Source organism: Candidatus Caldatribacterium saccharofermentans, assembly GCF_050267035.1.
Taxonomy (GTDB): domain Bacteria; phylum Atribacterota; class Atribacteria; order Atribacterales; family Caldatribacteriaceae; genus Caldatribacterium; species Caldatribacterium saccharofermentans.
The window spans coordinates 899,635-957,305 of record NZ_CP187957.1 but is presented as its reverse complement, the minus strand read 5'-3'; the positions used below and the strand labels follow the sequence as shown (position 1 = coordinate 957,305).

The following is a 57,671-nucleotide window of genomic DNA, read 5'->3' as shown; positions in this document are numbered from 1 at the left end:
AAGAGAAACCTTTCCGATTCGCCTCGAGTACCCAAAAAGCCCGATGTGGAGCTTTCTCATGCGCCGTCTGGGGACGTATCTTGCGAGGAGATTGATAATTTCCGCTAACCCTTCGACGGTCCTCTGGTATTCAGAGGAGGTTTTCCTGATGACCTCGAGGGCAAAGTCCTCCTCAAAGTCTTCGAAAGGACGACGAACAAAGGCTTTGATTTTCTTTATGGCCGCAATGACTTCGTCGGTGGGGTTATCGTATTTGAAAGCTGACTGCACCGTAAAAGTCTCTACTGAGGGGTACTCGGAGAGGACATGGTCGACGGTTGCAGGAGAGAGGTTCCCCCGAAAGGGAGGAGAACCGGCGCCAAGGATGGGGTGGATGTCTCTTTCTATACGGTATGAAAGCCTCTCAAGCCTTTTCAGGGCTATTTTGTTGGCTAAGACCGCGGCCACCATGCCGTAGTTCAGCGCAGGGTCAGACCGGGCCAGAAAGACCCGCAGGTGACCTTCATCCTTGTCTTTCAGGTACTCCTTCACGATTTCGTCGGCCCGTAGCATAGTGGGGATGTCTTCAAAAAGGGGAATGACGTGGATTTTTTCAGGCAGAAACTCCCCCACCCATTCCGCCACGGTGATGGATCCGGGGTAAATCTGCTGGTGCTGTTTCCCCTGGATGAAATTTCGGTAGAAGTAGTAGACCCGGTTGAGCTCTTCGGCCGAGGTGGTCATGGGGAGAATCACCTCGAAGATGGGGGCTGGGGCATCGCTTCCTTCAAAAAGCCGTGCGGCGTCCATGGAGCGGGGAATGCTCTCCAGCGCCTCGACGAGGATTTTGGCTTCTTCCTTCTCCACGGATGGATTGGGGAGACGAAGGGTCAGGAAGACATCCTCACCCAGGCGCTTTTTCCGGAAAAAGTGGGGGTATTTGGTGAGGAGTTTCTTCACCACGAAGTCATCCACTTCTTTTCCTTCGCTATCCCACATCTGCTCATCGCACCCAAGATGAGAGAAGGCGTAGTACGCCTCGAGAATTTCGTCCTCCCCGGACATGTCGGGGGTTTCAGCGAAAAAGGGAAGCGAGGCGTTGTCCGGGTGCTGGGTGGACATGACCTTGGGGATTTTCATCGCTTTTGCACTCCCGGCTTTCCCAGTTTGGGCTTAACCATAGCAGCAGGGAGGTGTTTCTGTCAAGGGTCACGGTAGGGCAAAAACCGCGGGGAAGAAAGAGGATCCTCCCTGGCGGAGAGGGTGGGATTCGAACCCACGAGGCAAGCTCTCACTTGCCTACTCGATTTCGAGTCGAGCGCCTTCGTCCAGCTCGGCCACCTCTCCACCTATATTGTACTGAAAAATGCACCCGATGGCTACAGGGGATGTAGGTTCCTCTCGTGGAAACGCCCAAAAGGTCCGGAGTCTCTCGGTCCTTGTCGGGCTGTGGTGTGACTTCTCCCTCGCCCTGGTTCTGTCATTTCTTTGCCGGGAGCCTCGAAAAACCAAAGGAGAAAGGAATGCCCTGAAGAACTAAGGACGGTGATTTCCCCTATAGGCTTCAGGAAGAGGTGAACGCCTCAGGAGCGACAGAACCCGTTGGGATGTTGAATTAAAGACTTATACTGGCGATTATCTCACCGACCAAAGCTTAGGGTGACTGCCGGCCAATGCTCAGGTCACCCACGAGGGATTTTCCAGCAGAGTGTGAAATACGTTCCGGTCGCGTCATTCCAGTCAGGAATGCTGTACACTGTTTCCCTTCTACCACTTTGGCGTACTGATGATGGTATTCTTAAGCCAATTCCCGGTGAGGAGTTAACGAACTTTTACACTTTCTTCGTATTCCCTTTACTTTCACGTAGTATCCTGAGGGCAAACTTAAAGAAAGGAGCTGGTAGGGTGTTCCGAAAACTGTGGGTTTCTCTGTTAGCGGTGGCGCTTCTTTCGTTTGTGGCAGCGTCCTTCGCCTGGGGTTTCGGAATGGTGAAGTTTGCGGTGATTTCCGATCCCCATCTAAGTTATCCTGCCGCCAACACCAAGGACTACGTGAAAATGGAGGATTCTTCGATAGTGCTTTTTAAAGAAGCCATCGACAGTGTGAACGCTATTCCGGATCTCGATTTTGTGATTTTAGCCGGGGATCTCACCAAGGATGCGGAGCCCTGGAACGTGGATTTACTGCGGGAAATGCTTGAAGAAATCCGGGTACCTGTCTATGCAGTTTTAGGGAACCACGAAGTCAGTCCCATTCCCCCCAAGGATAAGGAAGCACCTTTGGCTACGCTTATCGGTGATTCCAAGTACACCGTAGTCTTCGCCCTGCAGGGATTTGGGTTCAACGGTCCACAGAGTTACTGGACTGCCGAACCGGTGCCGGGGCTTTTGCTTGTGGGGCTTGATACCACCAAGGTGGGAAGCTGGGGCGGTAAGGTCTCTCCGGCGCAACTGCAGTGGCTGGAAAACGTCCTTGCCACCAATCGGGATAAGCTCACCATCGTGGTGGGGCATCACCTGCTTGTGCCTTTCCGGGAAGAAGAAAAGAAGCCCGAGTGGAAGAACTTCTACCTCGATAACGCTGAGGAAGTGATCGCCCTTTTCGAGAAGTATCCCCAGGTCTCCTTCTACCTCTGTGGCCACCGGCACGTGAGCACCATTCCAGTGGAGAAAAACGGTATCTGGTACATCGAGAACGCTTCCACAGTTACCTACCCCATGTCCTACACCGTGTACACCCTGACGCCGCAAAAGCTCGAATATGAAGTGGTGCGCCTCAAGGCTACCCCAAAGATCTGGGAAGTGGCCAAAAAGACCATGGCCGAAGATGCCTTCTGGAAACCCACCGAGAGCGCCAGCGCCGAAGAAACCCTGGCGTACGTGGAAGCGGCCGATTTTGTGAAGTTCAGTATGCCGGTTCGGTTTCAGAAATAGGAAAGGGGGTTTGCAGGAATGATCTCTCGGTTTCGGTATCTGGTTCTTCTGGTTGTGTTCATGACCATGTTTTTGGGAAGCGTGGCCTTTGCGGCTGGAGCGAAGTACGTGTTCCTCTTCATCGGTGATGGGATGAGTATGAACAGCGTCACCGCCACCGAGCTCTACCTCTACGATGTGAAACGGGGCGAAAAGGATGCTCCCGGCATCGAGCGGATTTCCTTCACCAGATTCCCGGTGGTGGGTCTTATGAACACCTTCGATGCCGGGCGTTACATCACCGACTCGGCTTCGGCGATCACCGCCATGATGAGCGGCCGGAAAACCCTGGATGGTGTCCTCAACATGGATGTGACGAAAACCGAAAAGTTCACCACTTTAGCCGAAGAAGCGCAGAGAGCGGGGATGAAGATCGGAGACTTAAGCACCGTGTCGCTCGATCATGCTACCCCCGCGGGTCTCTACGCCCACAACCCCTCCCGGAATAACTACTATGACATCGCCCTGGAATTGGCAAAAAGCGGTTTCAATTACTTCGCCGGCGGTGGTTTCCGTCAGCCCACCGGAAAAGAGAAAGATAAAGAGAGCATCTTCGATATCCTCAAAAAAGAGGGGTACACCGTGATTCAGAGCCGCAGCGACTTCGAAAAGCTCACTCCTCCCGCCGACAAAGTGGTGGTGATCAACCCGGTTCTCGATGCTGAAGCCGCCATGCCCTACGCCATCGATCGTGGTGCCGAAGAATTTTCGCTGGCCGAGCTCACCCGTAAAGGGATCGAGCTTCTTGCCGATAACCCCAACGGGTTCTTCATGATGGTGGAAGGTGGAAAGATCGACTGGGCCTGCCACGCCAACGACCTCAGAGCAGCCATCGGGGATATCCTCGATTTCGAGCAGGCAGTGGCCGAAGCGGTGAAGTTCTATGAGAAGCACCCCGAAGAAACCCTGATTGTGGTTACTGCTGACCACGGAAACGGTGGCTTGAGCCTGGGCTATGCGCTCACCGGGTATAACCTCTATCCCCGCAGACTCGACCACCAGAAGGTTTCCTACGAGGTTTTCGAGAAGAAGGTGAAAGAGTACTTCGAGAAAACTCCCGCGGAGAAGCGGAGCCTTGAGGACTTCTGGCCGGTGATTCAGGAACACTTCGGACTCCTGTGGCTCTCGGCTGAAGAAAAAGCGAAACTGGAAGAAGCTGCCAAGGAGCATGCGGAAGCCCGGGAAAAACTGGCCATGGCTATTTCCGATTACGAGCGTGAGAGACTCGAGGAGGCTTTCCAGGCCAGTATGACTGTTTTGCAGGGCGAGAAGTTAGAAGGTGACGAAGCCAAAGTGCTCTACGGCGGCTACGATCCTCTCACTGTGACGCTCACTAAAATCATTGCCGAGAAAGCCGGTTTCTCCTGGACCACTTACTCTCACACCGGTGAACCCGTTCCGGTCTTTGCTCTGGGTGTTAAGGCGGAGCTCTTTGACGGTTACTACGACAATACCGAGTTCTATGTGAAACTCAAAGAAGCCCTGGGGCTTTCGGTGGAAGCCACGAAGACCTATTAGTGGGAGCGAATCCCTCCCCACCTCCCGGACCCCCTTTCTCGAGGGGGTCCGGTACCCTTTTAGAGAAAAAGCATCCTCCTCCGTTCCTGCCCTCTCTTCTGCGCGTATCCTATAGGCGCCGAGCACCTCTTTCTGAGCTTGGTTCGGCTCGATTTCGGCTACTCAGCGCCGGTCTCTGCTCCCCCACCCATTTCCCAGAAAGACAGAGGACAACGGAGCTTTTCCTGGGGATGTCTGAGCAGGAAGCTGGTATCCTCGGGATTTCCCGCCAAGCGGCGCGGAGCTACCAGAGGGAAGCCCTGCGGGAGTTCAGGGAGAAGATGAAGTATCCGGGGTGAACCTGCGTTCCTGGGAGAGAGGCTTTCTCACCCCGCTGTGGCGTGATTGCGTTGTGGTTTGGCGGGGGCGGAAAGCTCGCCCCCGGTTTCCATCCCACTATGGTTCGACTGCAACCGCATCGTTGTTTACAAAGCTTGCAGACCTCTCCCCTTGTCTCCATCCCACTATGGTTCGACTGCAACGGGAGCGTCAGGCGGAAGCCTGACGCTCCCGGGACCCGTCTCCATCCCACTATGGTTCGACTGCAACTCATCGCTGTTTGTAAAAATGACGGAAATATCACCAAAGTCTCCATCCCACTATGGTTCGACTGCAACGGCTTTCATGATTCGACTTACAGACCTTTCCCCAAAAGGGTCTCCATCCCACTATGGTTCGACTGCAACCTTTCCCCGAAAGGGGGAAAGGTCTGGATTGAGGACGTCTCCATCCCACTATGGTTCGACTGCAACCGGCACTCCACTCCCAGAACGGCTCGCGGCTCTATTCGTCGTCTCCATCCCACTATGGTTCGACTGCAACCCGTTTAAAACTCAATGAACTCGATATTGTAAGGCTTGGTCTCCATCCCACTATGGTTCGACTGCAACAAAGGAGGCGTGCAGAGACCGAAGGAGGTGAGAGAAGTCTCCATCCCACTATGGTTCGACTGCAACCAGAATCGCGATAGACCTTACCAGAAGCGAACACGAAGTCTCCATCCCACTATGGTTCGACTGCAACATGGAAGAACTTGAGATTGCCGAAGTAGAAGGCTTGTCTCCATCCCACTATGGTTCGACTGCAACCGTATCCTCGACCTTTCCCCCAAGGGGGGAAAGGTTGTCTCCATCCCACTATGGTTCGACTGCAACGGGAAGGGGTGGACTACAGCCCGCCCAGGTTCGCACTTTCCATCCCACTATGGTTCGACTGCAACACGGCTATCGGACATTTCGCCGCAAGGAAGAGCGAAAGTCTCCATCCCACTATGGTTCGACTGCAACCCTGAAGCGCCTGGGTCAAGCAGAAGGCTTGACACCATCTCCATCCCACTATGGTTCGACTGCAACGGGAGATGTACTTGTCTTCCCCTGCAAGGAGGAGGAGTTATCTCCATCCCACTATGGTTCGACTGCAACCTTCTCCAGAAGCACCTGGCACGTACCCGAAAGTCCCTATCTCCATCCCACTATGGTTCGACTGCAACAAGATTTTTTGCATCTGTCAATCCTCAGATTCTTCTAATCTCCATCCCACTATGGTTCGACTGCAACTTGAGGCCTTGAGGGCAGCCGACCTCGAGGAACTCGGTCTCCATCCCACTATGGTTCGACTGCAACACGGCTATCGGACATTTCGCCGCAAGGAAGAGCGAAAGTCTCCATCCCACTATGGTTCGACTGCAACCCTGAAGCGCCTGGGTCAAGCAGAAGGCTTGACACCATCTCCATCCCACTATGGTTCGACTGCAACGGGAGATGTACTTGTCTTCCCCTGCAAGGAGGAGGAGTTATCTCCATCCCACTATGGTTCGACTGCAACCTTCTCCAGAAGCACCTGGCACGTACCCGAAAGTCCCTATCTCCATCCCACTATGGTTCGACTGCAACAAGATTTTTTGCATCTGTCAATCCTCAGATTCTTCTAATCTCCATCCCACTATGGTTCGACTGCAACTTGAGGCCTTGAGGGCAGCCGACCTCGAGGAACTCGGTCTCCATCCCACTATGGTTCGACTGCAACTCGTTCTGGAGCCTCCCAGGTATGAGGGAGGCTCGTGTCTCCATCCCACTATGGTTCGACTGCAACAAGGCAGTATGGTAAAGATTGAAGCGATGGAAGCAGCGTCTCCATCCCACTATGGTTCGACTGCAACCTCCAGGCAGCCTTTGTAGCCCCTGCCCGGGGTACCGTCTCCATCCCACTATGGTTCGACTGCAACCGGCCGGTCTCGCAGTACTGGTTGGAGAGCGGGTGTTAGGTCTCCATCCCACTATGGTTCGACTGCAACACTCGAAGACATAGCTCTGGTGTTAAGGAAGCATCAAGTCTCCATCCCACTATGGTTCGACTGCAACTAACGCCGGGGGATGTACAGACCATCGCCCAGGACCGTCTCCATCCCACTATGGTTCGACTGCAACGCGGAAAGGAGGTGAGAAAAAATGACTGAGATTAGGAGTCTCCATCCCACTATGGTTCGACTGCAACTACGTTAGGCGACTTGAAAGCAGTTCTTGATGACGTCTCCATCCCACTATGGTTCGACTGCAACCTGATCCATCTCTCTTTCCTTTCTCTGGGGCATAGTCTCCATCCCACTATGGTTCGACTGCAACGCGTTGTTCGCTCGCCTCGCGGACCTCTCCCCAAAGTCTCCATCCCACTATGGTTCGACTGCAACAGTATTCCGGACGTATTGTCCGGAATGTAGAAAAGTTGTCTCCATCCCACTATGGTTCGACTGCAACGGATTCTATCCGAGAGAATCCGTCAAACGAAGTCAAGTCTCCATCCCACTATGGTTCGACTGCAACCATTAGAGTACTGGTTCAGGGGCTCGTTCAGCTCCGTCTCCATCCCACTATGGTTCGACTGCAACCCAGGATAAAATACAGCATTTATGCGGGTTTGTCAATCTGAATCTGCAGCGGACCCCCAGTTCCCCCCAAAACCCCCGGGGGTCCGCTGCAACCCCACCCCTTGGAAACCCCCATCGTTGAGCCATTATGTCAGAGCTGTCATTACAATTCCAGAAGTCATAGCAAAACCCCGGGGGGTTCGCTGCAAAATTGGCAAGCACTGGCATAGGTAATTGCCATGTGGAATGAAAAGTGCCTCTAAGTCATCATGAGGGGGTTCCGGGTAAACCTTCCTGGGTTTCTGCTTTCCAGGGAAGCCTCACTCATCCTGAGGTGGTGTCACGACCCTGAACATCCCAAACCCCTGGGCGTTTCTCTCCCCAAGTCCGGCGTCATAAGCCAGCGCAAGGAGGGTGGCATCCCCCTGGGCGAAGAACCTCCCCTCATACCCCCGGATGTTCGTCCCCTGGACGCTCACGAGCTTGGACCGCCAGGTCCCCACGGGTTCAAAGAAGACCTGGGCATCTGGTGCGAGGGAAAGGCCGAGCGCCCGAGCCTTGCGGTAGAGGTTTTCCTGGACCACAGCGAAGAAGCGAGGATCCTCAGGAGCGAGGAAGACTTTGTGGAGCTTCTCCCCCCGCCTCACCCCCGTTGAGGCCACAAGGGGTGAGAGCGTCTCGCAGAGGACCTTACCGGAGAAATCCGGAGGTGGTTCGATCTCAATGCTTTTCACGAAAAGGACGGTGTTCCCCAGGGAAATCCGGCGGCTTCTGAGGAGTGCTGAAGCCAGTGCTTCAAGGAAAAAAGCAAGGGGTGAGGCCACCCAGAAGACAAGTGGTGGAGTGCACCAGAGTCCCTTCTCGCATCTCCTGGCCTTCTTTGGGAAGATCCTGGAGAAGACAAAAAGCCTGTACCGGTGGTGGTCTTCCCCAAACCCCCTCTCGTGGAGGAATACCCCGAATTCAGGGTTCTCCCCAATGACTGCCCTGTAGAGGAGGCCATGGAGGAGATGAGGATATTCCCAGGGGAGGAAGATCTCTCCCGTTCCTCCGAGGACAATCCGGAGCCGCATGCTCACCCTCCTTTCCCCGAAAGCCAAGACCTGGTGTGGCTGCCCGGGAGCAGAACCACAGACCTGTGTGCTCGTAAAGGACTTCCGTGTCTCCGGTTTTCCCGATTGCAGCTGCAGGGCAGAGTGGAAACGTTCGATGACAGCCAAAGACTCCCATTCCTCATGAGCAGGCTGCAAACCCGTCCTGTGGGCTTCAATGTGCTTTTCGGTAATGGAAACACAGTTTTTCCCCTCTGTCAAGCGGCTGGGGTTCTTTAGGGTGGCCCTGAACTCCTGGAGCGTGAGGAGATTACTCTTCCAGAGCCCCTTCCCCTTTCCCCTCCGTTTCTGCTATGATAGGAAAAAACGCCAGGGAGGGGTATGTGCCTTCGTGGATGCGGAGCCCCGTGAGGCACTTGTGGCAACGCTTGGGATCGAGCCCCAGGTCGTGACGCTTACCCTTGATGCCCTGCAGGCAAAGGGATTCCACATTCGCGAGGTTTTCGTCGTCCATCCAAACCCCGCTTCGGCTTCCCTTGCTGAGTCCCTGAGGAAACTCCGGGATGAGGTTGACTTTTACCGCCGTGAAGGTTCGGCGGTTGTCTTTTCCTTTGTGCCCATCAGGGAGGGAGATCTGTTCCCTGCGGACTTCGTCACCGAGCAGGATGTGGGCGTGCTCCTCCGGGTGCTGTACCGGACCGTTGCGAACCTCAAGCGGAAGAACTTTCGGGTTCACCTTTCTGTGGCCGGCGGCCGGAAGGTCATGGCCGCCATGGGCATGGTTGTGGCGCAGCTTGTGCTTGATGAGCGGGATTACGTGTGGCACCTCCTCTCTGAAGGGACTCTGCTTGCCGAACGGTCCATGCACCCCAGGGACCCCTCCCAGGTCGTTCTTGTCCCTATCCCCGTCCTGCACTGGAGCCTTTTTCCTTCCACGGCCCGGGAAATCCTCCTGTGGGATGACCCCTACCGGGCAATCGAGCGGCAGAAAGAGCTGCGGGATAGAGAACGCCTGCGGTTTGTCGAAGCTTTCTGGTGCAAGCTGACTCCAGCAGAACAGGAGGTGATGCGGGCCCTCGTACGCTATGGAGGAACCCAGAAGGATCTGGCGAAGCGTCTCCGCCGCAGCGAGAAGACAATCAACAACCAGCTCCTCAGTATTTACGCCAAGTACCGTGACCATTTTGGCATTGACGAAGGAGCAAAGGTGCGGGATCTCCTGATACGCGATCTGGGGACGCTCTTCGCCCACATAGGGTCTTTACCCTAAGAATTTCCGAGCTTTTACTCGATGACCTCAGTTCTGGACGACGGTATCCTTTCGCAGGTGAGGTGAAGGGGATGGGTGGTCTTCTATGAACGACCTGGGGAGGCTGGCCGAGAGGTTCGATCAGGAAGTCGTTCCCTCCCTGAAAAGGGCATGGGATGTCCAGGCCGATACCCGAATTCCCGGCGTTTCCCTCTATGACCACCTGGTCCTGACGGCAGGATTTGCCGTGGCCATGGTGGAGGAACTATGCCTTCGGGGAAAGACACCAGAGGAAATCTGCGGCTTACCCCTTTCCCGGGAAGAACTGCGCGTTCTGGCCCGTCTTGGAGGACTTTTCCACGACCTGGGGAAGGCAAGGGTGGGGAAAACGGAGTACCGCTTCCACGTGGAGCGAGGGATGGAATACGCCGAAAGTCTCCTCGCTTCGTGGCGTGTGGTGGAGGAAATTCGGAATGCGCTCCTTGGCATCATCGGGCGGCATCACCTCAGTGATGGACCGGTGTCTGCCCTGGAGAAAGTGGTGTGTCTTGCGGACAGCATGGCGTCCGCCGGGGACCGGCCTGAACTTGCTCGGGCAGAAACCCGGGAGGAATTTGAGCGAGTGACGGAGCGCACCTTGCAACTTGAAAAAGAGCTCTTCGGTGAAGAATCTCCGCTCGTCTTCCTTATGGCCGATGTGGACGCCGTTAAATCGTACGTCTACGAGACGAGCAATCTCTCGGAGATCAGGGGTGGTAGCGAAATCCTGGTGGAGGTGGAGCAGGAGATAGCGGAGGAATTCCGGCGGGAGCTCGCCAGGGAGTGTCTCATCTACTGCGGGGGAGGGAATCTCCTTGCGGTGCTCCCGGTGCGGCAAGCAAAGAACTGGGCGCGGAAAATTGAGCGCCTGTACCTCGAGAGAACTCGGCTGGCCACAGCCACCGTGGTCATCTCACCCCCGGTGGGGTATCGGGAAGTCGCTCGTGGTCTTTTCCCCCACGACGATGCCAGCGTGCGGAAGCTCTCGGGGAAGGGTATAGCGCAGGATCTCCTTTTCAGTCACTTCGAGGCCCTGGTGGAGGACCGGGGGAAGCGGAAGAACTTTGGCGAGCTCGTGGCCTGGCTTTCCAGCGACCTCCAGCGGAAAAAGCAAAAAAAGCTCCATGCGCCTTTCTTTGAAACCCTTCCGGTGCATGTCCGCTGTGCATCCTGTGGCAGGCGGGCTGCGGAAAGGGAGGAGTTTGACGAGCTCATCTGTGGAGTGTGTGGTGCCAAAAGGGATTGGGGGCGGAAGGAAAAGCGGGGTTTTGTGGAGAGGTTTGCCGAGTTCCTCGAAGAGCAAGGGGGTGTAAAGAGCCGCCTCGAACCCCCGAAGGACCTTGAGGAGCTCGTGGGCGGGGAAGAGGGACGGATTGCCCTGCTTTATGCCGACGGCAACAATATGGGCGATATCCTCCAGCAAGCCACCTCTCCTGCCTTTTACCGGAATTTCTCCGAAGCCCTCCGGATGGCTACGGAGGAAGCGCTCTTTGCGGCTTTCGTGCAGACCTTTGGTCGTGAGGCTTTCGAGAAGGAAAAGCGGATCCTTCCCTTTGAGATTGTAGCCCTGGGAGGAGACGACGTTGTGGTCCTTGTCCCGGCGCGAGCTTCGTGGAAACTGGCCCTGAATTTCCTGCGGAATTTCGAGGGTCACGAGGGAATCCGGAGGATTCAGGAGACTGCGGGGGAGCGTCTGGGGAAAGCGCTGCGGCTGAGCATGTCCCTGGGGCTGGCCATTGCAGATGCGAAGTACCCCGTGAGCTTCCTCCTTAATCTTGCTGAGAGCCTCCTCAAAAGGGCCAAAGCCCTGGCCCGGAGAACCCAGAAGAGTACCATCTGTCACCTCTGGCTTCGGGCTCCGGTGCTCATCGAGGACGGAGGTCGGCTCCTTGAGGCGCTCTACAGGAGAGCAGACCGGGGGTGCACCCTCACCCTCCGCCCTTACACCCTGGATCAGGCTGTGCGCCTTACAGAAGTCGCCGCAGAACTGGCTACCCTTCCCTCCTCGCAACTTCGGGATTTTGCCGAAGTCCTTGAACAGGGAGTGCGAGTCTCTCTGAACTTCGCCCTCTACCAGGCGGCCCGAATGGGCGAGGGGAGAAGGGAGACGGTAATCAGGCTCTTCCGGGATTTGGGGAGGCTTCCGGAGGAGGGAGAGTCCTGCTTTTTCTGGGTAAAGAGAAACGGAAGCTGGTTCACGGGGCTTCTTGATGCGGTGGAGCTCGTCGAGCTTGGAGCTTCTGGAATGCCCCTTTAGGAGGAAGAAAGCCGTGTTTCTGCTTCGCGTTGACCTCAGGTTCCGGTGGCATTCGGGATTCCATATAAGCGGTGAACGGGTGGAACTGTGGACAGATAAGGCCCTGGCCCTTGACTGGAAGGATGAGGCTTTTCCGACCATTCCGGCCACAACCCTCAAGGGATGGTTGCGGGAGGGGGCAGAGCGGGCGCTGCGAGGCCTTGGGGTGGAGGTCTGCGACGCCTCTCAGGCAGGAACTACCTGCGGTATCTGCCCGGTGTGCGAGGTGTTCGGTCATCCCCGGGGGAAGTCGCCTCTTTTCTTCGAGGACATCGTCCTGTGCGACACCCTTCGGAGTACCCGTATGGGGGTTTCCCTGAGCCGTTTCAGGAGGACGGCTTATGAGGAGCGGCTTTTCTCCCTCGAGACCGGGTTCTGTCCGGGGTTTCAGGCGTCCGTGCGGGGCATTTTTGCGACGGAAGAGAAAGCTAAAAAAGCAGCCTCTCTGCTTTTTGCCGGTGTCCGGGTGCCTTTTGCCCTTGGGGCGGGGAGATCCCGGGGGCTTGGGTGGTTCAGCCTTGAGGAGAGAGGCTTTGTGGCTTCGGTGAACGGCACGTCTCTAAAGGAAGAAGACCTGATTTCGGAACTTCTGGCGCTGCGAGCAGGGTGACGACCATGGGGAAAGTGGTCCTGGAACTTATTCCGGAATCCCCCCTTCGTGTGGGCGGGGTCAGGCCGAAGGAGAATTTCCTCAGCACGGTGGGGTACATCCCCGGAAGTGTTCTGCGGGGGACGCTGGCGGAGTGGTTCAGGGTTCAGGACCGGGAGGGCGACATCGTTCCCGTGGTTTCGGAGATGCGCTTCGGGAACCTCTTCCCTGCACCTCGGGAGGCGCACTACGCTCTCCCTCTTCCCCTGACGGCTCTGGAGTGCAAACTCCACGGAGGATTCAGGACAGAGGGAGGACACGGTATCCGGGATAGCCTCCTTGTGGCCTGCGTGTACGAAGAGCTGGAGCGGCTGGGAGCGAGATTCCCCGTTCCCCTGCTTTTCCGCTGCAGAGAGTGTGGGGGGCGGATGGAGAGGGTTCGGGGATTCTGTGCACACACACCCTCGGGATGGAGAAAGGCGGAGGTTTCCCTGGGCCTTAAGACCGGCGTTGCTCTGAGCCGGTTCCGCCGAGTGGCGCAGGAAAAGGCGCTGTACCGGGTCATGGGTATTCGCCCAAAAGACGGGCTTGTGTTCCTCGGCCGCCTTTCCTTTCAAAGGGAAGAGCAGCTCAGGGAACTTGAGGTGGCGGTGGAACACCTTGGCGTGGGAGCTCTCACCACCCGGGGATTCGGGAAGGCCAGGCTTTCCGCGCGAAGTGATGCCCTTCCTTCGCTTTCTGAAAGGCTCCGCAACTTTAACGAAAGACTCAGGACAGTGTGGCGGGACCTTCTGCACCTCTGCCGGCAGGCTGGGGGGGCAGAGGCAATCCCGGAAAGTCCCCACCACACCTACTTCAGCCTTGACCTCCTCTCTCCGGGTATCTTCACAGATGCTTCTGGCCTTCCTTCTCTGGTTCCCGTTCTGGAACTTGCTGGGGAGTCCCTTTCGCCAGTGTTCTGGGCAACGCACCAGGTTCATGCTGGAGGATGGTCCACCGCCTGGGGACTGCCCAAGCCCACGGCTTTAGCGGCAGCCCAGGGAAGCGCTTATGTGTTCAAAAGTTCTCTCGGTGAAAAGGAACTCCTTCCTCTCCTTGAAGCCCTGGAGTCCGGGGGAATCGGTGAGCGAACGGATGAGGGCTTCGGAGAGGTGGTTGTTTGCCATCCTTTGCATCAGGAGGTCATGCCGGTATGAAGTTGAGCGCCAAGCTGCAACGCCTGGTGGAAAGAGAACTGGATTCCCTCGTGAAGCGGGCGGAGCAGTGCGTGGAGGTCGCCGTTCGGGATGACTCGAAAAAGAAAAAGGATACGCAGGATACGCAGTTCCGTAACCTCCAGAATATCGCTGCTGCCACCACCTCGGTTTTCGTCCTCGAGAATTTCCTCAGGTACCAGATGGGAAGAGGATACGTCGACGAAAAGGTGGGAGAGCGCATCCTGCAGGATATCGAGGATTTGAAGAAAAGGGCCGAGGACGTCGCCCGGAAAGAGGGTTTTGCCGAAAGCGAGGAGTTCCCGACATTCCGCATGGAGCTCATTCGACTGTACCTTGGGTTTCTCGTGCGGGCCATCAAGGCAGAGGCAAAGCAGGGCGAATCTACTCGGGGAGGGAGAGGCGGTGACTGATTTCTTCCGCTTTGAGAACCGGACATGCATTCAGGCTCGTCTTGTGGCGCAGACCGCTGTTTCGGTGGGGAGCAGGGTTTCCCTTCTCCCTTCAGGGTCCGACCTTCCGGTCATCAAAACCCCCGACGGTCTCCCCTTCATTCCCGGATCTTCCCTCAAGGGCGTAGTCCGATCGTACCTTGAGCGAATCCTTCGTACCCTGGGGGACGCGAAAAAGGCCGTCCAGGGGGAGAGGCTCTGGGCCTGTGACCCGCTGGATAAGGAATGCTGCTGCGTGCCCCCCGGAAGGAAGAAAGAACTCGTCGAAGAGTTCTTCCTGAGAGCACGGCAAACTGGAGAGAACTTTGACGAGCTTCTTGCCCGGGCAATCTGGAAAGAGTCCTGTACAGCCTGCCGTCTCTTCGGCCACCAGTGGATGGCAGGGCGCATTGCCTTCCGGGATGCTCTGCTTGTGAACGCGGAGGAGCTCCCGCAGCTCGTTGAGGTTCGGGACGGCGTGGGGATTGACCGGGATCTGGGCTCGGCAAAGGCGAGCATCAAGTACGACTTTGAGACCGTTCCCCGGGGAGCAGTTTTTGGTTTTCAGGTTGTTGTGGAGAACGCCCAGGACTGGGAAGTTGGGCTTCTCTTCCTGGGTCTTGAGGCCCTGCGGGAAGGAATGCTTCCCGTGGGAGGAAAGACAACCCGGGGTCTTGGCTTTGTGACCCTTGAGGACGTCACGGTGCGGAGCTTCACCGTTGAGGACCTCCTGCTCCGTCCGGAAGAGGGAAAGGTCCGGACCCCTCAGGAGTTCATCGACGCCTTTACGCAGGCTTTGCAGTGAGGAGGGAGAAGGATGCACCGGAAGCGCTGGAATGCCGTGCATGTGCTCTTTGAGCTTCACCCCTGTTCGCCGCTTCTTGTGAAGTCCGGGACGCTCTCTCCCAACCCTTCTCTTCCTGATATGCAGTTCGTCCGCACTCAGGGCCCTCAGGGTGAGGAGGTGTTCATCCCTGGATCCTCGCTCAAGGGGGTTTTCCGGAGCTTCACGGAGAGGGTTCTGCGAACGTTTGGTGAGGAACGCCTGGCGTGCGACCCTCTGGGGAAGGAAAGCTGCGGCAGGAAAAAAGAGGTGGAGGATGCGGCCAAACAGGGCAATTCGGCCCTGGTGTACCGGGAATCCTGTCTTGCCTGCAAGATGTATGGACACACCAGACTCCGGGGTCGTCTGTCCTTCACCGATGCCTTTCCTGAAGGCAGCTGGAAGACCGAGATTCGCTACGGTGTGGCCATCTCCCGGCTCACCGGCGCGGTGGCGGTGGGACCTTTTGACATGGAAGTCCTCGTGGAGGGGCATTTTGTGGGGTCGCTGCTTTTAGAGAACTTCGAGGTCTGGCAGCTTGGCCTCCTGGGCCTTGCCGTTCGGTCGCTCAACGAGGGCCTGACGAGGGTTGGTTTCGGGAAGAGCCGGGGGTTTGGCGAGGTGAGAATGCGCGTCCGGGAGATGAGCCTTGAGATGGCCAAGGTGGCAGGGCTTTCCCCAGGAGAGCTCTGGGGAGCGGGAGCCTTTGCGGGTGACGCGGAGCGAAAGGCTTACGGCCTCCGGAGCGACGATCGCCTCAAGGGGATTCCGGAAGGTGCACCCCGGGATCTTGGGGTATACGTGCGCACGGTGTATGGTCCTCAAGAGGGCCAGGAAGTCCTTGAGCGAGCCGCAGAGTGCCTCGGGAGTTTCTTTGGAGGATGACCCCATGAAGGGCACAAGAGGGTATGTATACCACGGTGTTCTCGAAAGGGGAAACCTCGAAACCCTGAGAGAGCTTCTGGGGGAAGGGGTGACCCTTTCCTGGAATCTCGGGGCGTGCGATTTCTCCGGGGCCCTGCGGGAGAGGGGTTGCACGTTCGGTACAACCTGGGAGCTCCGCTGGCGGATGCTTCCCGATGGCCGTTTTGCGGTGCTTCTCCTCAGCGAGGAACCAAAGCCCAGCCTTCCCCTTGAGGCCGTTTCGGGGACCTGGGAGACCTACGAGATTCCTGCACGGCTTGTCCCTCTCCATGCTCCCCGATTTGCTCCGGCATTCTGCGAGTATCCCGGGCTAAGGAGCAGCGAGGGTACTCTGGTGTGCCGGGTGTACGTTCGGGATGGCGTAACGATGTTCGTGAGCCCGAGGAGGTTTGCTCCATGAAGAGAAACGAAAGCAAATCGCCCGCGCCGTTTTTCTTCCTCCCCCTGCAGGGCGAGGTTTCAAGGGAAAAACCACCCGTCCACGACCGGTTTCGGGGTTACAGTGGAAGGATCGAGCTTTCTCTCGTTGTGGATTCCAGGTACCTTTTCGTCGGTTCCGGGGCCTTCGAGTTCGGCGCCGAAAAGGGCATCGGTACCCCCGACGTGTGGTGGGCGTTTTGCCGGAGCAACGGCAGACTCTGCATCCCCGGAACGAGCCTGAAGGGTGCCGTGCGGAGCATCGTCGAGGCAATCTCCGCTTCCTGTGTTCGCCAGGTCCGGCGGGAAGAAGCACTTCCGAGGATGTACGAACCGTGCCGGGACCCTGGAAACCTTTGCCCTGCCTGCCGGATTTTTGGAACCACGGGTTTCCGGGGCAGGGTGTGCTTTGCCGATGCCTTCCCCCGGGGGAACGTGACGACAGAGGTTGTCAAGATCGGGGAACTCTGGGGACCACGGCGCTCTGAGGGGCGGAAGTTCTACCGGAACGGGGAGGTTGCCGTTTTCTCCGACCGGAAACCGGAGAAGAACCGCCGGTTCCTCGAGGTCGTTCCGGAAAAGACGAGGTTTGAGACGACGCTCTTTTTCGAAAACCTGGAAGAGGGTGAGCTCGGCCTTCTGGGGTATGCCCTGGGGTGGGAGAAGAAGCGAGAGGAAGAGAGGCTTGTTTTAGCCTTCCGGCCCAAAATCGGTGGGGCCAAGCCTCGCTGTTTCGGGACGGTTCAGTTCGTTCCCAAAAGGGTAGTGCTCTTTGAGTTCCACCAGAAGGCCCTCTGGAGGTCCCGGGTTCTTGAGGGGCAGGACATGCATGGCTTCCTCGTCCGGTGCCTTGAGGCCTCAAGGAGAAACGGTCTTGTCCGTGAGGATGCCCTGAAGTCTCTACGAAGCATGTTGAAGGACAGGGAGTATTCCTGTCCCCAGGACATCTACTGAGGTGATGGTGATGACTGTCGAGGAAAAGGTGGAGCTTGCTCAAAAGATTTTCCAGCGTCTCCAGAAACACGTACAGAGGAGGGGAAGCTCGAAGTTCTCTTCGGAGTGGAGCAAATGGAGCATGTACGCATCACGCCGGGGCTTTGCCCGGGCCCTTGCCATGGCCAAGGTGCTGAGGGATTCCCCTTCACTCCGCGATGAGCCCAAAGGGCAGTACCGGGTCATTGCCCAGGTGGCCGAGGCACTGAGGAAAGAACTCGAACCCCTTGCACCTTCGGACCTTGCCGACGTCCTGGGCTATGTTCGCTGGATGCTCGTTGCCGAAAAGCTCTAAACTGGGGTGGAGTCCATGAAGGCGCTTTCCTTTCTCGGTCGGGGAAATTACCAGACGGTCACCTACGTTTTTGGAGAGCGTTCCTGCACCACAAGCCTCTTCCCTGAGGCTCTTGCCCGGATGTTCCCCCTGGAGAGGCTCTTCCTCTTTGTCACCGAGGAAGCCAGGAAAAGCCAGGGATTTCTGGAGCTCAGAGAGCGTCTTGGAGACCTTCTTGAGGCCGTTACCATCCCGGAGGGGAAGTCGGAAGAGGAACTCTGGGAAATTTTTGCCCGATGCGCGGCATGCCTCAAGGAGGGGGACAGTGTGGTGCTCGATATTACCCATGCCTTCCGTTCGCTCCCCCTTATCGTCTTCACCGTTTCGGCGTATCTGCGGAAGGTCATGAAAGTTGAAGTGCAGCACATCCTCTACGGGGCCTACGAGGCCCGTGTACCTCGCCGGGAGCCCCCACAGCCGGAAGATTGCGTTCCCGTTTTCGACCTGGCTGTGCTCTTAGACCTTCTTGACTGGCTCTCAGGAGTCGAAGCCTTTCTGGCGCGCAGCGAGGCCGGAATCCTTGCGGAGAAACTCAGAATCACCCATGACCGCCTGAACAGAAGCGGCACGGTGAACGGGGAAAAGCCCCGGAAGATCAAGAGGGTAGCAGGGAAACTCGAAGAGCTCTCGAAGGCCCTGCACCTCTCTCGTCCCCTTGATGTGATGGAGATTGCCTCTCTCCTGCTTCCCGAGCTCGAGGAGGCCAAAGCAGAGCTCTCCCGTTGGGCCAGGCCTTTTGCGGTTGTCCTCGAGAAAGTAGCGCAGGAGGTTGGGAGACTGGCTGAGGAACACCCCCGTTCCCTGAGCGAGGAAAGCCTTGGGAGACAGCTTGAGCTCATCGAGCACTACCTCGAAAAAGGCCTTGTGGTGCAGGCCGTGCTCCTTGCCCGGGAATGGGTGGTGAGCTGGGCCTGTCTGAAGGACGGCCAGGATTTCTGGCTGAACCGTAAGTACCGGGAGGGTGTGGAGAGCATCCTTGGGGGGATGGCTCAACAGGCTCGGGACAGAAAAGCGCTGTCCGGTCAGAAGAGCTGGATGACGGATGCCCTGGCCAGGGAATGGGGATGGCTCACGCAGCTGCGAAACGACATTGCCCACTGTGGCATGAGTGTTTCGGCAAAAGGCGCCCAGAGCATTGAGAGCAAAGCGAAGGTAATTCCCGGGAAACTCCGGGCTATTCTCGCTTCAGTCCCCGGGGTTTCCCCGTCGCAGGAACCAAAGGTTGTGAACCTTGAAACCCTCTACGATGGGGTAGCAAAACTCGAGCTTTTACCCCAGTACCTGGAAAAGGCGAGGGAACTTGCTGGAGAGGGGTGCGATGTGGTCCTCACGGGGCAGGCGCCGGTGTGGCTGTACCTTGCTGTGGCCCATGCGCTGCACGGGAAAGCCCGCCGGCTCTACTACAGCTCGCCCGTCACTGGGGAAGTCCTCATCTTTGACCATGCAGCGCTTTAGGGAGGAGCGGAAATGTTCTGGAAGGATGATGAGAAATCGAGGGTACGGGTATGTCCGTACTGTAACGGTACCGGCCGGTGCCGCCACTGCAGGGGTTCCGGTATTCACAACTATCCGGGATACGGAAGACCCATGACCGAAAGGCCCTGTGGGTTCTGTCGTGGTACTGGGGTTTGCCAGCACTGCCGTGGTAGAGGAGTGCGGTGATTCCTGAGCCACCCTCTTCCTTGCAAATTTCGTCTCGCAGGGCCGGGTGCCTTTTTGGGCATCCGGAGCTCTGGGGTTTTTGCCCCCTGGGTCTTCAGGTGTTTGCCTCTGGTTGTTGCGTGGTGGACGAGGTATCCTCAGAAGCGCAAAAGCGGGATAAGGGGAGGGTGAGAGGTTGGAACTGAAGTTCACGGTGACGCCGAAGCAGCTCAAGGAGAAGCTCCGGCGGATCGCGAAAATGGACAGCCCGCCAGCGGTGTTTTTGTGGGGGAAGCCGGGGATCGGCAAGACCCAGATAGTGTACCAGGTTGGAGAAGAGGTGGGAAAACCCGTCAAGGTGATGATTCTGTCCTTAATGGATCCGACGGAACTCAAAGGGTTCGTCTTCCCGGACCGGGAGAAGAAACGAGCCGAGTTCTTCCCCCTGAATTTTCCGGACGAGCCGTTCATCCTCTTCTTCGATGAGTTCAATACTGCACCGACTGCCGTGCAGAACGCGGCCATGCGAATCGTCTTAGAGAAGAAGATTGGTGACTATGAGCTCCCGGAAGGGACGCTTGTGGTCTGTGCAGGGAATAGGCTCAAGGACAAGGCAACCGTCAACAAGCTCTCTTCAGCCATGGTGAATAGAGCCCTGCACTACTCAGTGGTGCCGGACTTTGACGACTTCAAGGAGTACTGGATGAAGAAGGGACTGCCAGAGGAAGTGGTGGCGTACCTTGAGCTTGATACGAAGTACCTCTCTGGAGAACCGGATATCGACAGGCCCTATCCGTCGCCGAGAGCCTGGGAGATGGTGGGGAGGCTCCTGCAGAGTGGCATCAATAACGTTGAGGACGTTGCAGGTATCGTCGGTGAAGAGGCGGCGGTGAGATTTGTGGCATTCATGAAGAAGTGTACCGGAGTCGGGAAGATGGTGGAGGCAATTCTGCGGGGAGAGAAGGTCTACCCGAAGACCGGTGAGGTCGAGAAGAGCTTCATGCTGGCGACAGTCCTTGTGAACAAGACGAACAGAGAAAACCTGGCGGTACTCTTAAACTACGCCCTGGAGGCCCCGGACTACATGTCGCCGTATATCGTGCTCTGGATGAAGTCCATCCTGAAGCTTGGGGTGGTGACGGTCGAAAACCTCCTTGCACCGCATGCTGTGGACCTGACGAAACGGTTCGCCGGCAAATACAAGTTCGTCATCGAGGGGTAAGGCGATGGTCTTGAGAGTAAAGGTGGACAGGGAAATCACCAGGATGGTGGTAAGCCATCCCATCATCGCCTCGGTGTTGCTGAAACTCCGGGTTGAAATAAGACCGAAAAAGGAGATGCTGTACCCAGCAGCGCTGGACCTGGAAAACAGAATCCTTTTCATTCGGGAAGACCTGGAGGAGACGAGGCTCCCACTGTCGTCGATTCTTGCCCACGAAGCGATGCACATCCTGAATGGGACGTTGCTTCGAAGGGAGAGCCGGGATGTGATTCTATGGAACTACGCCACGGACCTTGAGATCAACTGGATGTTAAAAGATATGGGGTTTGACGTGAGCGTGGGTCTGTACAGCGAGAGGTTCCACAACATGCACGCAGAGGAAATCTACGAGCATTTGAAACGTGCAGTTGACTGGGAAGCAAAACAAATCATTCGGAGGATTGCAAGGCTGACAGAAAAGATTGGCCAGGGAGGTAAAGGGGGAAGGGATTTCGAGAAGAAAGTTGAGCAATTGAGGGAGTTTCACAAAAAGCTGAGACAAAAGTTAAAACTGCCGGAAGACGGAGAGATGACTCCTGATCCAGACGCGCGGAATGAGGAAACCAGGGCGATTGCCAGGCAGTTCATCATTGACGCAGCCATCTCGGCATGGCAGCTTGTGCAAGCAGGTATTGGAACTATGCCCGGGGGCTGGAAAAGGGTTGTCGAAAAGCTCTCCGAGAGCCGGGTTCGCTGGCAGGATCTCCTGGAAGGGACGATAGTCGAGGCTATTGCTGCGGATTACAGTTACCGGAGGCCATATAAGCCCACGCTCCTCTACTGCGATGTGTACACGCCATCGCTCAACGAACAGTTTTACCGGTACCATGGGACGGTTTTCGTTATCGTGGATACTTCCGGGAGTATCTCGCAGGAGGACCTCAGCTATTTCCTCGGTGAAGTACAGGAAATCCTCAAGCAGTACCGGGTGGTGTTCATCGCCTGCGATGCTGCTGTCCAGGCGGTGGTGGAGGATGGGGATATCCAGGAAATCCTGAAGCATGTCAAAGGAGGTGGTGGGACTGTTCTTGCGCCGGCATTCAAGTGGATTGAAGAGCATGCCCCGGACGAGTGTGCACCGGTCGTTCTCATGACCGATGGGTACAACGCAGATAAAAAAATTCCAAGGCCTTCTAACATGACGAAGCTCATCGTGTTGACGACTGGAAAATTGCCCGGGGGTATTGAGGCGGATTACGTCATAAGGGTTTCGAGAGAAGAGAAGGAATGAGGAGTTTCGAGATGATGCCATCACCGGCGCCATCTCGGGAGTGCTTTCCGGGGGTGAAGAGGTGTACGTCGAGAGGATGGAATTCGAAGAGATTTTAAGGGTCGAACTGGTAAACAACCACGCGCTTGTAGCATGCAAAAAGAATGGTAATTATGCGCTGGGATTTTTCCTGGGATTTCTTTCTCTTGTGGTTCCTCCAGACTCCAGGTATTCGGTGTGCAGGGTTCCGGTTCTTGAGGGTGGTTCGGAGACGCGGGAAATCAGAAAGGGTATCACTGTGAAGGTGGATACCACCAGAGAGAGAATCAAGAACCTCAAAGACGCAATGTTCGAGCTCGATAGGCGTGTTTCATGTGTCCACATCGAGGAGTTCGACGAATTCATAAATGCTCTCTATGAAGTCTTTTCCAGGTATTTTCCGCAGGCAGAGGTCATCGGCCCGTCGGTTAAGGCAATAGACGTATTCGACCTGGATAAGGAGGGGCTTTACTTCTTTATCATGGAGAAAGGCGGGTTTATGGACACAGCGGGGAAGGAATTCCTGAGAGAACGGGAACGAATCATTAGAGAACTTGAAAAACAGTTTCCGTGGTTCGTCCTCATGCCAAAAAAACCCGGAGATCCGGCATCGTACAGTTTGGGTGAGGTTATGGACTGCCTGACTTTAGGGACTACCAGCGGAAGTCCAGGGAATCGCGTCTGTTACAATCTATGTTTCTACGTCTCCATTTTCAGGAGGGGCAGGAGGAGACTCAACCGGAAGAAGGTGAAGTGGTTTGAAAAGGCTATGGAAAGGGTGAATGGCGTAGCGTTCTATCCGGCAAACGGGCCTATCACGGAGCTGGGTGTGAGTATCGAGCCACCGTACGAGACAGGGAAAGTGGAGCGGTGGCTGAGGTATGGACTGTTTAGGCTGAGTCCGGATGCTTACCGGAAAAGCATTTTACAAGACGATAACCTGGCCTGTGAGTTCACCCTAATGGAGCTGTCGATATAGGGAGAGGGGTCTGGCCTTCTCTGTGGGGGAGGCCAGACCAGAGGGGTGAATCAATCTTTTTCATTTCAGGACTGGGGGTGCTGCATACGTATATCGGGGGAAGGAGCCGCAAATTAGGGAGGTCGATTCTGACCTTTTCCCTCCCGCCGATTCTGACCTGTATTGGGAGCACACCGCACTGCCGGGAGATTTGCTATGGGGTAAAGGGGGGACAGGTACTCCTCACCAGGGTCGTAAAAAGCTACAACAGGAATCTTGCTGCTACCGAAAAGCCGAACTTCGTGGAGCGAATGGCAAGGGCGATTGAGAATGCGATGCAGTCCGGTGAGGTAAAGGCCTTCAGAATCCATGTGGTTGGAGACTTCTATAGCCAGGCGTACCTTGAGAAGTGGAAGGAAATCGCCAGGAGATTTCCGGATCTGCGCTTTGCGGCCTGGACCAAATCGTGGCAGCTGGACTTCTCAAAGCTTCCGGAGAACATGAACGTGTTCTACTCCATTGTGAAAGACACGGTCGTCGTCAATCCCACAATCCACAGGTACTGCATCCTGGACGAAGAAGGGAAGTACCTCAAGAGGAAAGACGTTTTCGTCTGTCCTTATCCCGACATAAAGGAGGGTGCCTGTGAGCGGTGCTGGGCCTGTTACCGGGACAACCCGCCGGAAGTTCTGGTACTTCGCAGACGCTGAGCTCCCCGTATCTGGGAGAGGCTGTGTCTGGAGAACGCAAAGCTCGAGGAGGGTTGAGTCTTGATGAATCGGAGCTCCAATCGGAAATCTCTTAATCACTCCGACTTTTTCGCCCTGGATGTCCTGGTGGTCATGCGGGGCGACAGGGTGGTGAGGGTGATGGGGAATGCCCCAGGGACAAGGGTGGTCATCCTCAACCTTGGCAACAAGAAGCACCCACCGGGACTCCGGTATTTCGGTGCTCTTAAGACCAACTGGGACCCCTTTGAAATGGAAGCCTACATCGCCGAGTATCTGAAACGCACGGGAAACGAAGAAGAAATCCAGCAGGATGTGGATATTGAGTCCCTGAGGCGCAAGGCGGAGGAACTCCTCAGGATGGAACAAGAGAAAGTTTCCCTTGACGAATGGGGTAACGTTCTTTGGGAGTGACAACATGTCCATTAGACTGACTTTCACCTGGAAGAACCTCAGGAAGGCACGGGCGGTACCTTTCGGGATTGCTCACTACCTTGAACCTGAAACCTCGCTGATTTTCCACGCCGACGCACCGGATGTGGAAAATTCTCTCTACAGCGCCTGGGATTTCCTCGGGGAACAGTCTTTCGAGCCCTTTGGGTACTTCACGGTTATTCCTGAGATTGGTGCAGAAAAGTTTTTCCCCGGATTTCCGAAGGTACTCACCAGTTATCCTGACCGGGTGGACCCCAAGACGATCAGGAGATATTGCCGGAAACTGGCAAGGAGTGGGCTCTTGCGAAGGCACACCATAGGGTTTATGAAAGAGCTCCTCAACTGGTTGTCCGAGTACCTCTTGAAGCTCCAGGTGAGCCTTGTCCGGGCATCCTTTCTTAGGGAGAGGAAACTTACCTTTATCGAAAACGACTGGGACTTTCCTTTGCGTCGACTTGAAGGCCCGGAGCACGCTTTAAGCATTATGAAAGCGCTGGATGGGATTTCGGTATGGGTGACAGGGCCATACAAGCGACCCTCGTTGTGGGAGCATTACTTCCGAAATCGTTCCGAACTGCGGGAGGAATTCTGGCGGGAGTTCCTGCCACGGCCCGTGCTGCACATCAGGTGCTTCCAGTGTGGTGCAACCTTTCATTTCGAGTCTTCCAAGAATTTCCGCGCTGTGGTAGAGGAGTACCTCAAGCATCTCATCGAGAAGCACTGCCAGAAAGAAGAATTGCGGTGCCTCCTGGAGTATGGGGAGGAAGTACTGGTGTACGCTACAGCCAGGGCAATAGCGAGGGAGCTCCTTCAGCTTCTGGGGTTGCGCCGGAAAAGACTGGCAGATAGGGGGTGCTGGTGCTCGCCGTGGGAATTCTAATTTTCTTTCTTCTTATTGTCGCAATCATTTACGGGCTGGTTGAGGGCTATCGTTCCTCGAGAGGGGTAAAAGCTGGTAAGAATAGAGGGATCGACAAAAAGACTCTCGACAAGATAAAAGCTCGAGCCATAGAGCGCGTTACCGGGCTCATCAATCAGGGAAAGTGGCCAGGAATCCGCAAGGTCAGTCAGAAGGTCCCAATTCAGGCGCTCGTGCGGCTTGGTTTTTCGTTCAAGTCTATTGAGCCGTCTCCCTGGACACACTGTTACGTTCCAGAGGATAAAATTTTCAGTCATGTCCGGAAACATTCTTTCCCAGATCTTTTGCCTCTCTGGGCGGTATATCTGCACCTGGCGCAGTTTTATGAAACGCGAAAACTCCTGAAGGCTGCTCGAAAGGTCATAAAGGAGATCGAGTTCAAAGAGAAGCACCGGGGCTATTCTGGCGCTGTTTTCCAGCACGCAGATGAAAAGGAACAAAAGGAGCTGCAGGAAATCGAACGTTTCCTGAAAGCCCTGCAAAGGTAACAAAAAACTGGGCAGGCAGTGCTGGTGGGCTGGAGGTGTGAATTTCTTTTGCGATTTTTCCGGGGGGTGTGTTGATGAGCGTCTACGATCCCTTTGACCAGGGGTACATGCACGACTGGAGACTTGAAGAAGCCGTACGGCTGGGGGTCCGGAGGGCTCTCGAAGAGGTGATGCGTCGCCTTCTGGAACACCAGATGGTGTATCTTGAGAGGGCAATTCGCGAAGGTATTGCGCTCCGTGAGCGCTGGCACACAGAGGAGGAAATTCAAAGAATCGTTGAGGAAAGGATAGGAAAGGTAAAGGAGGATATTGTGAAAGCCCTTGAAGAAAAGATTACTCTGCTGGTGAAGGAAAACCAGGAACTCAGGGAGAAGCTCCGAAAGTACGAAGAGGAAAAAGGGGGAGAAGGATAGAAATCCTGCCCCGAGGGTAACCCCTTCCTCTCACCATCTTTTCCGCGCCGGAGGCCCCGGCTTTTCAAGCCTGGGGGGAAAGAGCGGTAATTTTTTCTTCCGGCTGCACTGTGGCATCATAAAACCGTGAAACGCTGCAATGTCATCCACGTGCTCTTCTCAAAAGAGCAAACACCAGCTTCTGCTGCCGCCGGGCGTTCCTGAAGGAAGAACCCGTGCCTTCCTGCACTACCCTGTGCGTGGAGTTCCAGGACCACTCCGCGCACAAAGTCCTGCTATCAGACACCACGCAGGTTGTGGCCCCCTCACCCTGCCTGCAGACCTGCGGAACGGCAACAACCGCCTGGTCCTGCACACGAAGGGCGTTCTGGCTTCTCCTGTACTCAAGGTGAAGAAGCGCTGGTTTTCCAGCCGCAGAGTCTGAAAAACACTGGAGCTTGCCCGAACCCAAAGGAGAACTTCCCTGCAACTGAGGGAGCTCTATCCAGGTTCGCGCTCGCAGACTCGGGCACGCCTTCATCGCTCCGACTGTGGAAATCAAACGCATCGTGACCGCCCTGGGCATCGAGGACCTAACGGATGTCCGGGAGGACATGGACTTCGGGCCGAAGAACTTCCTCGTCTGCAACTTCTGGGCCTTCAGGATGTCAAGCGTTGCGTTCGGCACGGGGTGGTGTACGAAGGATGCGATTGCGTCTGGTACCCCGACGCCAACGCGGCGCTCAACATACTGCTTTTGGGCTCCCTGAGGGGATACAGGGCGAAGGCCACACCCAGGAGCCGCTCGTCTTCCAGTAGAGCCGCCACCGCTTGGTGGGCCGTTTCGAATCCCTGACGGTGTGCTGTACGCAGCAAGCAGCAACCAGATGGCGTCTTAAAACCGCCTGAGGAAGTCCCCAGACTTTTTAGCTTTGGGGGAGAAGTCAACCTCTTCTTCTTAAGGTCAGACTCCTCTCCATCCCACTATGGTTCGACTGCAACGCTCGAAAGAGCCGCCCTCAAAATCGAGGTATTACGGTCTCCATCCCACTATGGTTCGACTGCAACACATTGGTCTACATCGGCAAGTACAGGATTGTTCCTGGTCTCCATCCCACTATGGTTCGACTGCAACCTCCTGAGGGGGGCCGATGAGGCCCCCCATTTTTACATCTGGTCTCCATCCCACTATGGTTCGACTGCAACTATTGAAGTTTTTGAGTCAAAGACCAGCGAAGAAAAGAGTCTCCATCCCACTATGGTTCGACTGCAACCTCGCAAGATTCATTGAAGAGAAGCAAGAGAAGCAGTCTCCATCCCACTATGGTTCGACTGCAACGGCCATCCGGAGATTAGCCAGAAGAAAGGGGTGGCGTCTCCATCCCACTATGGTTCGACTGCAACTATCTGCGTTTTTTACGCGCCTGGCTGACATCTCACCAAGTCTCCATCCCACTATGGTTCGACTGCAACGTGTCCGCAGCAAAGTTGGCGAAAGTCCTACTTCTCGTCTCCATCCCACTATGGTTCGACTGCAACAAAGCAACGATGGATGATAATACTTTGGTCTACATGTCTCCATCCCACTATGGTTCGACTGCAACGGTGTGTTGTTTGGTGTTGTCCTTGTATGTCGTTTGTCTCCATCCCACTATGGTTCGACTGCAACGTATATATATGTTTCTGGTTGTCCACAGGCGGCTTCGTCTCCATCCCACTATGGTTCGACTGCAACCGGGAGGGAGAGATCTATCCATCGATGGAGGGATAGAGTCTCCATCCCACTATGGTTCGACTGCAACTGGTGGGAGATAGATAGTGGTAGGGAGATAGTGGCTACGTCTCCATCCCACTATGGTTCGACTGCAACGAGAGTTCTTGAGCTCTCACCATCCGGTGGCCTTAAAGTCTCCATCCCACTATGGTTCGACTGCAACGAAAGAGCCACCCTAAAAATTGAACTGATGCGCGCAGCGTCTCCATCCCACTATGGTTCGACTGCAACAGGAAAGTGGGTGAGACATTGGTTAGAAGGCAGCAGTCTCCATCCCACTATGGTTCGACTGCAACAACAGAGCTGCGGGCTTCGTGTGAACACGTACTTGAGGTCTCCATCCCACTATGGTTCGACTGCAACCCTGTACCCGAACGATTGTCGGCACTATTCATCAAGCGTCTCCATCCCACTATGGTTCGACTGCAACCGCTCTTGGAGCCGTCCCGGCTGCCCGGCGAGCGTCGTCTCCATCCCACTATGGTTCGACTGCAACGCTGGAGGACATGGTAGTAATGTTTAAGAAGCACCAGGTCTCCATCCCACTATGGTTCGACTGCAACGGCAAGCCTTGTGAAAGTTGATGCCATGTTGGCATCGTCTCCATCCCACTATGGTTCGACTGCAACGCAGGTACTTCGGAAAGAAGGAGAGGGGCTAACAGTGTCTCCATCCCACTATGGTTCGACTGCAACGACGTGCGTGGTAAAGATTGAGGCTATTAAATCATCGTCTCCATCCCACTATGGTTCGACTGCAACTCTGGAGAAGCACCGCAAGAGAATTCTTAAGAACTCGTCTCCATCCCACTATGGTTCGACTGCAACCGGCTATGCCGGGACGGTTCTCGAACCGTCCCGGCTTCCGTCTCCATCCCACTATGGTTCGACTGCAACCTGAAAAAGGTGAAGATGGAAGATTTGCGGGTGCTTCGTCTCCATCCCACTATGGTTCGACTGCAACTTTATGCTCCTCCGGCCTCCATGAACTGGAGGCCGGAGTCTCCATCCCACTATGGTTCGACTGCAACGTATACATGCGGTTTCGCTGGTTGTAGATGCTACGAGTCTCCATCCCACTATGGTTCGACTGCAACTCTTTAAAGAGGCTTACGAAGACATTCAAAACAAGTCTCCATCCCACTATGGTTCGACTGCAACGTTTACTGACGAGGGTTTTAGAACTGTCTCCCTCCGGGTCTCCATCCCACTATGGTTCGACTGCAACAAAGGGGGAAAGGTATGGTGTGAGGGTTGGCTCTCTCGGTCTCCATCCCACTATGGTTCGACTGCAACGGAGTCGGTGTTCCGGACATATTGTCCGGAATGCCGCAGTCTCCATCCCACTATGGTTCGACTGCAACCAAATCGAAGCGGCTCCCTCCCGCAATCCTCCTCAGCACGTCTCCATCCCACTATGGTTCGACTGCAACTTCCGGAAAGACTCGCGGCGTTATTTTCCCGTCTCGGTCTCCATCCCACTATGGTTCGACTGCAACTGGGGGCTCACGCCCCCATTCCCCCATAGAAATTGCCGTCTCCATCCCACTATGGTTCGACTGCAACGCGCTGGAGGACTTGAAGGGAATTCTGAAGAAGCACCATGTCTCCATCCCACTATGGTTCGACTGCAACAAGCTCATTGAGCAGAATCCAGACAAGACTTCAATCGTCTCCATCCCACTATGGTTCGACTGCAACAAGCTCATTGAGCAGAATCCAGACAAGACTTCAATCGTCTCCATCCCACTATGGTTCGACTGCAACCTAACCCAGAGCATCTCTCGCACCGTCCCTCTGTCGTCTCCATCCCACTATGGTTCGACTGCAACATTTAAAATCGATTCTTGACGACCTTATCAACCTACTGTCTCCATCCCACTATGGTTCGACTGCAACGTCCTGGGTGAGCCACTACCCGAGAGGGTAGTGGCTTTCCGTCTCCATCCCACTATGGTTCGACTGCAACCGCTCTCCTGGAGCCCTCGCGGCTCCCAGGAGAGTTCGTCTCCATCCCACTATGGTTCGACTGCAACCTGGAGAAGCACCTGAAAAGAGTTCGTATGACACCGTCTCCATCCCACTATGGTTCGACTGCAACTGGAGGCCGGATGGGCCGGCTCCATTCTGGAGCCGGCCGTCTCCATCCCACTATGGTTCGACTGCAACGTGTTGCTCGCTTCGCTCGCAATATGCCCCAGAGAAGTCTCCATCCCACTATGGTTCGACTGCAACACGGACCATCACCGTTCCCCCAGAAGGAGTTGTTGCCGTCTCCATCCCACTATGGTTCGACTGCAACGCGGACAATCATTAAAATCGAAGTTATGCGTTCCGCTGGCCTGTCTCCATCCCACTATGGTTCGACTGCAACATGGTCCAGGACCCATCATCTCCATACCTCCGAGTACTAGTCTCCATCCCACTATGGTTCGACTGCAACCCAGGATAAAATACAGCATTTATGCGGGTTTGTCAATCTGAATCTGCAGCGGACCCCCAGTTCCCCCCAAAACCCCCGGGGGTCCGCTGCAACCCCACCCCTTGGAAACCCCCATCGTTGAGCCATTATGTCAGAGCTGTCATTACAATTCCAGAAGTCATAGCAAAACCCCGGGGGGTTCGCTGCAAAATTGGCAAGCACTGGCATAGGTAATTGCCATGTGGAATGAAAAGTGAGGGTTGCATGGACCAGAGGGATCCCAAAGCGAAGATCTGGGGCTTTCACCCCAAAGGTATCCAGGCATTTTTCTGATGCAGCAGAAAAAGAGACGCGGTACCCTCTAAGGAACAATCGGCGCATTCTGTTTGCGAGGAATGGAAGGCGATGGAGAGGGTCAGGTGGACAGGACATCCCTTCGTTGATGCAGGGCTCTCTGCGATTGCTGCAGTCACGGGGGTAAGCGACGTCAAAGACCTCGAAGCTGGACACCTCGAGCACGCAGCCGCGGAGCTCGTGAGGGTCCTCCTGAGCGATCAGGCACTGGGAATCGGGGTTGAGAAGTCCTTTGCCAGAGGAGCCCTTTCCCAGCTATTCCCAAACAGCGAACTCGTCAATCCATCTAACTGGAGAGGGAGAACGCCTGAAGAGAAAGCGGAGAATGTCAGGAGGAAGTTTCAGGAAGCCCTGAGACAGGATCTGGAACGGGCGAAGATTTCCCTTCGCTGTTCTGGAGATGTCACCTGTTCGGTTTGTGGGAGAAAAGTATCTGAGGACGCCGCGATCTCCGTCCGTAAGGACCGAATGCCGTTACTTACAGGAATCGTGAACTTCTATCCGGCCCTGTCTTGTGGCATGCAGATTTGTGGTCTTTGTGCCTTTGCAATCCGATTTCTACCAATGTCCGTGATGCAGACTGGCGTTTCTAAACGTCTGTGGTTCCTTCATACCTGGGCTCTGGAAATCTCGGCCGAAATCTCCCGGCGCTATTGCTGGTGCAAGTTTAACGAGGCTATAGCGGCCAATGAGTCTCTACAGTTTTACAGCCGCTGGCAAACAGCTGGTGATGCAGGAACGGCGCTTTATGTTCTCTGTGAGCTTCTGGACGAATCGGTTAATCGATTTAAGGGGGTTTACCTTTGTCCTCCACCCATAACGGTCTATCTCTTCTCCAACGATAACCAGAAACCTTCCATTCAACTTTTACCGGTTTCAGGCAAACTATTGCTATTGCTGGTAAGGCTGCGTTTCACATCGATTCGAGCCTTTCATCGCTTCTGGAAAGAGTTGCTGTTGCTACCTGGGGAGCTTAGCGAAGAAGTCAAAAGGGCACGCATCAGGTTTGTGCAGGAGATTGGCCGGAGATTGCTGGACGGTGAAAATATCGTAAGCATGTGTCTTGAGGAGGCCGATGGGCACCGGCCTCAGGCGTTGAAGCTTCAGGGTGGTTGGCCTGGTCATGCGTTGTATCTTCAGGAGGTACGCGGAATGCCGGAGGGCAAACTGGCAATTCTGGAGCGTCTGGGTCTGGACATCGCTCGGAGAGACGATGTTCGAAAGCGTGTCCTTGAGCTGAAAAAGTCCGGACGGGACGAACTTTACGCTGTTTTCCTTCGCTATGTACGGGAAGGGTTGCTTAGGCACGACGAGTTCTACACGCTGTTGCCTCCAAATAATGATGCATGCGCTGGTGAGCTTCGCGATGTCTTGCTCGCCGTCATTTATGAATGGCAATACTGCCAGGAGGAAGGCGGGGAATTCCTGGGAATGACGAAGCAACCTGTTCCGAATTCTGACGAGACTCTGCAACGTATCCAGCAGATTGGAGGACACCTGTGTCAACGGTTGCTGAATTTGTCTAGCTGGATTAGAAAGTTACAGACTGCTCGCTCAGATGAGGGAATTCGAGGAGCGTATCTTTCAGCGGTTCGGCAAGGCGCCATGCGTTTTGCAGACTTTGTGTTCCTTGCACCTCTCAATGACTACCGGCGTATGCGACATTTACGAGATTACTTGCTGGCTTTTCTCTTTGAACGGGCAAGAGATGTCCTGCCTGTAGGAGAGGACGTTGCCGTTCTCGAGGGGAAAGCAGACGAAAATATCTGATGGAGGCGATTGTTATGGCGTATCCGGTGCTTACTGGCAGTGTTCTCATCGAGGCCAACGGTGCTGCCCTGAACAGCGCGGGGCGGGCGGAAAGCCTAAGGACCGAAAACGCTATTGTTGTCAAGCAGATTCGTGTAGGACGATTTCGCTTCCCTTATATTTCCGGTCAGGCATGGCGAAGATGGTGGCGCGAAACGCTTTACGGAGATTTTGGCTGGACACCAAGCGAGGTTATACGTGAAGCAAAAAATGCCTATACCAAGGGCGACCCTATCGCTTTTGAAGAGGACGACCTTTTTGGCTACATGGTTGCAAGAAAGCGCCAGAGGGGGAGAGGTATGGAGGAAAGAGAGGACATCGAAAGTGCTATGGGCACTAACCGCCGTGTTTCGCCCCTGAAAAATAGTCCCCTTATTTCCGTTCTGCCCAATGTGATTACCGTCGATTTCGGTCATTTCTCTCGAAACCTGCCTCCTGGTGCTGATGCTGTTCCCTTCGAGTTCGAGCATTACACAACCTTTTTCCAGGGAGTTTTCACTGTTTCCCTTACAGATGTTGGATGTTTCGCTGCAGGTGAAATGGCGGACCTTTCGGTTGAGGTCCTTAAAAGCCACTGGGATGAACTCCACCAGATTCCTGGCGAACAACCTGTCTACCTGTTGCCCATGTCCGAACGCGTGAGGCGCGTTCGAGATGTTCTCCTTGCCCTGGCACACCTGCGCGGTGGAGCCCGCCTTGCCCGTAACTTGTCTGATGTATCTCCGGTTGTCGTCCTCGTCGGTTTCCTGAACGGTGGTAATGCCCCTTTCCAGAGGCTTTTTGAGCCCGATGAGAACAACGAGCGCGTTCTCCTGAACCTTCCCCGGCTACATTCCATCCTCGAGGATTACAGGGACCGCCTACTGGTTGTTGCCGAGAGTAAGGTAGTGTTTTTTGGCTATCGTCCTACCGTGCTTGCTAACGAGGCTGATGTCTTAAAGGAGTTCCAGAAGGACAAGCTTTTCAGTGAGTGCATCGAGGTTGTGGGAACGCCACAGCAAGCCTTAAAGATTGCGGCAGAGCTGATAGGGCCCATTTTTGAGGAATATGTGTGTCCTGGAGAGGAACTGTAGGTGTGGTAGGAGTTGCCCGGATTTCGTTTTGTCCTTTGTCAGGAATCTCGGAGATTCGGGTTTTTTCAGCTCTTAAATCCAGGCACCTGGTGCTGGTAGACTCTGTATCTCGTTCAGAGGGGCGTGATTGCCGTGCTCGAAGCGATTCGCGTGGTCATCACTGCTCATACCGCGTCCTTTCGAGTCCCCCACTTTCTGGGTTACCAGTTAACCCTGACCGTACCACCACTTTCCACCGTCTACGGCTTAATTGCGGCTGCAGCTGGAAGGCGAGTTCCACCCGATGAGGTCGCATGGCTGGCTTACAGGTGTGAATACGAAGGTAAGGCGACGGATGTCGAGACTATTTTCACCGTAGAGCGTTCAAGGCCTTCTGAGGTTGCGCGCTTTGTCACAATCAACATAGTACCAAGGGAATTCCTCTTCATGCCAACGCTGACGCTTTATCTTCCACCGGAGTGGGGCATTCTCTTCCGGTGTCCGCGTTACTCACTGCTCCTTGGACGAACACAGGATGTAGCAACAGTGGCAGAACTGAAGCAGACATACCTGCGGCCACTTTCAGACGGTGAGGTGAGCGGAGTGCTTTTACCCTTTGAGCTTGTGGCAAAGGGCAATATACCGGCATTGCTCCAGACGCTACCTGTAGCATTTACCGATGACCCTATTCGTCAACCGATAGAGATGCGAACCTTTGGCGTTGTCGATATGCACTGTCCTGGTAACGTCAGGGATGGTGATGGTTGGCTTTTAGAGGATACGGAGAATGGGATTGTTGTTCCCATTTTCCGAAGGGCCTGGGTGTTGCGCGGTGTTGCTTGAACCGCTTGCAAAATCGGGTGAGACCCCGATTTCGCTCCCGGGGCATCTGCGGGAAGTAGCTGACTACGCTCGTACTGTTGTCCGGTTCTACAGGAAGCACTGGGAAAACCTCCTGGGAGCAGACCTGGCAGGTCTTGTTGCTGAAGCGCTGATTGTTTCAGCATTGACCCACGATCTTGGGAAAATTGCCGAGGGATTTCAACGCTCGCTGCTAGAACGCAGGTACCGATGGGAGTTTCGCCACGAGGTGCTTTCTGCAGCTATACTGCTTGCGAGCAAGCTTCCGGAAAACGTCAAAGAACTCGTTGTAGCTGCTGTGTTGACACATCACCGGGATTGGGATGACGCGCAGCTCCGCCAGGATGCAGGTCTTGTTCCGGTTGCCCTGCCCGAACTACTTAGTGTGGCAAGTGACAGGTTCAGAAAGAAGGCGGCAGAACTGAAAACCTACTGGACGTGGTTGACCACATGGGTGAATCACCAGGAAATAGCTGGTCTGGAATTGCCTGGAAATACCGACGACCTCGTCCCGCCTGCGAACGTTATCATGCAGGTGCAGCAGAATAGAGGAGAGCCTTGCGTGTTTGACGACCGCAGGGCTCTTGCGCTCCTTCTGGTTCGCGGCTGGTTGATGGCTTCAGACCATGCGGTAAGCGCCGGCGTGACGGAATTCAAAGTTCAACTGCCAGAACCAAAGACACCTTCTTTGCGCAGGTTCCAGGAAGAGCTACGCTGTCATACCGGGCATGCTTTCCTTGAAGCGCCGACCGGTTCGGGGAAGACGCTCGCAGCTCTTCTCTGGGCAATACAGAATCGTCAGAACGGTGAGCGCATCTTCTACCTTTTGCCCTATCAGGCCAGCATCGAAGCGATGGCGGATACCCTCAGGGGGTATTTCGGCAGGGAGAATGTTGCTGTTCTCCACTTCCGTGCCCTCGAGTACGCTTTTCGGGAGTATTTTGAGGAATTTGGGGAATATGAGATGGCGAAGTCTCGTGCAATGGCCGAGGTAGAGCTCAGTCGTCTCGTCCACAGGCCCATCAAGGTTGCGACACCCTTTCAGCTGCTCAAATGGTTCTTTGGGATTCCTCGGTGGGAAATCGGTGTAAGCGAAATGGTTGGCGGGATTTTTATCTTTGACGAAATCCATGCTTATGATGTCCACGTTGTGGCCCTTATCGTTACAATGGTCCGATGTCTTAAGAAACTCGGCGGACGATTTCTCTTCATGAGTGCCACCTTTCCGCCGTTTCTGAAGCAGCTCCTTCGGGAGGCGATTGGTGAAGACATTGCGGAGTTCGTCCTGAACCCCGGAGATAACTGGTCGCTGCACTTTCTCACCAGGGCACGGCATAGATTGCGCTGGTGGGACACGACTCTTGAGCTACTTCTTCCTGAGGTCCTTCAGATTGCCCACAGAGGTCATCGCGTGCTTGTCGTGGCCAACCGGGTGGCACAGGCTCAGGAGATTTACCGGGCTCTCAAGGAAAAGATTGACGGTGTGTGCCTGCTCCATAGCCGTTTCACCGGCCGTGACCGAATAGAGAAAGAACGGAGGATTATCGGCGCTCTTCGAGGTAAAAACAAGAACGACGTTCGCATTCTTGTGACAACACAAGTTCTGGAGGTTTCTTTGGATGTCAGCTTTGACACCATTTTCACTGAAATTGCTCCGGTTGACGACTTACTCCAGCGTTTTGGACGCGTGAATCGTTACGGCGAGCACCGCGAGGGTGTAGAAGTACACGTGACCAGGCAATACGACGAGGAACGCTTGAAATATGTTTACGACATGACAAGGATTGAAGCCACTCTCTGCTGTGCTCCTGGGGATGGAGTGGATGTGACCCCTTCGGTGTCTTCTCAGTGGGTAAGAGATGTCTACTGTGACGGGTGGACAGACAGGGAATACCGGCGCTTTGAGCAGGCGCGCGAAGCTTTTGAGCGCTTGCTCAGCGAGCTACGCCCGTTGAGGTGTTTGCGCGAGAATCTCGAGGAGTTCCAAGGTCTTTTCAGGAGTATCGATGTTCTCCCTGGTGGGCTTTTTCGAGAATTCGATTGCTATCGTCAAGCTGGACAGTACCTGCTTGCCCACCAGCTCCTTGTACCGATTCCTCTGGGGATGTTTCACATGTTCAACAGAACAGGGCGGCTGAGACGCCTTGCTGACGGCACGATTCTGGCCAGTGTTGCGTACGATCACGAGTTCGGGCTTTTACCCGAAGGGATGGATATCGATGCCACCCTCATTTGAGACATTTCCCGAGGACTTTGAAATCCTGCGAGCGAACGGGGTTAAAGTGAACTACTGGGCGATATGTCACAGGAAAATCTGGTTATATGCCAGAGGGCTGAGGATGGAACCTTTTTCGGACCGGGTAGCCTTGGGGAAACTCCTGCATGAGACGGCCTTTCCCGACCTTTCGAGAAGGGAGGTGTTGATCGACAACCTGATTAGGATTGACGTTTTTGGACCTGAAGACAGGGTGCTTGAGGTGAAATACTCTCGGAAATTTGCCACTGCAGCTCGCCTACAGGTAGGTTACTACCTGCTCTATTTGCGCTGGCTTGGTGCTGGCGAGCTGGTCGGTGAGTTGCGCTTTTTGAAAGAGCGACGCAGGGAAGAGGTGCGATTGACCCCTGAACTGGAAGCCCTTGTGTTCCAGGCTCTTCTGGGTGTCCGCCGGATCGAGCAGCTGCCTTCACCTCCTCAGGCTCAGTTTGAACCGTTCTGTCGAGCCTGTGCTTACTGCGAAGTGTGCTGGGCTTGAATGTGCAGGTGGTTTCCATGTCACAGAGTTACTACGTGTTTCGTAGTGGCAGACTACGGCGAAGACAGAATACCCTCTACATTGAGTGGGAAGACCAGAACGGGCAGGTTGATCGGCAGCCTATCCCCATTGAAAACGTCCGCGACCTCTATCTCTTTGCCGAGGTGGACCTGAACACGAAGCTTCTTTCCTTCCTCGCTCAAAACGGTGTCGTTGTGCATTTCTTCAACTACTATGGCTTTTATGCCGGGAGTTTCTATCCCCGGGAGAGCAATGTTAGTGGCCACCTGCTTGTCTGCCAGGTCGAGCACTATCTCGACGGGGAGAAAAGACTTGCCCTTGCAAGGGAGTTCGTTGGTGGAGCGATGTTCCATATTCGCCGCAATCTGAATACCTACCGGGATGCAGGCAGGCGCGTAGAGGAAGCACTGGCCGTAGTTGAAGAAGGTCTTGAACGAGTCGGCAGTGTTAAGAGCATTGCAGAGTTAATGGGCGAGGAGGGCCGGGTTCGTGACGCTTACTACAAAGCGTTCAACGATATTCTGAACCTTGCGGAGCCTTTTGAGAAAAGAGTTCGCCGTCCACCAGATAATCCCCTGAATGCTCTACTTTCTTTCGGCAACAGCCTCCTTTATGCTGCTACACTCTCGGAAATTTACGTGACCCAGCTCAACCCAACTGTGAGTTATCTTCACGAACCCGGACAGAGGCGTTTTTCGCTTGCCCTGGACCTCTCCGAGGTTTTTAAACCGCTCATCGTGGACCGCCTCATCTTTCGTCTTTTGAACTGCAAGGAGATAGAGAATGAGGACTTCGAAGCACTTGGCGAGGCTCGGGGGGTTATTCTTAAGGATAGTGCCCGCAGGAAATTTGTACGCAGGTTTGAAGAAGTGATGCAAACGACTGTAAAACACCGGAGACTCAAGAGAGAGGTTTCGTACCGGCAACTCCTTCGCCTGGAAGCCTACAAACTCGTCCGCCATCTCGTGGAGATGGAACCATATAGCGCCTTTCGGGCCTGGTGGTGAGTCACTCTATTACCGGTCCAGAAAGGGATTTTGTCTGCCCCAGGACGTCCCGAGAGATAAGCTCTTTTCGCGGTACTACGTAGACGTAGACGCTGTCATGGTCCTTGTCGATGAGTTTTTGAAGGCCTATTTTGACCCTCTCAAGCTGCGCTTCGGTTAGCTCTCCTTCGAAGGCGCTGTTCTGCACCCAGTGGAGAAAGCGACGAAGGTATTTGCAAACTTTCGCTACTCTTGATTCTTCAACGTCGTACACCACAACAACGTACATCTCGAGAAGAATTTTACAGTATTTTACGCCTCTTGAGGCTTCTTTTTTGACTATCTGCCCTAACTTTCCATCCCACTATGGTTCGACTGCAACCATCTCGCCAAAGGGCAGGGCAAAGTGGGTAAGACACGTCTCCATCCCACTATGGTTCGACTGCAACTATCTATCATATTGGCTCAAACGCATTTCCGGACAAAAATCTCCATCCCACTATGGTTCGACTGCAACCCCAGGATAAAATACAGCATTTATGCGGGTTTGTCAATCTGAATCTGCAGCGGACCCCCAGTTCCCCCCAAAACCCCCGGGGGTCCGCTGCAACCCCACCCCTTGGAAACCCCCATCGTTGAGCCATTATGTCAGAGCTGTCATTACAATTCCAGAAGTCATAGCAAAACCCCGGGGGGTTCGCTGCAAAATTGGCAAGCACTGGCATAGGTAATTGCCATGTGGAATGAAAAGTGAGGGTTGCATGGACCAGAGGGATCCCAAAGTGAAGATCTGGGGCTTTCACCCCAAAGGTATCCAGGCATTTTTCTGATGCAGCAGAAAAAGAGACGCGGTACCCTCTAAGGAGCAATCGGCGCATTCTGTTTGCGAGGAATGGAAGGCGATGGAGAGGGTCAGGTGGACAGGACATCCCTTCGTTGATGCAGGGCTCTCTGCGATTGCTGCAGTCACGGGGGTAAGCGACGTCAAAGACCTCGAAGCTGGACACCTCGAGCACGCAGCCGCAGAGCTCGTGAGGGTCCTCCTGAGCGATCAGGCACTGGGAATCGGAGTTGAAGCGAACTCGTCAATCCATCTAACTGGAGAGGGAGAACGCCTGAAGAGAAAGCGGAGAATGTCAGGAGGAAGTTCCGGTTTCTAAACGCCTGTGGTTCTTTCCCATGAGGAGCAGCCTATGAAAGTCAGAGTCGTCACTCTCGATGATTACTCTGAAAGCTTTGACCTCTACGTTAAGCCCTTCAGGGCCCGGAACGACCAGTTTGTCTTCGGATTTTTCCGTGTTAGAGGTACGTACGTACTCCAGATATTCGGACTGGGGGTACGGGGGGTCACAGAGTACACCGGACCAGCGTGTATTGACATCTCCTTCGATGCCCCAGGGATCTCCGATGTCTGCAACCGGTTTGATGATCTCATCCAGATGACCCAGAGATTTTTTGCCACCAGACACTTCAAGGTGGGTAGCGTCTTCAGGCTATTCCAGGAGTTCCACCGCTTCGTCGTCAAACCTCTGTTTTCTGAGGCAACGCTGGTCGTCACAAGTTCAAAGGAAATCTCCACAAGACTGGGGAATTTCGGAGACGAACTCTGCATCGTACCGATCTCTGTCAGGATGTTCGTGCTCCTTCCTGGGGGATGGACACTGACTACAGGAGTCATCCTGAGCATGGAACTCGAGAGAATCAGGAAAAAACTCATCAGGGCCTTCCCCTGGTTCAGCATCTCCTACTGGTCGGAGACCTTCAAAATACCACCAGAGGTCGAGGCTGTCTCAGGATTGAAGGATGCCGAGGGGGCAGTGTCCCTTGAGCTCACGCCGCTACCCGATTGCTGCCTCAGGGAGGGATCCAGCCTTCTCTTTGTCCCCAGGGTTCAGTTCCTCATCATGAGGAAAGCCGGGAGCAGCACCGGAAAGAACGCTGCAGAGGTGTTCGACTTCATCAGGAAGAAGACGGCAGGTATGATCTTCCCCCAAAAGCAGAAATTGTGTATCTATGGCGACATCATCGTTTCAACCCCCAGGAGACCACCTGACAACACGGACATAGCCTTCGACACGGATACCTTGAGGAGGTGGACTGCCTTCCTCCTCTTTGAGCTGAGCTCAGAGAATGAGAGGAAGCTGGTGTTGAAGAGGGCTGACGAGGAGATCCTCTCGGATCTCGTCCTCACGAAGCTTGAGGCTTAGGCAAAAAGGGAGGAGATTCCCAGAATCGGTGAAAGGAGGTCATTCGCTCGTGCGGTGGATTGTTTGGGTGGTCCTTGTGAGTGTGGTGGTGATGTTGCCAGGGCTGGTGTGCGGTGCTGGAGTTCTCAACGAGCCAGAGTTCAACAGTCCGGTGACAGGAAAAGACGCTACCGATCTGGCAATGCATGTCATACAGTCCCTCATCCCATGCTACGAGATACGACTCAAGGTTCTCAGGAATGAAGAGATATGCGCCGCAGCAGGGATATCCTACAGGGAAGCAACGGAGATGATTTTGAACGATCTCACTGCTCTCTACGTGCTTCGCTACGCGAAAGCAAGCGCAAGGCTTGTCCAGGGCGAAAACCCTGTTGTGGAGATCACCCTCAGAACACCAGACCCACTTGACGCCTTCAGAGTCGCCATCGACCACTATAAATGGAACTCCAAGACGATGGAGACCTCATCCGGAGCAATCCTCAGGGATGATGAGATATTTGAATCCCTGGATTATGGCTTCACCTCAACAAAGGTCAGAAAAATAGATGTTGTGTTCCCCGTAGCCGTCGTTGTTAAAGAAGAAGGGATAACGACCAGAGATTCCGTTGGGGATCTGTCCATCGCCCTCCCCAAAGCCATCGAACGGGCCCTCGACCTCTGAGGGTCCACAGGAACAAAGAGCCTGCCTCAAGGCAGGCTCTTTTTCACACCTTGCCAAAAGGTTAACTTGACTTCCTCCCCGGGGCCAAAGCCCGGGGATGTCTTCAGGCGGTTTTGAGCCGCCATCCGGGAGCATATATGCCGGTGCCCGGACAAAGGCTTCTTCTTGTGTTCCCCGCAGGTGCAATAGCTGGGAGGCCAGCGCAAGTTTTCGTGCTTTTGACGTTGAGCCGGGTAGAGAACTCCAGGACCTTCCCGCCGGCACTCTCAGCCTTGAGGGTGAGTTCCTTTTCCCTTCTCCTTGAGGGGGACGTCTGGGACCTCTTTCTCCTTCCATTTTCCTCTCCTCAGGTTGTGGGTTAGCCTCTTCACCACCGCAGGGCTGACGGTGCATTCCTGATTTTGGGGAAGGACGTTCCTTCCCGCTTTCTGGCAGGAGAGCTCTGTGGCCCTCTCAAGGACCAGGGCTTTGAAGAAGGATCAATCCTTTTTTCTTCCCGAAACCAACCTGGTCATCGAGGAGGTGCGGTATTCTCTGAATTCAGACGACCCATTCACGACAAGGGCATCTGCACTGCTGGTCTTCTGGGGCGAGCCCGATTGGTGAATTCCCCGAAGTTAGCCTCTCGCGCAGGTCTGAAACCTTGGACCAGGCGAATTCCGTCTCACATAGCTCCTCCACAATGGCTCTAACCTCCAGGTAGGTACCCTGTGAATGCAAATAGGTCAATGGAGAAATGTCCACTACATGGTCGGGAATCGTCGGGGTGAGTTCGCCACTTTGTCTTGAGCAACCTCCCCCTATGCACCTCCCGGAGAGGGCAGCCTTTCCTCCTCAACCCACTCCATTTTTTCGGACACTACCTGGTCGGGTAGATGGAGGTGGAAGCGAGTTCCTCCCGCACCAGAGCAAAGATTGGCTGGGTTTTCTTTGTTACCAAGATCTTAAGTTTTTCCAGCGTTCAGGAATACCCAAAGTACTCAGCCATTTCCTTGTTCACTGGAAGGCTCATGATGTCTTGAAGGACTTCCTGAACCTGCTCGAACGAGCGAGTTCTTGGATCTCGTACAAGGATTTCCTCAAGAACCCTTTTGTCTTTGCTCAAGAAAGCCTCAAGAGCCCAGTGCATCCGCAAGATTCGGGGCAGAAGGTACATGTACTTTATTCGCTCTGTAAGGTCTGGCTGCAGGGGTTCCCGCCTCAGACAATCACCGCTCACCCAAACTGGGATTTCCACGATGATGTCGTCGGGGATACCCTGGATGGCTCCCTGGTTTGGAATGTTAAGAATGAGCCTTGTTTCGGTGTGTCCGGTGATAGCGCTGATAAAGGGAATATGCTGTTCGCCGCTGAGTTTTTCCCGGGAGAAGAGTTCAGGATAGACCTTGGTGAGCTTAAGGGAAGAGTCTTTTTTCACCTCTTGGGCAAGATCCACAAGCTTTTGCTTGCTCTGGCGAAGTTCTTCATGAAAACGGGGCCGCTCAACCTCGTTGTCAATCCCTCCGAACTTTCCGTACCACTTCTTTTTGGTTTCGAGGTTGTAGTTGTACTTCCAGGTTCCGTTGCGACAAGTATCCCCAATGGGGAGCATCCCGTAAAAGCGGTACATGTCAATGACCGCTGGGGAAAGCTGTACATCCCAGGGGTTACTGGGTTCCCAAAGGTGGCTTTTTTCGGCAATCCAGCATTCGAGAAGGGGATAAGCGTCCTCTCCTTGGACACGAAACCGGTTGAGCCATATTCCATGGTTCACGCCCGCAACCTGCCAGTCTACCGCTTGAGCTTCAAGGCCCAGGGTTCGAAAAACCTCGTACACACCTGAGAAACCATGGCAGAAGCCGACAGCCTTTACCTGGGTATACTTGGAGAGAAGTTGGGTGATTTCAAGTACGGGATTGGCGGTCTGGAGAAGCCAGGCGTGGGGACAAAATTTTTCCATGGAGTGAGCGATGTTTAAGGCAAGCTGGAGATCGTAGTATGAACAGAGGACGTAGGAATAGGTCGAAACCATATTGAACTCCTGGCTGTCAATGCCCCGGTAGTATCCGTGTTTTTCTCCGATTGCTGTGACAAGGTCGTATCGGTCTGGGTACGAGGGGGCGGCGGTATTGATGACAAAATCGGCTCCTTCTAAGGCCTGGGGTAAGGAAGGAACCACTTCGAGGCGTAAATCTGCATCGAGTTCCTGAACGTATTTTTGAGCCAGAATCCAGGTTGCGTTGAGGCGCTCTTCGTTAATGTCCATGAGGGTAACAAGCGTTCCCGAGAGCTCCGATGTTTTAGCAAGGTCTCCAACAAGCTGCAAAGCAAAGCGGACGCTTCCTGCCCCGATGATAGCGACTTTCACCTTTTCTCCTCCTTTCATCCCTTCAGCCCCGTTAAGGTTATGCCCTCAACGAAGTAGCGTTGAGCGGCAAGGAATGCCACAACCATAGGAAGAATGGAAACGATGGTGCCGGCCATAAGGAGGTTCCACTGGACGTCTACGTCCCCTCTGAACATGGCAAGGCCAAGCGTGAGCGTTCGTTTTGCGGGCGTGTTCAAAAACACAAGGGGATACAGGTAATTGTTCCACACCGAGAGAAGGGTAAAAATGCCAAGGGTAGCCAAAGCTGGCCTGGAGAGAGGAAGAATGATGCGACAAAATCTCCCCAGATACCCACATCCGTCAAGTATGGCGGCTTCCTCGAGATCTCGAGGTATGGTGAGAAAGAATTGGCGAAGCAGGAAAGTTCCGTACGCTCCCATAAGGCCCCATATTGGGAGGATAAGAGAGGCGTGGGTGTCAATGAGTCGAAAGTTTCGCATGAGGATGAATACGGGAACAAGGGTGATCTGTCCTGGGACCATCATAGTGGCAAGGTAGAGGACGAAGAGGACGTTTTTCCCTGGAAAGCGAAGCCGCGCAAAGGCATAGGCAGCCATGGATGAAGTGGTAAGGACCCCGCCAGTGCAGAGAAAAGAGACTTTCGCGGTGTTCCAGAGATACTCAAGAAGGGGGATGGTCTGGAAGACCTCGAGGTAGTTCCTCCACAGAACTTTTTGGGGAATGATGGAGAAAGGTCGGAGCATAAGCTCAGAGTACGATTTGAGGGATGTGGCAATAACTGGAAGGAATGGACCGAACATAAGGAGTGAGCTTATGCTAAGGATGGCGTACACCACAAAGACTATGCCTGGGGTGTCCCCGTAGAGTTTTCGATTGCGCATTCTCCTCCGTCCCCCTTAGTAATGCACCCAGCGCCTGGAGAAACGAATCTGCAGGAGAGTGAATCCGAGGACGATGAGAAAGAGAACATACGCTATGGCCGATGCGTAGCCCATGCGGAAGAACTGAAAAGCACACCTGTATATGTACTGGACAAGGCTTATGGTAGCCGTTCCTGGTCCTCCCTGGGTGAGGATGGTAGTGACGTCGAAGACCTGGAAAGAGAAAATTACTGACATGGTGGTTACAAAAAAGAGGGCAGGTGAAATCAGCGGTAGGGTGATGTACCGAAACACAACCCATCTTCCTGCACCATCGACTTTAGCTGCGTCGTAGAGTTCTGCAGGGACATCTTGGAGTGCTGCAAGAAAAATAACCATATTGTAACCGACGTCTTTCCAGACAGAGACAACTATGACTGAGGGCATGGCCCACTTTTCAGAGGTGATCCAGGGGACAGGCGAAAGCCCCAGGATCCGGAGAATGTAGTTGATGAACCCGAATTTTGCGTCGTAAAGCCATTGCCACATGAGGGCAGCGGCAACTGAGGAGCACACAACCGGTAAAAAGTATACCGTGCGAAAGGCTTTAACGCCGAAAATCTTCTTGTTGAGTAGCACTGCTATGAAGAGGGCGATGACCACCTTCCCCGGAATACTTCCGAAAGAGAAATACGCGGTGTTTCGAAGGGCGTCGTTGAAGATGGGATCTTGTACGAGGCGTTCGTAATTTTCTGTGCCTGCCCATTTCCTGGTTCCTATGAGGTTCCAATCCTGAAAACTCAAAAGGAGTGCATGTCCAATAGGGTAGATAACGAAAACGCCCACTATGACGAAGCTTGGGAGGATAAAGAGGTACGCCGCCAAAGTTTCCCGCAAATGTCGCATGTTCGGTCCTCCCTCCCAACACAGGGGGCTTAGCCCCCTGTGTTGGGAATTCACTTATCTTTTGGCCTTCATGATGGACTCGATTTCAGGTTTTACAGTGGCAATGGCCTCTTCGGCACTTGCTTGGCCACTCCAGACCTTTTGCAGTGCGGGGATAAGGATTCCCTCGATTTCCAACCAGCCCTTGCGGAGAGGCAAGGTTCTTCCATACTTGGAGGATATGAGTTCAGTAACTTCTTTGATGCTCTTTGGGGGCTTTGTTGGATCAACGTAGAGATCCCAGAGTTCCGGGATTTTTGAGGTAGGCGGGATTCGTTTTGCTTTGGCATAGAGGTAGTCTCCCGGACCTCCAGGTGCCCTCAGGAACTTCAGGAAAGTCCATGCTTCCTCAGGGTACTTTGTAGATATGCTGATGCCCACAGTGTTCGACTTTACCACGGTGGTTTGGGGAACATCCTTGCCCGTCGGCCAATGGATGACGTCAAAGTTCAGCCCCTCTATTTGCTGCATGCTCAGGACCTCTATGGCAGCTGCTTGCCTCATGGCGATTAAGTTTTGGCTGAAGAGCCTTGTCACCGCCTCTTCACTTGGAAGCTCAAAAGGATTGGCGAAGACTCCTTCTTGCATGAACTTGCCAAGTTCATTGAGCCGCGCTAAGGTCTGTGGTTCATCAAGGGTGAATTTTGTTCTGGTAACGTCGAAAAGGTCTCCTCCAGCAGACCATATGAAGGGTAAAATGTACACAATGACGGTGAAAGGAGCTCCAAACGCATACCTTCGCTCAATGCCCGTTCCTCTGGCAATGGAACGAGCGGCTTCCACGAAGTCCTCCCAGGTCCATCCGACCTCGGGTGGCTTGACGCCTGCATCTTCAAACATTTTGATGTTGTAAGCAAAGTACAGTGGAGCTGTTCCCCAGGGAAGGCCATACATTTTCCCATTGTGTGAGCTATCGGGAAGGCCTACTTCGTAGTACAGCCCAAGGTCGATGCCGTCTCTTTGGATGTATTCGTCAATGGGCATGAGCGCTCCTGCGTCCATAAAATCGGCGAAGTAGTAGGAGTCGATGCGCATCACATCTGGTGCAAGACCGCCGGCAATCATTGTCAGGAGTTTGGTATGGTAGTCGGCATATGCCACGGCCACAGGTTCCACCTGGATACGGGGATGCTCTTTGTGAAACTCGTTAAGAATATCCTCTTCAACGCCTATGGCAAGTGGATTTCCCCAAAAAGCGTACTTGATGGTAACCTTTTCCTGGGCCGAAGTAGAAGCAAAAGCTCCAAGGAGAAGCACGCCGACAAGGAGGAACACATACCGTGAGAGCCTCACAACACTTCACCCCCCTTAGGAAGATTTTCAAAAGCATTGTGTTCCACAGCTTGTTCTCCTGTAAAGGGACGAATTTTTCGAAGGGGGTGGACAGTTTTTAGAATTTGTCGTTCCCGAGAGGAAAGATTACGGTGACTGTGGTCTTCCCGCTCTCTTCCTTGACCATAAGCCTGACGGAATTCCCGTAAATGAGAAGGAGGCGACGGTAAGTATTCAAAAGGCCTGCACCATGTTCTGAGGGGGGGATAACGGCCTCTTGTTCCTCCTTGGCGGCGCGCTTAAGCAGGTCTTGAAGCTTTGTAAGCTTTTCCGGTCCAAACCCAGGACCGTCATCGGTAACACTTACCTCAAGGCAGGCGTCGTTGTAGGCAACAACGACATGAATGGTGACCCGGTCAAGGGTTCTCTCTACCCCATGGACAAAGCAGTTTTCCACAAGAGGTTGAATGGTGAGTTTTGGGATGGGCAAAGACAGGAGATCTTCAGGCACAACTTCATTGTACTCGAAGCGATCCCGAAAGCGGAATTTTTGGATAGTGACGTAATTCCTGACGCAGGCAATTTCTTCACGAAGTGGCACGAGGGCTTCGGTGTCTTTAAGGATGTACCGGAGAACTTCGGCAATGGCTTTCACTGCTTTTGGTACCAGCTGGTAATCCCTGGGATTTGCCAGAGAACATAGGCAACTTAGGGCGTTGAATAGAAAGTGTGGGTTCATGTATGTTTGTAGTGCCTGGAATTCGGCCTTTTTGTTCCGGTACTGGAGTTCGCGAAATTGGAGCTCTGTCGAGTAGCTCACAGTGACGGAGAGAACGGCAAGAACCACCGAGAGGAGTGCTGTAACGGTGAGGACCGTCGTTGCTCTCTGGACAGGGACTAAAAGGTTTTTGCTTGGACGTTTTACAGTAACGACCATACCTAAGGTTCTGTCCCGGACGAAAGCTCCTATCCACCTTTCTTTTTCCTCTTCATACAGAAGCGTTCCCCAGTCTTTGTCCGGATGTGCAAGGAAGTAACGTATCAGAGGTCGCCCAGAGTCGTCTCGAAGCCCCGGGACCAGGCGTTTCTCCTCTTCAAGGGGAGAAGCAATAAGGCGTCCTTCTGGGGTGTACACCGTAACTGGCGACCTGTTCCATGCCCAGTTAATGCCGCTTCGTGTTTCATCGGTCACTGCCTGGGCGATGCTTAAGTCCAGTCCTCCAACTCGGATGATGGTATTACCCTGGAGGGAAATACTCACCAGGGTGACCAGAGCTAAGCCTTCTTCGGTTTCCTTAAAAGGCGTACTCATGATGGTCTTTGTCTCGCTCAGGAGAACTCCAGAAAAGGAAGCAGGACGCTTCCCTTGCAGGAAGGCTTGCCAAATTGGGCGACGAGCGATTTCCTGAGGCGATGTGTTGGAAGAGGTGACGATGCGCCCATCCGGGTATACGAGCCACGCTCGTACCACTCCTGCGCTCTCGCTGCGCAGTATATCGAGCTTTCGCGCGAGGGTTTTCATATCGGCGATTTCGGCAGAATTTGAGGCCACGAGGAAATCAAGGCGAGAAGCAATCCGTACTATGGTCCGCCCAAGCTGTTCCGCATAGAGCCTTGCTTCCCAGAGAACCTTTTGTTTGGCCTCTTCGGCAAGCTTTTTTGCGATCGTTGAGGATACAAGGAGCCCGAAAGAGGCTATCCCGATAAGGAGGAGTCCTAAAGTAATGGCAAGCCGGTATCGCAATGGCTTTGGAATGCCCTTAAAAACATGGGATAGCGTCAAGAATTGTGCTTCAGAACGCATACCCCGTTTTCTCCTCCTTTCTCCTCATGGTGAAGAACTCCCTTTTCGCTTTGGTAAGATTTTCTCTACATGCCGCTCATTTCGTTCTGCAAGACAATACAGTACAGGAGCTTCTCAGAAACCTTGGACATCAAAAGGCCTTAGTCCCTTTGCTTTTCCTCTTTATCTCCTCGAGGCAACGCCAGGGAGTTCCAGTGCGGATGTTTTAGAACCCGCGATCCGGAGAGTCTCGGCTTGGAGAATGCTTCAAGGACGCAGGTTAGACACTTCCTGGTAAGATGATCGGTATTTTTCTTTGCTTCTCAATGTGCCTGTCAGGAGGTTTTGTCGCTTCCTGAGTGCGACACAAGGTAGAGTGCGCTCAAATATGGGGCCTCACGAAGTTCTTCTGCCAGAGCTTTTCTGGTGCTTTTGGCGGTATGCTGTCGGTGAGAATCCCGTGGTCTTATGGAAGATACGGGTAAAGTATTTGACATCTTCGTACCCTACTTTTTGGGCGATTTCTTGAACCTGGAGGGAAGTTTCTTGAAGGAGGCATTGAGCGGCTTTCATTCTGAGCCTGGTAACGTACTCTACAAGGCCCTGGCCGGTCCATTTTTTGAAGCTGTAGCTGAGGTAGGAAGGAGCCACCCCTACCTCTTTTGCAAGTTCCCTGAGGGTGATTCTCTTGGTAAAAGTCCGTTGAAGATACCGTATCGTCTCGTCAATATAGTCGGGAAGTGGTGAGGGGTTGTGAGCGTCAGGAAGAAGCAGTTCCTGTACTATCCGATTTCGAATATGTTCTTCAAAAAGGCGACGTCTTTCGTCTTCAGAGCGAATGCTTTGCTCGAGGCGTGCAAAGAGATTCTCAAGGTCCTCCTGGGTGATAGGCTTCAAGAGGTAATCCCAAGCTCCAAGACGCAGCGCTTCTCGCACCAGAGGGAAATCGCTGTATCCGCTGACCACTGCTGCCTTGCCTTCCCATCCTTGCCTTGCCATTTCCCGAAGTAGTGTCAATCCATCCATTTCGGGCATTCGAATATCGATGAGAGCAATCTCCGGCCAGGCGAGGCTGAGGAAGTCCAGAGCTTCCATAGCGCTTGAAGCCCGGGCAACGACTTGGTAAGTCTCAGAGATCCCCTTAATGAGTGACTCAAGGTGGTCCAGGATTGGCTCTTCATCGTCAACAAGCATTATCCGGAGAAATAGTCGTTCCCCATCTTTCTCCCTCCTTAACCTTCATTGAGCCCACCTTTCCCGACCTCGTCACCCCGTCGACACCAGGGCCGACTTCACCTGAACTCCGGGGATACTCCCCAGGCGTCCGGTGAGGGCTCCGAGGGTATCGGTATCGCCATCAACGATAAGGGCGATGACCGAGATGTTCCGTTCCCGGTACGGAATGCCCATGCGGCCAACGATGACGTCACCGAACTCCCCGAGAATTTCGTTTACCCGCTCTGCCTGTTTCTCCCGGTCGGTGACGATAATGCCAATGACCCCAACCCTATTCTTCTTTTCTCCCAGCAAGGCGCACATTGGCTACCTTCAGGACCTCCCGAAGCGCCAGGTAGGTAGTGTACCAGTGGTCAACCTGTGCTTCAAGCTCTGCAATGGGCTCAAAGGTCTTCTCCACCCGGAATGTCCGGGAAAACGCCTCCTCAGGACTTTTGTATACCCCTGCACCGATGCCAGCAAGAAGAGCAGCCCCCTGGCAACTCCCTTCTTTTTCAACGGGAACGATAATGGGTTTTTTCAGAAAAGTGGCTTTAAGGCGCATCCAGAGGGCATTCTGGACCCCGCCCCCAACGTTCACTGCCTGGGTAACCGTGTAGGAGAGCTCTTTTTCCATCCGTTCCCAGATGGTCCTGTACTCTGCGCACAACCCAAAGAGCACGGAGAGGACGAAATCCTCTTGTTCTGTGTCTCCTGAGAGGTTCAGGAAAGCCCCCTTTGCCTCTTCGTATTCCCCTCCAAGGAGGTATGGGAAGAAGAACGGTACATCCCTCCTGCGCACGGGGTCGAGCTCTGCGAAAACCTCGTAGGATTTCCCAAAGAGGCGAAGCGTCCAGTCAACAGCGAATCCGCCGCTATAGATACCTCCCATGGCGTAGTAGAGCGGGAAGACCACGTGGTGGCCGAAGGAAAAGGGTTTCCCTCCGCTATCTCCGGCGAAAGAAGGCGGATGTTCCAGGGGAACCATGAGGGATTCTGTGGTTCCGGTGGAAATGAGCCCCCATCCTTTCTGGAAGACCCCGCATGCTAAGGCAGCGCAGGGGTGGTCATGGCCCCCGGTGACCACGACGACGTCCTCGGGAAGGCCGCACCGTGTAGCGGCCTCATGCCTCAGGCGCCCCAGGGCAACGCCGGAAGGGTAAAGAGGAGCAAGCTGCGCTTTTTGCATTCCTGCAAGGTCGAGGAGTTCCTCCCTCCAGGTGCGGGTGTGCTGGTCAAAGAGCATGGTCCGGGAGGCAAGGGAGTAGTCGAAGGAGAGCTCACCACTCAGCGCAAAGAGCACAAATCCCGACATCGAGGTCCAGAAGCGCACTGCCTTGAAAACCTCTGGCTCATGGCGGCGGTGCCAGAGGAGCTTGTAGAATGAGTACTTGTGGTGGGGGGAGAGCCCTGTGGTCTCGTACACCCAGGATGGGTCAAGGGCCACTGCTTCAGCTTCTTCTTTCGTGCGCTCATCGTACCAGGGGATGCATCGGGTGAGGGGTTCACCACGCTCATTAAGCCCCACCATGACCTCGGCAAAGCTTGAGACGCTTACGGCTTTGACGCTTCTTCGCACGCGCTCGGGAAACCCCGCTATGGCCGCGAAGAGCAGAGTGGTGAGTTCTTTCGGGTCGTAGTAAGGGCCATGGGCATCTGAAAAAAGCGGTGTCTTGAAGCTTGTCTCGGCAAAAGTCTGTCCGTCTTCATCGTACACCTTGAGTTTGGTGTTGGTGGTCCCGATATCGATGCCAAGGAGAAGCGGCATTACCCCCTCACCTCAAGCAGGGCTGCGGTTTTCCCCACCCGGATGATGCAGTGGGTGGGGCACTTCTCGATGCAGAGCCCGCAGAGGGTACATTTTTCCCGGGAGATCACAATCTTTCCGTTTTCGAAGGTGATGGCACCCTCCGGGCAGGTCCGAACACAGACCTGGCACTTGATGCAGCCTTTTGCGCAGACCTTCCGGACCTCTCTGGCTGAATCAAAGGACACACAGGCCACCGTGACCTGTTCTTTCCTGGGGACAAGGGTGAGGATTTTCCGGGGGCATTCGGCCACGCATTTCCCACACCCTGTGCACTTTTCCCAGTTGACAACGGGAAGCCCGCTCTCCGGGTCGATGTGAATGGCCGAAAACGGGCACACCCGGACGCAGTCGCCAAGGCCAAGACACCCGAAACGGCATCCTTTGAAAGACCCGGGGAGGAGGTTTGCCGCCTTACAGCTTGCCACGCCGCTGTACTCAGCGGTCACCTGGGCTACGCCTTTCCCTCCCTGGCAGAGCACCACAGCCCTTTTGACCTCCCAGCTGCTACTTTCCTGCCCGAGGAGGCGGGAGAGTTCTGCCCACGCCTTCGGTCCCCCAACGGGGCAGGCGTTTACCGGTGCTTCTCCTGAAGCGATTTTTTCAGCAAGGCCACTGCAGCCCGGGAAACCGCAGGCGCCGCAGTTTGCCCCAGGGAGCACCCGTTCCACCTCCTGCACAAGGGGGTTCACCGGAACGGCGAATTTTTTGGCAAACCAGGAGAGCATGAGCCCAAAGGCAAGGCCCAGAGCACCAACGAGCACCGTTGGGATGAGAATGTTCATACGACCTTTCCCCCTACTTCACAAGTCCCTTAAAGCCCAGAAAGGCGATGGCTAAAAGGCACGTTGCCACAAAGACAATCGGATACCCCTGCCAGAACTGGGGCACCCGCGCCATGCGCAGGCGTTCCCGGATACCGGCAAGGAGCACCAGGGCCACCGTGAACCCTAAAGCGACGCTTATGCTGTACACCACAACCTGGAGGAGGGTGTACCCGTAGTCCACCCCAAGGAAAGTGACGGCGAGGATAGCGCAGTTTGTGGTGATGAGGGGAAGGTAGATGCCCATGGCCCGGTAGAGGTTGGGGACGTTCTTTTTGAGGAGAATCTCCACAAGCTGTACGAGCGTTGCAATCACGAGGATGAACACCATGATGCGGAGGTACTCAAGCCCCAGGGGGACGAAGATGTAGTTCCAGAGAATCCAGGTCACGATGGAGGCAAGGACCATCACGAAGGTCACGGCCATCCCCATGCCGATGGAGTTTGCGACACTCGAGGACATACCAATATAGGGGCAGAGGCCAATGTAGCGGGCGAGGATGATGTTGTCGACAAAGGCGGCGCTGACGATGATTTTGAAGAGCGTGAGGATTTCGGTACTCATGATTTCACCTTCCTCAGCGACCAGTTAAGGAGCGCGATGTAGATGCCGATGAGGAGGAAGGCTCCAGGGGGCAGAATCATCGCCATCATACCCTGGTAGGCTTTGGGGAACACGGGATGGGAGAGGATTTCTCCGTAACCGAAGAGCTCCCGCACAACGCCGATGGCGGTGATGACGAGGGTGTACCCCACCCCCATTCCCAGAGCGTCGGCCACAGCAAGAAGGGGAGGTTTCCTTGAAGCGAAGGCCTCGGCCCGGGCCATGATGATGCAGTTCACCACAATGAGGGGGATGAAGATACCCATGGCTTTGGAGAGGGGTGGGAGGTACGCTTTCATCACGAGGTCCACGATGGTGGTGAAGGTGGAGATGACCACAATGAAAATGGGGATGCGCACCTCATTGGGGACGAAATTCCGGATAAGGGAGATCACGAGACTCGAGCAGGTCAGAACGAAAATCACTGCAGCCCCCATCCCGAGGCAGTTCTCAACCCGCACCGAAACAGCAAGGACCGAGCACAGCCCAATCATGAGCTTCAGCACCGGGTTTTCTCCCAAAAGCCCGTTCCGGAAGTGGTACCAGAACTCTCGCATCACCGCTTTTCACCTCGCACGATTTCGGCAACCTTCGCGCACGCCCGCGCCACGGCGCGGCTTGAAATGGTGGCGCCACTCACTGCCTGGATGTCCTCCCCCACCCTGAAGGGACTCTCTAAGGATTTCCCCAGAAACTGGGAGAGGAAACCCTCCTCAGCAACGTTTGAACCGAGCCCCGGGGTCTCCTGGTGTTCTAAAACCTTGAGACCAGTGATTTTCCCCTCTTCTGTGTCCACCCCCACAAGGAGCACGATGGGACCGCCGTAACCAGTGCTTGCTACCTTGAGGATCACACCCCGGCGTTCTCCACCGCTTTGCGCCTCGTAGGCTTCGAGGAACTGGATTTCTTTCGATTCGGGGAGGGTCCCAAAGGTCCCAGGGTCAAGGGGGACGAAGGTTTCTGCTTCGGGGAAAACAACCCCGAGGGCTTCTTTGAGCTCTTTCCTCGCCTCTTCGGCGATTTTCTCCTTTGTCACCACGTACACCACAGAGAGCGAGAGAGCAGCAACCACACAAACCACCGTCAGCGCCAGTGCCACACGCAGGATTTTCCTCATGCCTTCTTCACCCCGAATCTCCGCGGTAGCATCCGGTCAAGAAGCGGCACCAGAGCGTTCATGGTGAGGATGCCAAAGGTTACCCCCTCCGGGTACCCTCCAAGCCACCGGATGATGCCCGTTAAGGCGCCTGCGCCAAAGCCAAAAATTATCCTCCCCCGGGGGGTCATGGGGGAAGTGGTGTAGTCGGTGGCCATGAAACATGCTCCCATGACGGCGCCACCGGCAAGAAGGTGGAAGAGGGGGTTCTGTCGTGCCACCAGGGCCACGGCCACAAGCCCCATGCTGTAGAAGAGTGGGATGTCCCACTGGACCACGCCCCGGGCAAGGAGGTACACAAACCCAAGGAGCAGAAGGAGCGCTGAAATCTCTCCAATGCATCCGGGGACAAGTCCCACAAAGAGCCGAAAGAGGAGGTGGGGAGTTTCCCACACGGCAGGATACCCGTAGGCTTTGACGATCCCAAGAGGTGTGGCGCTCGTCACGACATCGACTGGAGTGGCGTACGAGGTCGCCCCAAGGACAAAGGGAGGACGCACGTACCAGGTGGCCATGATTTTCGGCCAGGAGATGAGGAGCACAGCCCGTCCCACAAGGGCCGGGTTGAACACATTCTGTCCAATTCCTCCGAACATCTGCTTTCCAAGGAATATGGCCACACCTCCGCCCACAATGGGGATCCAGAAAGGGCACCCTGGAGGAAGGGAGAGCCCAAGGAGCATTCCCGTAACCACGGCGCTCCAGTCACCCACCGTGAGGGGGCGGCGGAAGGCCAGGCAGTCCAGCGCTTCAAACCCCACGCAGGCAAGAACAGCGAGCACAAGGGGCGGCAGGGCCAGGCGGGGTCCGAAGAACACCGCTCCCCAGATGGCAGCGGGAAGGAGCGCAAAGACCACCTGCTGCATGATCCAGGGGACGGTGACCGGACTTCTCAGGTGCGGTGGGGCAGAGGTGACGAGCTTGAGGTCTTCCACGTCATTTCCCTCCTCGTTTCCGGCGCATCACTTCGAACTTTGCCAGCTTCAAGAGGTGCACCAGGGCAATCCCCGCAGGGCAAACGTACGCACAGGACCCACACTCCACACAGTCAAGGACCCGGTTGTCCTCGGCTTCGGCAAAAAGCCGTTCCTCAGCGAGCCTTCCCAGGAGATACGGCAGAAGGCGCATGGGGCAGTGGGCAACGCACCGCCCGCAGCGAATGCAGGGGTACTCTCGCTTTTTGGGGACGTTCCGGAAAAAGAGGAACCCCGAGGTTCCCTTGATGACGGGAACGGCCAGGGATACCTGGGTGATGCCGGTCATCGGTCCGCCCATGATGATTTTCCGGGGTGGGGCGGTGAACCCTTCGCAGAAGTTCACGAGGTCTTCAAGGAGCATCCCCAGAGGAACCTCAAAGTTCCCCCGCTTTCTCAGGCAGTCCCCAGAGAGCGTAATGACCCGCTCCACAAGGGGAAGACCCGTTCTGGCCATCCGGCCAAGCGCTGCTGCAGTCTGCACGTTGTTCACCACAACGCCCACATCAAGGGGTAGTCCTCCCGGGGGAACCTCGCGGCCCAGGATGGCAAGAATCAGGTGTTTCTCCGAACCCTGGGGGTATTTGGTCCTCAGGGGGACGACCTCCGCGGGGATGGGGAAGTTCCGGAGGAGATTCGCCACGTGGTCAATGCAATCTTTTTTGTTGTCCTCAATGCCGATGTAGGCCCTTTTGGCCCCGCAGGCCCGCACCATAATACGGAGCCCAAGGAGCATCTCTTCAGTGCGCTCCAGCATCACCCGGTGGTCGCAGGTAAGGTAAGGCTCGCATTCGGCCCCATTCAGGATGAAGGAGTCGATGGGTTTCCCCTGGGGTGGGGAGAGCTTCACATGGGTCGGGAAGGCTGCTCCCCCAAGCCCCACAAACCCCCCTTCCCGGACGAAGACTCGCAGGCGCTCCGGTTCGAGGTCCTCGATGGTTTCTGGAAGCGGCTCGTAGCGCTCCTCTTCGCCCTTTCCGTCGTTCTCGATGACGATGGCCTGGAATCTCCCCATCGTCGGATGTGCCCACTCCTCAATCCCGGCAACCCTCCCGCTCAGCGGGGCATGGACCGGTGCAGCCACGAAGGCATCGACGTCGGCAATTTTCTGCCCCCGTTTGACCGTATCTCCCTTTTTCACCAGGGGCTTTAAGGGAGCGCCGGTGTGCTGGATAAGGGGAAGGACAACGCGGGAAGGCTCGGGGACGCGAACAATAGGGAGGTGTGCGGTGTCTTCCTTGTGGTGGGGAAGGAAGACTCCCTGAGGAAAGGTTCGAAGCTTCATCGTTGCGCATCGCCTCCTTTGACGTCCTCCTGCCACACCTCTTCGACGAAGCGAGTGTGGAGATTGCCTTCGAGGAAATCGGGGTGCGAGAGAATCCGGAGGTGGAAGGGAATGGTGGTGGCGATACCCTCGACGAAAAAGGATCGCAAAGCCTCCCGGGAACGGCGAATGGCGAATTCCCGGTTGATATCCCATACGATGAGTTTTGCGATGAGGGAATCGTAATGGGGCGGGACAGTGTAGCCGCTATAGCAGTGAGAGTCCACACGGATTCCCGGACCCCGGGGGATCTCAAACTGCACGATGCGCCCTGGAGAGGGGGCAAAACGTTTCTCGGGGTCTTCAGCGTTGATGCGCATCTCAATGGCGTGGCCCCGCAGGACGATGTCTTCCTGACGGAAGGCGAGTTCCTCTCCCGCTGCCAGGCGAATCTGCTCCCGCACAAGGTCCACCCCGGAGATTTCTTCTGTCACCGGGTGTTCCACCTGGATGCGGGCGTTGAGCTCCATGAAGTAGAAGTTCCCCTCGGGGGTCACCAGGAACTCAAAAGTCCCGCAGGTCACGTACCCCAGGGTCTTCGCTGCCCGGACGGCAGCATCGAGAATCTTCTCGCGGAGGGTAGGGGAAAGACCAGTAGCTGGAGCCTCCTCGAGGATTTTCTGACGACGCCGCTGAAGGGAACACTCCCGCTCTCCAACGTGGATGACGTTGCCATACCGGTCGGCGAGAATCTGCACCTCGATGTGCCGGGCCCGGTCGATGAGCTTTTCGATGTAGAGCTCTTCGTTCCCAAAAGCCGCCTGGGCCTCCCGGCGAGCGCTGTCGAAGGACTTTTTGAGGTCGTCTTCGCTGGCGATCACCCGGATGCCCCGGCCTCCTCCACCCAGGCAGGCCTTGAGGAGGAGGGGATACCCGATGTCCCTGGCAATATCGTGGGCATCGGCGAAGGTCTTTACCGGCTCTAAGGACCCGGGGATTACCGGGACTCCAGCCTCGTGCATGAGGCGTTTGGCCTGGAGTTTGTTCTTCATTTTCCTCAGGACATCAGGTCCTGGACCGATGAAGGCGATACCCCGTTTCTCGAGCTCTTCGGCAAAAGCGGCGTTTTCCGCCAGGAACCCGTATCCCGGGTGCACAGCATCGGCCCCGGTAATTTCACAGGCCCGGACGATTTTGGGGATGTTCAGGTACGTTTCGATTGCTGAGTTCCCTCCCAGGGCAACCTTCTGGTCGACGAAGCGGAGATGGAGGAGATTCGCATCGGGGTCGGAGAACACCCCCACGGTTTTGAGTCCGAGCTCCTTGCAGGCCCGGACGACCCGCAGAGCAATTTCCCCCCGGTTGGCAATGAGGACTTTAGAGAACAAAAAAATCCCCCCTAAACGAGCACTCGCTCCTCGGGATAGACGAGCAGTTCCTTCCGTTCTCGAGCAACACCCATGGCCACCAGGGCGGTGAAAATACCCACTCGCCCAAGGAACATCGTTACAATAATACCAAGCTTCCCCAGGTCTGACAAGTTCGACGTAACTCCCCGGGAGAGTCCCACCGTGCCAAAAGCCGAAACGGCCTCGAAGGCAAGGTCAAGGGAGTTCCCCTTTTCGGTGGCGAAGAGGAACGTGGTGGAAAAGAAGACCAGCCCCAGGCCAAAACAGAACACGGCTAAGGCTCTGCGGACGGTGCTTCGGGCTACCCGCCGGTGGAAAAGCGCCACTCCCTCTTGCCCCCGAAGGGCACTTCGGACAAGGGCCAGAAGGAGCGCCAGGGTGGTGGTTTTCACGCCTCCCCCTGTGCCCCCTGGGGAGGCACCCACGAACATGAGGAACATGAGAAAGAGCGCCGAAACCGGACGGAGACAGGCGATGGGGATGGTGCTGAACCCTGCGGTTCTTGGGGTGACTGCCTGGAAGAGTG

The 57,671-nt window shown here is 55.0% G+C and carries 50 protein-coding genes, 1 tRNA gene and 2 CRISPR repeat arrays (2 of these 53 only partly in view); of the genes, 31 read left to right on the top strand and 20 right to left on the bottom strand.

Annotated elements, in window-relative coordinates:
* Nucleotides 1-1,119: the 5' portion of a phosphoenolpyruvate carboxylase gene (ppcA, locus tag ACPT9Q_RS04875; RefSeq protein ID WP_017873930.1), read on the bottom strand. The gene continues 366 nt to the left of window position 1, outside the view; only the first 1,119 of its 1,485 coding nucleotides appear in the window; its start codon is at nt 1,117-1,119; the stop codon falls past the left edge of the window.
* 112 nt (nt 1,120-1,231) lie between these two features.
* Nucleotides 1,232-1,326 (bottom strand) — tRNA-Ser (locus ACPT9Q_RS04870).
* A gap of 558 nt (nt 1,327-1,884) precedes the next feature.
* Here ACPT9Q_RS04870 and ACPT9Q_RS04865 point away from each other — a divergent pair.
* Together ACPT9Q_RS04865 and ACPT9Q_RS04860 are read left to right on the top strand one after the other, a co-directional pair.
* Nucleotides 1,885-2,913 carry a metallophosphoesterase gene (locus ACPT9Q_RS04865; RefSeq protein ID WP_017873932.1) on the top strand — a complete coding sequence of 343 codons (1,029 nt, stop codon included), beginning with the start codon at nt 1,885-1,887 and terminating at the stop codon, nt 2,911-2,913.
* An 18-nt stretch (nt 2,914-2,931) separates the two neighbouring features.
* The gene (locus tag ACPT9Q_RS04860; RefSeq protein ID WP_017873933.1) at nt 2,932-4,470 is read left to right on the top strand and encodes an alkaline phosphatase; all 1,539 of its coding nucleotides are present in this window, start codon (nt 2,932-2,934) and stop codon (nt 4,468-4,470) included.
* Between the two features lie 423 nt (nt 4,471-4,893).
* Nucleotides 4,894-7,393: direct repeats of the CRISPR family, unit length 30 nt; unit sequence GTCTCCATCCCACTATGGTTCGACTGCAAC.
* 299 nt (nt 7,394-7,692) lie between these two features.
* Here ACPT9Q_RS04860 and cas6 read toward each other — a convergent pair.
* Entirely contained in the window at nt 7,693-8,445 is a 753-nt protein-coding gene (gene cas6 / locus ACPT9Q_RS04855; RefSeq protein ID WP_427366720.1) for a CRISPR-associated endoribonuclease Cas6, read from the bottom strand.
* 280 nt (nt 8,446-8,725) lie between these two features.
* Here cas6 and ACPT9Q_RS04850 point away from each other — a divergent pair, with 280 nt between their 5' ends.
* The 25 genes from ACPT9Q_RS04850 (at nt 8,726) to cas1b (ending at nt 37,856) form a co-directional block, all read left to right on the top strand.
* On the top strand, nt 8,726-9,694 hold the full coding sequence (locus ACPT9Q_RS04850; protein ID WP_427366538.1) for a CRISPR-associated ring nuclease: 969 nt from the start codon (nt 8,726-8,728) through the stop codon (nt 9,692-9,694).
* A gap of 85 nt (nt 9,695-9,779) precedes the next feature.
* Entirely contained in the window at nt 9,780-11,969 is a 2,190-nt protein-coding gene (locus ACPT9Q_RS04845) for a Cas10/Cmr2 second palm domain-containing protein (RefSeq protein ID WP_017873324.1), read from the top strand.
* 13 nt (nt 11,970-11,982) lie between these two features.
* Nucleotides 11,983-12,618: an RAMP superfamily CRISPR-associated protein gene (locus ACPT9Q_RS04840; RefSeq protein ID WP_017873325.1), complete on the top strand. Its 636-nt coding sequence runs from the start codon at nt 11,983-11,985 to the stop codon at nt 12,616-12,618.
* A 5-nt stretch (nt 12,619-12,623) separates the two neighbouring features.
* Complete coding sequence (gene csx10 / locus ACPT9Q_RS04835) at nt 12,624-13,793, top strand: type III-D CRISPR-associated RAMP protein Csx10 (RefSeq protein WP_017873326.1); 1,170 nt, start codon at nt 12,624-12,626, stop codon at nt 13,791-13,793.
* Nucleotides 13,790-14,224, top strand: coding sequence for a hypothetical protein (locus tag ACPT9Q_RS04830; protein ID WP_017873327.1), 435 nt, complete (start codon nt 13,790-13,792; stop codon nt 14,222-14,224). The genes csx10 and ACPT9Q_RS04830 overlap by 4 nt, the downstream gene beginning before the upstream one ends.
* Nucleotides 14,217-15,047, top strand: a complete 831-nt coding sequence (gene csx7 / locus ACPT9Q_RS04825) for a type III CRISPR-associated RAMP protein Csx7 (protein ID WP_017873328.1) — start codon at nt 14,217-14,219, stop codon at nt 15,045-15,047. Before ACPT9Q_RS04830 ends, csx7 begins: the two co-directional genes overlap by 8 nt.
* A 12-nt stretch (nt 15,048-15,059) precedes the next feature.
* The gene (locus ACPT9Q_RS04820) at nt 15,060-15,950 is read left to right on the top strand and encodes an RAMP superfamily CRISPR-associated protein (protein ID WP_017873329.1); all 891 of its coding nucleotides are present in this window, start codon (nt 15,060-15,062) and stop codon (nt 15,948-15,950) included.
* Between the two features lie 4 nt (nt 15,951-15,954).
* A complete protein-coding gene (locus tag ACPT9Q_RS04815) occupies nt 15,955-16,389 on the top strand; it encodes a hypothetical protein (RefSeq protein WP_427366537.1) in 435 nt (144 codons plus the stop codon).
* Nucleotides 16,386-17,360: an RAMP superfamily CRISPR-associated protein gene (locus ACPT9Q_RS04810; protein WP_427366536.1), complete on the top strand. Its 975-nt coding sequence runs from the start codon at nt 16,386-16,388 to the stop codon at nt 17,358-17,360. Before ACPT9Q_RS04815 ends, ACPT9Q_RS04810 begins: the two co-directional genes overlap by 4 nt.
* A gap of 4 nt (nt 17,361-17,364) precedes the next feature.
* Entirely contained in the window at nt 17,365-17,694 is a 330-nt protein-coding gene (locus tag ACPT9Q_RS04805) for a hypothetical protein (protein ID WP_017873332.1), read from the top strand.
* Nucleotides 17,695-17,709: 15 nt separating this feature from the next.
* Nucleotides 17,710-19,188 (top strand): TIGR02221 family CRISPR-associated protein, encoded by a 1,479-nt coding sequence (gene csx2 / locus ACPT9Q_RS04800; RefSeq protein WP_017873333.1) that lies wholly within the window; start codon nt 17,710-17,712, stop codon nt 19,186-19,188.
* A 382-nt stretch (nt 19,189-19,570) separates the two neighbouring features.
* Nucleotides 19,571-20,596 carry an ATP-binding protein gene (locus tag ACPT9Q_RS04795; RefSeq protein ID WP_427366535.1) on the top strand — a complete coding sequence of 342 codons (1,026 nt, stop codon included), beginning with the start codon at nt 19,571-19,573 and terminating at the stop codon, nt 20,594-20,596.
* Nucleotides 20,597-20,600: 4 nt separating this feature from the next.
* On the top strand, nt 20,601-21,866 hold the full coding sequence (locus ACPT9Q_RS04790) for a vWA domain-containing protein (protein WP_427366534.1): 1,266 nt from the start codon (nt 20,601-20,603) through the stop codon (nt 21,864-21,866).
* A gap of 61 nt (nt 21,867-21,927) precedes the next feature.
* Nucleotides 21,928-22,863 carry a hypothetical protein gene (locus ACPT9Q_RS04785; protein ID WP_427366533.1) on the top strand — a complete coding sequence of 312 codons (936 nt, stop codon included), beginning with the start codon at nt 21,928-21,930 and terminating at the stop codon, nt 22,861-22,863.
* A 77-nt stretch (nt 22,864-22,940) separates the two neighbouring features.
* Nucleotides 22,941-23,552 carry a GP88 family protein gene (locus ACPT9Q_RS04780; RefSeq protein ID WP_427366532.1) on the top strand — a complete coding sequence of 204 codons (612 nt, stop codon included), beginning with the start codon at nt 22,941-22,943 and terminating at the stop codon, nt 23,550-23,552.
* A 63-nt stretch (nt 23,553-23,615) separates the two neighbouring features.
* Complete coding sequence (locus ACPT9Q_RS04775; RefSeq protein ID WP_427366719.1) at nt 23,616-23,984, top strand: hypothetical protein; 369 nt, start codon at nt 23,616-23,618, stop codon at nt 23,982-23,984.
* A gap of 4 nt (nt 23,985-23,988) precedes the next feature.
* A complete protein-coding gene (locus ACPT9Q_RS04770; protein WP_017874316.1) occupies nt 23,989-24,885 on the top strand; it encodes a hypothetical protein in 897 nt (298 codons plus the stop codon).
* The gene (locus tag ACPT9Q_RS04765; RefSeq protein ID WP_427366531.1) at nt 24,864-25,412 is read left to right on the top strand and encodes a hypothetical protein; all 549 of its coding nucleotides are present in this window, start codon (nt 24,864-24,866) and stop codon (nt 25,410-25,412) included. The genes ACPT9Q_RS04770 and ACPT9Q_RS04765 overlap by 22 nt, the downstream gene beginning before the upstream one ends.
* 74 nt (nt 25,413-25,486) lie before the next feature.
* On the top strand, nt 25,487-25,825 hold the full coding sequence (locus tag ACPT9Q_RS04760; RefSeq protein ID WP_017874280.1) for a hypothetical protein: 339 nt from the start codon (nt 25,487-25,489) through the stop codon (nt 25,823-25,825).
* A 951-nt stretch (nt 25,826-26,776) separates the two neighbouring features.
* A CRISPR array of direct repeats spans nt 26,777-30,020; the repeat unit is 30 nt; unit sequence GTCTCCATCCCACTATGGTTCGACTGCAAC.
* Between the two features lie 384 nt (nt 30,021-30,404).
* Nucleotides 30,405-32,123, top strand: a complete 1,719-nt coding sequence (locus ACPT9Q_RS04755) for a type I-B CRISPR-associated protein Cas8b1/Cst1 (protein WP_427366530.1) — start codon at nt 30,405-30,407, stop codon at nt 32,121-32,123.
* A 14-nt stretch (nt 32,124-32,137) separates the two neighbouring features.
* The gene (gene cas7i, locus ACPT9Q_RS04750; protein WP_427366528.1) at nt 32,138-33,235 is read left to right on the top strand and encodes a type I-B CRISPR-associated protein Cas7/Cst2/DevR; all 1,098 of its coding nucleotides are present in this window, start codon (nt 32,138-32,140) and stop codon (nt 33,233-33,235) included.
* Nucleotides 33,236-33,358: 123 nt separating this feature from the next.
* On the top strand, nt 33,359-34,057 hold the full coding sequence (gene cas5, locus ACPT9Q_RS04745; RefSeq protein ID WP_427366526.1) for a CRISPR-associated protein Cas5: 699 nt from the start codon (nt 33,359-33,361) through the stop codon (nt 34,055-34,057).
* The gene (cas3, locus tag ACPT9Q_RS04740) at nt 34,047-36,311 is read left to right on the top strand and encodes a CRISPR-associated helicase Cas3' (protein ID WP_427366525.1); all 2,265 of its coding nucleotides are present in this window, start codon (nt 34,047-34,049) and stop codon (nt 36,309-36,311) included. Before cas5 ends, cas3 begins: the two co-directional genes overlap by 11 nt.
* Nucleotides 36,295-36,828, top strand: coding sequence for a CRISPR-associated protein Cas4 (locus ACPT9Q_RS04735; RefSeq protein ID WP_427366524.1), 534 nt, complete (start codon nt 36,295-36,297; stop codon nt 36,826-36,828). Before cas3 ends, ACPT9Q_RS04735 begins: the two co-directional genes overlap by 17 nt.
* Before the next feature lie 17 nt (nt 36,829-36,845).
* Nucleotides 36,846-37,856, top strand: coding sequence for a type I-B CRISPR-associated endonuclease Cas1b (gene cas1b, locus ACPT9Q_RS04730; protein WP_427366523.1), 1,011 nt, complete (start codon nt 36,846-36,848; stop codon nt 37,854-37,856).
* A gap of 1 nt (nt 37,857) precedes the next feature.
* On the opposite strand, the gene cas2 is transcribed toward cas1b, so the two are convergent.
* Nucleotides 37,858-38,124 (bottom strand): CRISPR-associated endonuclease Cas2, encoded by a 267-nt coding sequence (gene cas2, locus ACPT9Q_RS04725; protein ID WP_427366522.1) that lies wholly within the window; start codon nt 38,122-38,124, stop codon nt 37,858-37,860.
* A 613-nt stretch (nt 38,125-38,737) separates the two neighbouring features.
* Here cas2 and ACPT9Q_RS04720 point away from each other — a divergent pair.
* From ACPT9Q_RS04720 to ACPT9Q_RS04705, 4 genes are all read left to right on the top strand, one after another.
* Entirely contained in the window at nt 38,738-38,995 is a 258-nt protein-coding gene (locus ACPT9Q_RS04720; protein ID WP_427366521.1) for a hypothetical protein, read from the top strand.
* 33 nt (nt 38,996-39,028) lie between these two features.
* On the top strand, nt 39,029-40,042 hold the full coding sequence (locus ACPT9Q_RS04715) for a hypothetical protein (RefSeq protein ID WP_427366520.1): 1,014 nt from the start codon (nt 39,029-39,031) through the stop codon (nt 40,040-40,042).
* A 49-nt stretch (nt 40,043-40,091) separates the two neighbouring features.
* Nucleotides 40,092-40,703: a hypothetical protein gene (locus ACPT9Q_RS04710; protein ID WP_427366519.1), complete on the top strand. Its 612-nt coding sequence runs from the start codon at nt 40,092-40,094 to the stop codon at nt 40,701-40,703.
* Nucleotides 40,704-41,147: 444 nt separating this feature from the next.
* On the top strand, nt 41,148-41,309 hold the full coding sequence (locus ACPT9Q_RS04705; RefSeq protein WP_017873449.1) for a hypothetical protein: 162 nt from the start codon (nt 41,148-41,150) through the stop codon (nt 41,307-41,309).
* Between the two features lie 355 nt (nt 41,310-41,664).
* Here the strand turns inward: ACPT9Q_RS04705 and aglA are convergent, their stop codons facing one another.
* The 16 genes from aglA to ACPT9Q_RS04625 form a co-directional block, all read right to left on the bottom strand.
* Nucleotides 41,665-43,050: an alpha-glucosidase AglA gene (gene aglA / locus ACPT9Q_RS04700; protein ID WP_427366518.1), complete on the bottom strand. Its 1,386-nt coding sequence runs from the start codon at nt 43,048-43,050 to the stop codon at nt 41,665-41,667.
* Between the two features lie 14 nt (nt 43,051-43,064).
* Nucleotides 43,065-43,913 carry an ABC transporter permease subunit gene (locus tag ACPT9Q_RS04695; RefSeq protein ID WP_017873447.1) on the bottom strand — a complete coding sequence of 283 codons (849 nt, stop codon included), beginning with the start codon at nt 43,911-43,913 and terminating at the stop codon, nt 43,065-43,067.
* 15 nt (nt 43,914-43,928) lie between these two features.
* Nucleotides 43,929-44,798, bottom strand: a complete 870-nt coding sequence (locus ACPT9Q_RS04690) for an ABC transporter permease subunit (protein ID WP_017873446.1) — start codon at nt 44,796-44,798, stop codon at nt 43,929-43,931.
* 54 nt (nt 44,799-44,852) lie between these two features.
* Nucleotides 44,853-46,130 carry an ABC transporter substrate-binding protein gene (locus tag ACPT9Q_RS04685; protein WP_427366517.1) on the bottom strand — a complete coding sequence of 426 codons (1,278 nt, stop codon included), beginning with the start codon at nt 46,128-46,130 and terminating at the stop codon, nt 44,853-44,855.
* Between the two features lie 97 nt (nt 46,131-46,227).
* A complete protein-coding gene (locus ACPT9Q_RS04680) occupies nt 46,228-47,913 on the bottom strand; it encodes a histidine kinase (RefSeq protein WP_017873443.1) in 1,686 nt (561 codons plus the stop codon).
* Between the two features lie 375 nt (nt 47,914-48,288).
* Nucleotides 48,289-49,086 (bottom strand): response regulator, encoded by a 798-nt coding sequence (locus ACPT9Q_RS04675; protein WP_017873441.1) that lies wholly within the window; start codon nt 49,084-49,086, stop codon nt 48,289-48,291.
* Nucleotides 49,087-49,158: 72 nt separating this feature from the next.
* The gene (locus ACPT9Q_RS04670) at nt 49,159-49,431 is read right to left on the bottom strand and encodes a TM1266 family iron-only hydrogenase system putative regulator (protein WP_038304973.1); all 273 of its coding nucleotides are present in this window, start codon (nt 49,429-49,431) and stop codon (nt 49,159-49,161) included.
* Entirely contained in the window at nt 49,400-50,875 is a 1,476-nt protein-coding gene (locus ACPT9Q_RS04665) for an FGGY-family carbohydrate kinase (RefSeq protein WP_427366516.1), read from the bottom strand. The genes ACPT9Q_RS04670 and ACPT9Q_RS04665 overlap by 32 nt, the downstream gene beginning before the upstream one ends.
* Nucleotides 50,875-51,699 (bottom strand): RnfABCDGE type electron transport complex subunit B, encoded by an 825-nt coding sequence (locus ACPT9Q_RS04660; protein ID WP_427366515.1) that lies wholly within the window; start codon nt 51,697-51,699, stop codon nt 50,875-50,877. The genes ACPT9Q_RS04665 and ACPT9Q_RS04660 overlap by 1 nt, the downstream gene beginning before the upstream one ends.
* A 13-nt stretch (nt 51,700-51,712) precedes the next feature.
* Nucleotides 51,713-52,303: an RnfABCDGE type electron transport complex subunit A gene (locus tag ACPT9Q_RS04655; protein ID WP_017872573.1), complete on the bottom strand. Its 591-nt coding sequence runs from the start codon at nt 52,301-52,303 to the stop codon at nt 51,713-51,715.
* The gene (rsxE, locus tag ACPT9Q_RS04650; protein ID WP_017872572.1) at nt 52,300-52,899 is read right to left on the bottom strand and encodes an electron transport complex subunit RsxE; all 600 of its coding nucleotides are present in this window, start codon (nt 52,897-52,899) and stop codon (nt 52,300-52,302) included. The genes ACPT9Q_RS04655 and rsxE overlap by 4 nt, the downstream gene beginning before the upstream one ends.
* Nucleotides 52,899-53,459 carry an RnfABCDGE type electron transport complex subunit G gene (locus ACPT9Q_RS04645; protein WP_427366513.1) on the bottom strand — a complete coding sequence of 187 codons (561 nt, stop codon included), beginning with the start codon at nt 53,457-53,459 and terminating at the stop codon, nt 52,899-52,901. Before ACPT9Q_RS04645 ends, rsxE begins: the two co-directional genes overlap by 1 nt.
* Nucleotides 53,456-54,433 carry an RnfABCDGE type electron transport complex subunit D gene (locus ACPT9Q_RS04640; protein ID WP_427366512.1) on the bottom strand — a complete coding sequence of 326 codons (978 nt, stop codon included), beginning with the start codon at nt 54,431-54,433 and terminating at the stop codon, nt 53,456-53,458. Before ACPT9Q_RS04640 ends, ACPT9Q_RS04645 begins: the two co-directional genes overlap by 4 nt.
* Nucleotide 54,434: 1 nt before the next feature.
* Complete coding sequence (gene rsxC / locus ACPT9Q_RS04635) at nt 54,435-55,757, bottom strand: electron transport complex subunit RsxC (RefSeq protein WP_427366511.1); 1,323 nt, start codon at nt 55,755-55,757, stop codon at nt 54,435-54,437.
* Nucleotides 55,754-57,124 (bottom strand): acetyl-CoA carboxylase biotin carboxylase subunit, encoded by a 1,371-nt coding sequence (accC, locus tag ACPT9Q_RS04630; RefSeq protein ID WP_427366510.1) that lies wholly within the window; start codon nt 57,122-57,124, stop codon nt 55,754-55,756. Before accC ends, rsxC begins: the two co-directional genes overlap by 4 nt.
* An 11-nt stretch (nt 57,125-57,135) precedes the next feature.
* On the bottom strand, nt 57,136-57,671 hold the 3' portion of the coding sequence (locus tag ACPT9Q_RS04625; protein WP_017872566.1) for a TrkH family potassium uptake protein. The gene runs 823 nt beyond the window's last position; 536 of the gene's 1,359 nt are visible here — the last part of the coding sequence; the start codon falls outside the window, past its right edge; its stop codon occupies nt 57,136-57,138.

Excerpts from the sequence above, each read along its gene's own strand:
- ACPT9Q_RS04860 (WP_017873933.1), top strand. The coding sequence starts at position 2,932 with ATGATCTCTCGGTTTCGGTATCTGGTTCTTCTGGTTGTGTTCATGACC.
- cas6 (WP_427366720.1), bottom strand. The coding sequence starts at position 8,445 with ATGCGGCTCCGGATTGTCCTCGGAGGAACGGGAGAGATCTTCCTCCCC.
- ACPT9Q_RS04845 (WP_017873324.1), top strand. The coding sequence starts at position 9,780 with ATGAACGACCTGGGGAGGCTGGCCGAGAGGTTCGATCAGGAAGTCGTT.
- csx10 (WP_017873326.1), top strand. The coding sequence starts at position 12,624 with ATGGGGAAAGTGGTCCTGGAACTTATTCCGGAATCCCCCCTTCGTGTG.
- ACPT9Q_RS04830 (WP_017873327.1), top strand. The coding sequence starts at position 13,790 with ATGAAGTTGAGCGCCAAGCTGCAACGCCTGGTGGAAAGAGAACTGGAT.
- ACPT9Q_RS04820 (WP_017873329.1), top strand. The coding sequence starts at position 15,060 with ATGCACCGGAAGCGCTGGAATGCCGTGCATGTGCTCTTTGAGCTTCAC.
- ACPT9Q_RS04815 (WP_427366537.1), top strand. The coding sequence starts at position 15,955 with ATGAAGGGCACAAGAGGGTATGTATACCACGGTGTTCTCGAAAGGGGA.
- ACPT9Q_RS04810 (WP_427366536.1), top strand. The coding sequence starts at position 16,386 with ATGAAGAGAAACGAAAGCAAATCGCCCGCGCCGTTTTTCTTCCTCCCC.
- ACPT9Q_RS04805 (WP_017873332.1), top strand. The coding sequence starts at position 17,365 with ATGGTGATGACTGTCGAGGAAAAGGTGGAGCTTGCTCAAAAGATTTTC.
- csx2 (WP_017873333.1), top strand. The coding sequence starts at position 17,710 with ATGAAGGCGCTTTCCTTTCTCGGTCGGGGAAATTACCAGACGGTCACC.
- ACPT9Q_RS04790 (WP_427366534.1), top strand. The coding sequence starts at position 20,601 with ATGGTCTTGAGAGTAAAGGTGGACAGGGAAATCACCAGGATGGTGGTA.
- ACPT9Q_RS04775 (WP_427366719.1), top strand. The coding sequence starts at position 23,616 with ATGAATCGGAGCTCCAATCGGAAATCTCTTAATCACTCCGACTTTTTC.
- ACPT9Q_RS04770 (WP_017874316.1), top strand. The coding sequence starts at position 23,989 with ATGTCCATTAGACTGACTTTCACCTGGAAGAACCTCAGGAAGGCACGG.
- ACPT9Q_RS04760 (WP_017874280.1), top strand. The coding sequence starts at position 25,487 with ATGAGCGTCTACGATCCCTTTGACCAGGGGTACATGCACGACTGGAGA.
- ACPT9Q_RS04755 (WP_427366530.1), top strand. The coding sequence starts at position 30,405 with ATGGAGAGGGTCAGGTGGACAGGACATCCCTTCGTTGATGCAGGGCTC.
- cas7i (WP_427366528.1), top strand. The coding sequence starts at position 32,138 with ATGGCGTATCCGGTGCTTACTGGCAGTGTTCTCATCGAGGCCAACGGT.
- ACPT9Q_RS04735 (WP_427366524.1), top strand. The coding sequence starts at position 36,295 with ATGCCACCCTCATTTGAGACATTTCCCGAGGACTTTGAAATCCTGCGA.
- cas1b (WP_427366523.1), top strand. The coding sequence starts at position 36,846 with ATGTCACAGAGTTACTACGTGTTTCGTAGTGGCAGACTACGGCGAAGA.
- cas2 (WP_427366522.1), bottom strand. The coding sequence starts at position 38,124 with ATGTACGTTGTTGTGGTGTACGACGTTGAAGAATCAAGAGTAGCGAAA.
- ACPT9Q_RS04720 (WP_427366521.1), top strand. The coding sequence starts at position 38,738 with ATGGAGAGGGTCAGGTGGACAGGACATCCCTTCGTTGATGCAGGGCTC.
- ACPT9Q_RS04715 (WP_427366520.1), top strand. The coding sequence starts at position 39,029 with ATGAAAGTCAGAGTCGTCACTCTCGATGATTACTCTGAAAGCTTTGAC.
- ACPT9Q_RS04695 (WP_017873447.1), bottom strand. The coding sequence starts at position 43,913 with ATGCGCAATCGAAAACTCTACGGGGACACCCCAGGCATAGTCTTTGTG.
- ACPT9Q_RS04690 (WP_017873446.1), bottom strand. The coding sequence starts at position 44,798 with ATGCGACATTTGCGGGAAACTTTGGCGGCGTACCTCTTTATCCTCCCA.
- ACPT9Q_RS04680 (WP_017873443.1), bottom strand. The coding sequence starts at position 47,913 with ATGCGTTCTGAAGCACAATTCTTGACGCTATCCCATGTTTTTAAGGGC.
- ACPT9Q_RS04675 (WP_017873441.1), bottom strand. The coding sequence starts at position 49,086 with ATGCTTGTTGACGATGAAGAGCCAATCCTGGACCACCTTGAGTCACTC.
- ACPT9Q_RS04670 (WP_038304973.1), bottom strand. The coding sequence starts at position 49,431 with ATGTGCGCCTTGCTGGGAGAAAAGAAGAATAGGGTTGGGGTCATTGGC.
- ACPT9Q_RS04665 (WP_427366516.1), bottom strand. The coding sequence starts at position 50,875 with ATGCCGCTTCTCCTTGGCATCGATATCGGGACCACCAACACCAAACTC.
- ACPT9Q_RS04660 (WP_427366515.1), bottom strand. The coding sequence starts at position 51,699 with ATGAACATTCTCATCCCAACGGTGCTCGTTGGTGCTCTGGGCCTTGCC.
- ACPT9Q_RS04655 (WP_017872573.1), bottom strand. The coding sequence starts at position 52,303 with ATGAGTACCGAAATCCTCACGCTCTTCAAAATCATCGTCAGCGCCGCC.
- rsxE (WP_017872572.1), bottom strand. The coding sequence starts at position 52,899 with ATGCGAGAGTTCTGGTACCACTTCCGGAACGGGCTTTTGGGAGAAAAC.
- ACPT9Q_RS04645 (WP_427366513.1), bottom strand. The coding sequence starts at position 53,459 with ATGAGGAAAATCCTGCGTGTGGCACTGGCGCTGACGGTGGTTTGTGTG.
- rsxC (WP_427366511.1), bottom strand. The coding sequence starts at position 55,757 with ATGAAGCTTCGAACCTTTCCTCAGGGAGTCTTCCTTCCCCACCACAAG.